This window comes from Variovorax sp. LG9.2 (assembly GCF_035018885.1).
In the GTDB taxonomy this organism is placed as follows: domain Bacteria; phylum Pseudomonadota; class Gammaproteobacteria; order Burkholderiales; family Burkholderiaceae_C; genus Variovorax.
Map to the genome: position 1 here is coordinate 170,555 of NZ_JASJXB010000002.1, position 56,463 is coordinate 227,017.

At 63.2% G+C, this 56,463-nt stretch carries 53 protein-coding genes and 2 tRNA genes (2 of these 55 only partly in view); 27 read left to right on the forward strand and 28 right to left on the reverse strand.

All coding sequences use genetic code 11. The features are described from left to right. The 4 genes in view from QN413_RS02900 to QN413_RS02915 are tightly spaced (at most 15 nt apart) and all read right to left on the reverse strand, a layout consistent with a single transcriptional unit that may run on beyond the window. Positions 1–150, reverse strand: the beginning of a protein-coding gene (locus tag QN413_RS02900) for a glycosyltransferase family 2 protein (RefSeq protein WP_323495152.1). The gene continues 627 nt to the left of window position 1, outside the view; 150 of the gene's 777 nt are visible here — the first part of the coding sequence; it begins with the start codon at positions 148–150; its stop codon lies off the left edge, out of view. Beyond that, positions 123–920, reverse strand: a complete 798-nt coding sequence (locus QN413_RS02905; RefSeq protein WP_323495153.1) for a lysophospholipid acyltransferase family protein — start codon at positions 918–920, stop codon at positions 123–125. The genes QN413_RS02900 and QN413_RS02905 overlap by 28 nt, the downstream gene beginning before the upstream one ends. A gap of 15 nt (positions 921–935) precedes the next feature. Next, on the reverse strand, positions 936–2,102 hold the full coding sequence (locus QN413_RS02910) for a Rid family hydrolase (RefSeq protein ID WP_323495154.1): 1,167 nt from the start codon (positions 2,100–2,102) through the stop codon (positions 936–938). After that, positions 2,099–3,466, reverse strand: a complete 1,368-nt coding sequence (locus tag QN413_RS02915) for an NAD(P)/FAD-dependent oxidoreductase (protein WP_323495284.1) — start codon at positions 3,464–3,466, stop codon at positions 2,099–2,101. Before QN413_RS02915 ends, QN413_RS02910 begins: the two co-directional genes overlap by 4 nt. Before the next feature lie 155 nt (positions 3,467–3,621). Between QN413_RS02915 and QN413_RS02920 the strand changes: the two genes are divergently transcribed. The 8 genes from QN413_RS02920 to rng are packed head-to-tail and all read left to right on the forward strand — an operon-like array spanning position 3,622 to position 10,604. After that, the gene (locus tag QN413_RS02920) at positions 3,622–4,347 is read left to right on the forward strand and encodes a YebC/PmpR family DNA-binding transcriptional regulator (RefSeq protein WP_323495155.1); all 726 of its coding nucleotides are present in this window, start codon (positions 3,622–3,624) and stop codon (positions 4,345–4,347) included. 25 nt (positions 4,348–4,372) lie between these two features. Further along, on the forward strand, positions 4,373–5,707 hold the full coding sequence (gene purD, locus QN413_RS02925; RefSeq protein ID WP_323495156.1) for a phosphoribosylamine--glycine ligase: 1,335 nt from the start codon (positions 4,373–4,375) through the stop codon (positions 5,705–5,707). After that, positions 5,707–6,642: an oxygen-dependent coproporphyrinogen oxidase gene (gene hemF, locus QN413_RS02930; protein WP_323495157.1), complete on the forward strand. Its 936-nt coding sequence runs from the start codon at positions 5,707–5,709 to the stop codon at positions 6,640–6,642. The genes purD and hemF overlap by 1 nt, the downstream gene beginning before the upstream one ends. After that, positions 6,633–7,280, forward strand: coding sequence for a nicotinate (nicotinamide) nucleotide adenylyltransferase (nadD, locus tag QN413_RS02935; protein ID WP_323495158.1), 648 nt, complete (start codon positions 6,633–6,635; stop codon positions 7,278–7,280). Before hemF ends, nadD begins: the two co-directional genes overlap by 10 nt. Continuing rightward, a complete protein-coding gene (gene rsfS, locus QN413_RS02940) occupies positions 7,280–7,975 on the forward strand; it encodes a ribosome silencing factor (protein ID WP_323495159.1) in 696 nt (231 codons plus the stop codon). Before nadD ends, rsfS begins: the two co-directional genes overlap by 1 nt. Further along, positions 7,972–8,439 (forward strand): 23S rRNA (pseudouridine(1915)-N(3))-methyltransferase RlmH, encoded by a 468-nt coding sequence (gene rlmH, locus QN413_RS02945; protein ID WP_187052133.1) that lies wholly within the window; start codon positions 7,972–7,974, stop codon positions 8,437–8,439. Before rsfS ends, rlmH begins: the two co-directional genes overlap by 4 nt. 30 nt (positions 8,440–8,469) lie before the next feature. Further along, on the forward strand, positions 8,470–9,069 hold the full coding sequence (locus tag QN413_RS02950) for a Maf family protein (protein ID WP_323495285.1): 600 nt from the start codon (positions 8,470–8,472) through the stop codon (positions 9,067–9,069). Between the two features lie 8 nt (positions 9,070–9,077). Continuing rightward, positions 9,078–10,604, forward strand: a complete 1,527-nt coding sequence (gene rng / locus QN413_RS02955) for a ribonuclease G (protein WP_323495160.1) — start codon at positions 9,078–9,080, stop codon at positions 10,602–10,604. A gap of 107 nt (positions 10,605–10,711) precedes the next feature. Here rng and msbA read toward each other — a convergent pair whose 3' ends face one another. Next, positions 10,712–12,496: a lipid A export permease/ATP-binding protein MsbA gene (gene msbA, locus QN413_RS02960; protein WP_323495161.1), complete on the reverse strand. Its 1,785-nt coding sequence runs from the start codon at positions 12,494–12,496 to the stop codon at positions 10,712–10,714. Positions 12,497–12,703: 207 nt separating this feature from the next. Here msbA and tolB point away from each other — a divergent pair, with 207 nt between their 5' ends. The 5 genes from tolB (at position 12,704) to QN413_RS02985 (ending at position 16,329) form a co-directional block, all read left to right on the forward strand. Beyond that, positions 12,704–14,023 (forward strand): Tol-Pal system beta propeller repeat protein TolB, encoded by a 1,320-nt coding sequence (tolB, locus tag QN413_RS02965; RefSeq protein ID WP_416352123.1) that lies wholly within the window; start codon positions 12,704–12,706, stop codon positions 14,021–14,023. Between the two features lie 20 nt (positions 14,024–14,043). After that, the gene (gene pal / locus QN413_RS02970; protein WP_323495163.1) at positions 14,044–14,556 is read left to right on the forward strand and encodes a peptidoglycan-associated lipoprotein Pal; all 513 of its coding nucleotides are present in this window, start codon (positions 14,044–14,046) and stop codon (positions 14,554–14,556) included. A 2-nt stretch (positions 14,557–14,558) separates the two neighbouring features. After that, entirely contained in the window at positions 14,559–15,317 is a 759-nt protein-coding gene (gene ybgF / locus QN413_RS02975; RefSeq protein ID WP_323495164.1) for a tol-pal system protein YbgF, read from the forward strand. Between the two features lie 25 nt (positions 15,318–15,342). Continuing rightward, positions 15,343–16,206: a ThiF family adenylyltransferase gene (locus QN413_RS02980; RefSeq protein WP_416352127.1), complete on the forward strand. Its 864-nt coding sequence runs from the start codon at positions 15,343–15,345 to the stop codon at positions 16,204–16,206. Between the two features lie 47 nt (positions 16,207–16,253). Further along, positions 16,254–16,329 (forward strand) — tRNA-Lys (locus tag QN413_RS02985). Positions 16,330–16,446: 117 nt separating this feature from the next. On the opposite strand, the gene QN413_RS02990 is transcribed toward QN413_RS02985, so the two are convergent. From QN413_RS02990 to argA, 10 genes are all read right to left on the reverse strand, one after another. Then, on the reverse strand, positions 16,447–16,674 hold the full coding sequence (locus tag QN413_RS02990; protein ID WP_323495165.1) for a hypothetical protein: 228 nt from the start codon (positions 16,672–16,674) through the stop codon (positions 16,447–16,449). Between the two features lie 268 nt (positions 16,675–16,942). Further along, entirely contained in the window at positions 16,943–17,470 is a 528-nt protein-coding gene (locus QN413_RS02995; RefSeq protein ID WP_323495166.1) for a hypothetical protein, read from the reverse strand. A gap of 37 nt (positions 17,471–17,507) precedes the next feature. Continuing rightward, positions 17,508–19,442: an ABC-F family ATP-binding cassette domain-containing protein gene (locus tag QN413_RS03000; protein WP_323495167.1), complete on the reverse strand. Its 1,935-nt coding sequence runs from the start codon at positions 19,440–19,442 to the stop codon at positions 17,508–17,510. Next, on the reverse strand, positions 19,439–21,262 hold the full coding sequence (locus tag QN413_RS03005) for a peptidase M14 (protein WP_323495168.1): 1,824 nt from the start codon (positions 21,260–21,262) through the stop codon (positions 19,439–19,441). Before QN413_RS03005 ends, QN413_RS03000 begins: the two co-directional genes overlap by 4 nt. Positions 21,263–21,325: 63 nt before the next feature. Then, positions 21,326–22,219: a 50S ribosomal protein L3 N(5)-glutamine methyltransferase gene (gene prmB / locus QN413_RS03010; RefSeq protein ID WP_323495169.1), complete on the reverse strand. Its 894-nt coding sequence runs from the start codon at positions 22,217–22,219 to the stop codon at positions 21,326–21,328. After that, positions 22,219–23,400: a succinyl-diaminopimelate desuccinylase gene (dapE, locus tag QN413_RS03015; protein ID WP_323495170.1), complete on the reverse strand. Its 1,182-nt coding sequence runs from the start codon at positions 23,398–23,400 to the stop codon at positions 22,219–22,221. Before dapE ends, prmB begins: the two co-directional genes overlap by 1 nt. A gap of 24 nt (positions 23,401–23,424) precedes the next feature. Continuing rightward, the gene (locus QN413_RS03020) at positions 23,425–24,573 is read right to left on the reverse strand and encodes a PilT/PilU family type 4a pilus ATPase (protein WP_187055060.1); all 1,149 of its coding nucleotides are present in this window, start codon (positions 24,571–24,573) and stop codon (positions 23,425–23,427) included. A gap of 51 nt (positions 24,574–24,624) precedes the next feature. Further along, complete coding sequence (gene dapD, locus QN413_RS03025) at positions 24,625–25,449, reverse strand: 2,3,4,5-tetrahydropyridine-2,6-dicarboxylate N-succinyltransferase (protein ID WP_187052121.1); 825 nt, start codon at positions 25,447–25,449, stop codon at positions 24,625–24,627. 31 nt (positions 25,450–25,480) lie between these two features. After that, positions 25,481–26,698 carry a succinyldiaminopimelate transaminase gene (dapC, locus tag QN413_RS03030; RefSeq protein WP_323495171.1) on the reverse strand — a complete coding sequence of 406 codons (1,218 nt, stop codon included), beginning with the start codon at positions 26,696–26,698 and terminating at the stop codon, positions 25,481–25,483. A gap of 15 nt (positions 26,699–26,713) precedes the next feature. Then, complete coding sequence (gene argA, locus QN413_RS03035) at positions 26,714–28,060, reverse strand: amino-acid N-acetyltransferase (RefSeq protein WP_323495172.1); 1,347 nt, start codon at positions 28,058–28,060, stop codon at positions 26,714–26,716. A 78-nt stretch (positions 28,061–28,138) separates the two neighbouring features. Here argA and hrpA point away from each other — a divergent pair, with 78 nt between their 5' ends. Next, on the forward strand, positions 28,139–32,146 hold the full coding sequence (gene hrpA, locus QN413_RS03040) for an ATP-dependent RNA helicase HrpA (protein WP_323495173.1): 4,008 nt from the start codon (positions 28,139–28,141) through the stop codon (positions 32,144–32,146). A 79-nt stretch (positions 32,147–32,225) separates the two neighbouring features. On the opposite strand, the gene QN413_RS03045 is transcribed toward hrpA, so the two are convergent. From QN413_RS03045 to lptF, 6 genes are all read right to left on the reverse strand, one after another. Further along, positions 32,226–32,384, reverse strand: a complete 159-nt coding sequence (locus QN413_RS03045; RefSeq protein WP_187052111.1) for a DUF3309 family protein — start codon at positions 32,382–32,384, stop codon at positions 32,226–32,228. Between the two features lie 107 nt (positions 32,385–32,491). After that, on the reverse strand, positions 32,492–33,655 hold the full coding sequence (locus QN413_RS03050) for a pyridoxal phosphate-dependent aminotransferase (protein WP_323495174.1): 1,164 nt from the start codon (positions 33,653–33,655) through the stop codon (positions 32,492–32,494). Then, positions 33,652–34,593 carry a CysB family HTH-type transcriptional regulator gene (locus tag QN413_RS03055; protein WP_323495175.1) on the reverse strand — a complete coding sequence of 314 codons (942 nt, stop codon included), beginning with the start codon at positions 34,591–34,593 and terminating at the stop codon, positions 33,652–33,654. Before QN413_RS03055 ends, QN413_RS03050 begins: the two co-directional genes overlap by 4 nt. A 64-nt stretch (positions 34,594–34,657) precedes the next feature. Continuing rightward, complete coding sequence (locus tag QN413_RS03060; RefSeq protein WP_323495176.1) at positions 34,658–35,032, reverse strand: CbiX/SirB N-terminal domain-containing protein; 375 nt, start codon at positions 35,030–35,032, stop codon at positions 34,658–34,660. A gap of 2 nt (positions 35,033–35,034) precedes the next feature. Continuing rightward, positions 35,035–36,141 carry an LPS export ABC transporter permease LptG gene (gene lptG, locus QN413_RS03065; RefSeq protein ID WP_323495177.1) on the reverse strand — a complete coding sequence of 369 codons (1,107 nt, stop codon included), beginning with the start codon at positions 36,139–36,141 and terminating at the stop codon, positions 35,035–35,037. Next, positions 36,138–37,259: an LPS export ABC transporter permease LptF gene (lptF, locus tag QN413_RS03070; RefSeq protein ID WP_323495178.1), complete on the reverse strand. Its 1,122-nt coding sequence runs from the start codon at positions 37,257–37,259 to the stop codon at positions 36,138–36,140. The genes lptG and lptF overlap by 4 nt, the downstream gene beginning before the upstream one ends. Positions 37,260–37,280: 21 nt before the next feature. Here lptF and QN413_RS03075 point away from each other — a divergent pair, with 21 nt between their 5' ends. From QN413_RS03075 to QN413_RS03100, 6 genes are all read left to right on the forward strand, one after another. Then, positions 37,281–38,786, forward strand: a complete 1,506-nt coding sequence (locus tag QN413_RS03075) for a leucyl aminopeptidase (RefSeq protein ID WP_323495179.1) — start codon at positions 37,281–37,283, stop codon at positions 38,784–38,786. A gap of 28 nt (positions 38,787–38,814) precedes the next feature. Next, positions 38,815–39,252 carry a DNA polymerase III subunit chi gene (locus tag QN413_RS03080; RefSeq protein WP_187052104.1) on the forward strand — a complete coding sequence of 146 codons (438 nt, stop codon included), beginning with the start codon at positions 38,815–38,817 and terminating at the stop codon, positions 39,250–39,252. Further along, positions 39,252–39,812 carry a hypothetical protein gene (locus QN413_RS03085; RefSeq protein ID WP_323495180.1) on the forward strand — a complete coding sequence of 187 codons (561 nt, stop codon included), beginning with the start codon at positions 39,252–39,254 and terminating at the stop codon, positions 39,810–39,812. The genes QN413_RS03080 and QN413_RS03085 overlap by 1 nt, the downstream gene beginning before the upstream one ends. A gap of 138 nt (positions 39,813–39,950) precedes the next feature. Continuing rightward, positions 39,951–41,165: a branched-chain amino acid ABC transporter substrate-binding protein gene (locus tag QN413_RS03090; protein WP_323495181.1), complete on the forward strand. Its 1,215-nt coding sequence runs from the start codon at positions 39,951–39,953 to the stop codon at positions 41,163–41,165. A 162-nt stretch (positions 41,166–41,327) separates the two neighbouring features. Then, the gene (locus QN413_RS03095) at positions 41,328–42,611 is read left to right on the forward strand and encodes a PQQ-dependent sugar dehydrogenase (RefSeq protein ID WP_323495182.1); all 1,284 of its coding nucleotides are present in this window, start codon (positions 41,328–41,330) and stop codon (positions 42,609–42,611) included. A gap of 32 nt (positions 42,612–42,643) precedes the next feature. Continuing rightward, positions 42,644–43,288, forward strand: a complete 645-nt coding sequence (locus tag QN413_RS03100) for a c-type cytochrome (protein ID WP_323495183.1) — start codon at positions 42,644–42,646, stop codon at positions 43,286–43,288. An 89-nt stretch (positions 43,289–43,377) separates the two neighbouring features. On the opposite strand, the gene QN413_RS03105 is transcribed toward QN413_RS03100, so the two are convergent. The 3 genes from QN413_RS03105 to QN413_RS03115 all read right to left on the reverse strand — a co-directional run bounded on the left by QN413_RS03105 (position 43,378) and on the right by QN413_RS03115 (position 44,866). Continuing rightward, positions 43,378–43,467, reverse strand: a tRNA-Ser gene (locus tag QN413_RS03105). A gap of 14 nt (positions 43,468–43,481) precedes the next feature. Beyond that, positions 43,482–44,414, reverse strand: a complete 933-nt coding sequence (locus tag QN413_RS03110) for an SPFH domain-containing protein (RefSeq protein WP_187052102.1) — start codon at positions 44,412–44,414, stop codon at positions 43,482–43,484. 26 nt (positions 44,415–44,440) lie between these two features. After that, entirely contained in the window at positions 44,441–44,866 is a 426-nt protein-coding gene (locus QN413_RS03115) for an NfeD family protein (RefSeq protein WP_187052101.1), read from the reverse strand. 106 nt (positions 44,867–44,972) lie between these two features. Here QN413_RS03115 and QN413_RS03120 point away from each other — a divergent pair, with 106 nt between their 5' ends. Continuing rightward, positions 44,973–47,291 (forward strand): arginine/lysine/ornithine decarboxylase, encoded by a 2,319-nt coding sequence (locus tag QN413_RS03120; RefSeq protein WP_323495184.1) that lies wholly within the window; start codon positions 44,973–44,975, stop codon positions 47,289–47,291. Between the two features lie 27 nt (positions 47,292–47,318). On the opposite strand, the gene QN413_RS03125 is transcribed toward QN413_RS03120, so the two are convergent. Genes QN413_RS03125 through QN413_RS03135 form a run of 3 tightly spaced genes read right to left on the reverse strand, consistent with a single transcriptional unit; the run spans position 47,319 to position 49,543 of the window. Beyond that, a complete protein-coding gene (locus QN413_RS03125; protein ID WP_323495185.1) occupies positions 47,319–48,221 on the reverse strand; it encodes a DMT family transporter in 903 nt (300 codons plus the stop codon). Continuing rightward, complete coding sequence (locus tag QN413_RS03130) at positions 48,218–48,766, reverse strand: phosphonate degradation HD-domain oxygenase (protein ID WP_323495186.1); 549 nt, start codon at positions 48,764–48,766, stop codon at positions 48,218–48,220. Before QN413_RS03130 ends, QN413_RS03125 begins: the two co-directional genes overlap by 4 nt. Positions 48,767–48,769: 3 nt before the next feature. Continuing rightward, positions 48,770–49,543, reverse strand: a complete 774-nt coding sequence (locus QN413_RS03135; protein WP_323495187.1) for a phosphonate utilization associated transcriptional regulator — start codon at positions 49,541–49,543, stop codon at positions 48,770–48,772. A gap of 143 nt (positions 49,544–49,686) precedes the next feature. Here QN413_RS03135 and QN413_RS03140 point away from each other — a divergent pair, with 143 nt between their 5' ends. The 6 genes from QN413_RS03140 (at position 49,687) to phnX (ending at position 56,394) form a co-directional block, all read left to right on the forward strand. Continuing rightward, on the forward strand, positions 49,687–50,724 hold the full coding sequence (locus tag QN413_RS03140) for a putative 2-aminoethylphosphonate ABC transporter substrate-binding protein (protein ID WP_187052096.1): 1,038 nt from the start codon (positions 49,687–49,689) through the stop codon (positions 50,722–50,724). 73 nt (positions 50,725–50,797) lie between these two features. Then, positions 50,798–51,931, forward strand: coding sequence for a putative 2-aminoethylphosphonate ABC transporter ATP-binding protein (locus tag QN413_RS03145; RefSeq protein ID WP_323495188.1), 1,134 nt, complete (start codon positions 50,798–50,800; stop codon positions 51,929–51,931). Positions 51,932–51,957: 26 nt separating this feature from the next. After that, on the forward strand, positions 51,958–53,694 hold the full coding sequence (locus QN413_RS03150) for a putative 2-aminoethylphosphonate ABC transporter permease subunit (RefSeq protein ID WP_323495189.1): 1,737 nt from the start codon (positions 51,958–51,960) through the stop codon (positions 53,692–53,694). Between the two features lie 26 nt (positions 53,695–53,720). Beyond that, positions 53,721–54,422: an HAD family hydrolase gene (locus tag QN413_RS03155; RefSeq protein WP_323495190.1), complete on the forward strand. Its 702-nt coding sequence runs from the start codon at positions 53,721–53,723 to the stop codon at positions 54,420–54,422. Further along, positions 54,419–55,546 carry a TIGR03364 family FAD-dependent oxidoreductase gene (locus QN413_RS03160; RefSeq protein ID WP_323495191.1) on the forward strand — a complete coding sequence of 376 codons (1,128 nt, stop codon included), beginning with the start codon at positions 54,419–54,421 and terminating at the stop codon, positions 55,544–55,546. The genes QN413_RS03155 and QN413_RS03160 overlap by 4 nt, the downstream gene beginning before the upstream one ends. A 20-nt stretch (positions 55,547–55,566) precedes the next feature. Continuing rightward, positions 55,567–56,394: a phosphonoacetaldehyde hydrolase gene (gene phnX / locus QN413_RS03165; RefSeq protein WP_323495192.1), complete on the forward strand. Its 828-nt coding sequence runs from the start codon at positions 55,567–55,569 to the stop codon at positions 56,392–56,394. A 16-nt stretch (positions 56,395–56,410) separates the two neighbouring features. Here the strand turns inward: phnX and QN413_RS03170 are convergent, their stop codons facing one another. Next, positions 56,411–56,463: the 3' portion of a DNA ligase gene (locus QN413_RS03170; protein WP_323495193.1), read on the reverse strand. 823 nt of this gene lie beyond the right edge of the window; the window shows 53 of its 876 coding nt (coding positions 824–876); the start codon falls outside the window, past its right edge — the gene reads right to left on this strand; the stop codon is at positions 56,411–56,413.

Below are 56,463 nucleotides of genomic sequence, written 5' to 3' on the forward strand. Positions count from 1 at the left end.
CAGCCGCTCGCCGGTGCCGTCGGTGCTGCCATCGACCACGACCCATACGGGACTCCATTGCGCTCGCGCTGCACTCACCGTCGAGAAAAGGCGCTCGCCCGTGTTGTAGCTCGGGATCAGAACTAGGTGTGTAGGGGAGACGTCTGGCATTCGGCAGGCGCGGTGTCGTCGCGCTGTTGTTGTTCTACGTGGTGTCGAAAATACTGATCGAGCTGCGTCAGCAACGCGGCACTGTCTTGTCGCGGCAAAAAGCGGTGACCCAGGCGCAGCTTGAAAACGACCGGTAGCGGCGGCACCCGCCACAGCGGCCAGCCCTTGCCGAGGTAGGGCGAGTCGGTGTCGATAAAGACCGTTTGAATCGGCGCCTGCGCGAGCTTTGCGATCAGCGTCACGCCGGGGCGAAACGCGTTAAGCGGCGGCGAGACGGTGCGCGTGCCCTCCGGAAAGATGACCAGCTGGCCGCCATCGCGCAGATCGTTGACGGCGAGCCGGACCATCGTGCGCGCCGAGTCGTTGCGGATGTACTGTGCGAGCCGCGCGCCGGCACCCAGAAAGACGTTCTTCATGAGCGACGCTTTCATGATGCACGCGCTCCTGGGCAAATGCGCCACCAGCAACAAGGCGTCCAGCATGGTCGGATGATTGGCCACGAAGATCACGCCCGGCTCGTCGCGCAGCGCGTCGAGGCAGTTCGCGTCGATGCGCATCATCCTGCAGGCCGACGCTACGTTCCAGAACAGCCGATAGCCCCACGAGATGCCCGCACGTCCGATGCGCAGGCCTTGCCGCGCCGGCAACACCGGATGCAGCACCATGGCAATGAGGTTCCAGCCGAGCGACATGGCGCCGAGGAACAGCAGCAGCGTGTAGAGCAGCAGCGCCAGCGGAATCGTTGCGAGTAAGCGCAGGGCGCGAATCATGGCGTGGGCGCCGGTTCACGCATCGAGTGAGCCGACCGGCAAGGCATCGTGCCGAGCGCCTTGCACACCGGACGCAACCGCATGTGCCTCGATCTCGACCAGCAAGTCGCTGCGGCAGATATCGGCTTCGAGCACCACCGCGTGCGCAGCGAAGTGCGAGCCCCCGCCCAGTACCTCGTCGATCACTTGGCGGATGGCGACGACATCGTCGACATGCCGTACGTAGATCACGCAGTCGAGCGCCGGCACCGTGAAGCGTGCGGCGTCGCACGGTGCTTCGAGCTTTCCTGCTGCGTCGTTCGCGGCGGCGACCACCGCAGCGAGGTTGCGCAGCGTCTCGCGTGTTTGCTCGCACACGTCACCGGGGTGAACGGTCTCGTGGCCGATGATGCTGGCGGTGCCGGAGATGAAAAGTGCGACATCGCCGCCGCCCATTTCGGCGAGTGCCGCGCGCGAAAAGGTCGGCGCGCGCGGCCCGTACGTCGGCGGGTAGCGGTAGGCCGACACCTGGCGCGGATTTTCGACCGGCACCGGCGCCTTGCGGCCTGCCAGGAAGCGGATGCTCAATGCGCCTTGCCGGATGCCCAGTGCGCAAGCTGCCGGGGCGCCGTCGAAGGCAGGGCGAGCGGCATCGATAAAGGCCTGCTGGCGGCCGAAGTTGAATTGGCGGTAGCGCTCCAGGCCGGTGCCTCCGGTGGCTTGCCCTGCGGCGCTGTTGTCGGAATCGTTGAAGCCGTTGATGCGCGGCAGATAGTTCCAGATGCGCAGCAGGTGGGGCGTACCTGCTTCGTCGAGCGCCTTGAAGAGGTCGCTGTAAGCGCGGCGCGACATGTCGGACAAACCCTCGTCATCGGCCTTGTCGGTTGCTTCGGAAAGATCGATGGCGCCGAGCAGCCACTCGCCATCGCTGCGCCAGCGTGCCGAGCCGGTCGCGCCCGAATCGATGCTCTCGCCCGCATGCCACACGTCGGCCATGGCACCGCGCAGCGACAGCACCTGCGCGTCCACCGTCGGCATCCAATGCAGATGCGCAGGCGTGCCGTAGCCCAAGGCGCCAAAGGGTGCATCGCCGGTGGCGCTGAGGTCGAGGCTGTCGGCCAGCGACATCCGTTCGACCCGCAGACGGGACGGAAAGCCCGAGGAGCCCGAGGAGCCCGAATTGTCGGTAAGTGGCGCGCTCACTTGGCCTCCACCACGTTCTCGCCGACCAGCGGACCGAGGTCGCGAATGTTGCGCCGCCGCCGCGTCCACGCCAGCCAGGTCCGCCTGGGATGGCCGGCCGAAACCAACCAGTACATCGTCTTGATGATGCGCAGCGAGCGCCAGATCGGCGTCTTGCCGTAGATGTCGCCTGCCAGCAAGGACATGAGCGCTTCCTTCACCCGCATCGGGTTCTGTGGATACATGAAAAATTCGCGCATGGTCGGATTGGTGACCCGAAAGATGAACCACGAAAACTCGCGTGGCCCCTTGCGCATGTAGCGCTCGAAGCGCTGCATCAGCGCAGCCGCCTGCGCAGGACGCTCGAGCGCTGCGGTCACGACATCGACGCTTTCGAAGGCGCTGTGCATCGCCAGATAGACGCCCGACGAAAACACCGGGTCGACGAAGGTGAACGCGTCGCCGAGCATCAGATATCGCTCGCCGCTGCAATGCGTGCTGGTGTACGAGTAGTTGCCGGTGGCGTACACCGCGTCGTCTACCAGCGTGGCGTCTTTCAGCCGCTCGACCAGTTGCGGGCAGAGCGCGATGGTGTCGGCAAAGAAGTCCTTGACCGGCTTGGTGCGCGACTTCAGGTAGTGCGGCCAGCAAACTGCTCCAATGCTGGTGGTGCCGTCGGCCAGCGGGATGTACCAGAACCAGCCGTGCGCGAACCAGAAGATGGTGATGTTGCCTTCGAGCTTGCCTTCACCGCGCAAGGCGTTGGCGAAGTGGCCGAACAAAGCCGAGCTGTTGTGCTTCGGGTTTTTCTGCTTGGCCTTGAACTTGTTCGACAGGAAGGTGTCGCGGCCCGATGCATCGATGACGAAGCGGGCGCGCCATGTACGCTTATCGCCATCGTCGTGCGTGGCCTGCACGGTGGCGCCGTCGGCGTCGAAATCGACATTCCGCACGCGCCAGCCTTCGCGCGTGTCGGCGCCGTGCGCGGTTGCATTGCGAAACAGCATCTCGTCCATTTCGGAGCGGCGCACCTGCCAGGCGTATGGCATCGACTTGTCCCAAGCCTCGGCAAATTCGAGTGCCACCGTGTGATCGTGGTCGGGCGAGACGAATTCGACGCCGTACTTGGGCATGCCGATCGCCTCGATCTGCTCGCGCAGGCCCATCCGGTCGAACAGAGCGACGTTGGCGGGCAACAGAGATTCGCCGATGTGAAAGCGCGGGTGGTGCGCTTTCTCGAGCAGCACGACCTTGCGGCCCTGCTGCGCGAGCAGTGCGGCCGCAGTGGAGCCCGCGGGGCCGCCGCCGATGACGAGTACGTCGCAAGCCTCGACGTCTGTCGTGACGACATGACTTCGGACAGGTGTCGGGTCAACAATGTTCATGCGCAGTGTCAGGTTGAATTCAGGCGCCGCAGCTGGAAAGCGACGTTTGAGCATTGGATTATCCAGAAAAGCACTGCCGGTCCCGCCGTGCGGCGCAGGCCGTTGCGTGCGACGGACAGTAAACTCGACGCCCACTAGACAGCGAGAGCGAAGCCATGGCCGGACACAGCAAATGGGCAAACATTCAGCACCGGAAGGGCCGGCAGGACGAGAAGCGCGGCAAGGCATGGACCCGCGTGATCCGCGAAATCATGGTCGCTGCGCGCCTCGGCGGCGGTGACTTGGGCACCAACCCGCGGCTGCGGCTGGCAGTTGAAAAGGCCAAAGCCGTCAACCTGCCGATCGACACGGTCAAACGCAACATCGACAAGGCCACCGGCAACCTCGAAGGCGTCAACTACGAAGAAATCCGTTACGAGGGCTATGGCATCGGCGGCGCGGCGATCATCGTCGACACCATGACCGACAACCGGGTGCGCACGGTGGCCGAAGTGCGGCACGCTTTCTCTAAATACGGCGGCAATATGGGCACCGAGAATTCGGTCTCCTTCCAGTTCAAGCATTGCGGCCAGTTCGTCTTTGCGCCCGGCACCGACGAAGACAAGGTGATGGAAGTCGCCCTGGAGGCCGGCGCCGAAGACGTGGTAACGGACGAAGACGGCGCCATCGAGGTGCTGTCGGCGGTCGGCGACTTTGAAGCGGTCAAGAACGCGCTCGACGCCGCCGGCCTCATGCCGGAAGTGGCCGAGGTCACGATGCGGGCCGAAAACACGGTCGATGTCACTGGCGACGACGCTGCAAAGATGCAGCGGCTGCTCGACATTCTTGAAGACCTGGACGACGTCCAGGAGGTCTATCACAACGCTGCACTGTCGGAATGAAAAATCCTCGAATGAAAGCTGGCGAATGAAGGTTCTGGTCATTGGCGGCGGTGGTCGCGAGCACGCGTTGGCCTGGCGCCTTGCACAGGCGACGCGTGTCAGCAAGATTTATGTGGCGCCGGGCAACGGCGGTACGGCGACCGATTCGCGATTTATCGGACTCGACATCACCGACCCGGTCGCGCTGCGCGAATGGGCGGCCAAGGAAAAGATCGCGCTGACCGTGGTCGGCCCTGAAGGTCCGCTCGCTGCCGGTGTGGTCGACGAATTTCGCGCACACGGCTTGCGCATCTTCGGTCCGACGAAAGCGGCCGCGCAGCTCGAGAGTTCCAAAGCCTTTTCGAAGGCCTTCATGAAGCGCCACAAGATTCCGACGGCGGAGTACGAGGCCTTCACCGACCCTGTCGCCGCGCATGCGTACATCGAAGCCAAGGGCGCACCGATCGTCGTCAAGGCCGACGGGCTGGCGGCAGGCAAGGGCGTCGTGGTTGCGATGACGGCGGCCGAGGCGCACGAGGCGATCGACTTTATGCTGGTCGACAACAAGTTCGGCGTCGCCCACAACGACATCGGCGGCGGCAAGGCGGTCCCGCGCGTCGTGATCGAAGAGTTTTTGCAGGGCGAGGAGGCAAGTTTCATCGTTATGTGCGACGGCAAGAACGTGCTGGCGCTCGCCACGAGCCAGGATCACAAGCGCCTGCTCGACGGCGATGAAGGCCCCAACACCGGGGGCATGGGTGCCTATTCGCCGGCCCCGATCGTCACCGCCGAAGTGCATGCGCGGGCTATGCGAGAGATCATCCTGCCGACCATCCGAGGCATGGAAAAAGACGGCATTCCATTCACCGGTTTCTTGTATGCGGGTCTGATGATCGACGGCACCGGTCACCCGAAAACACTGGAATTCAACTGCCGCATGGGCGACCCGGAAACGCAGCCGATCATGATGCGGCTCAAGTCGGATCTGTTCGAAGTGTTCTTGCACGCCACTGATGGGACGCTCGACCAAGTCGAACTGCAATGGGACCGGCGTGTCGCCTTGGGCGTCGTGATGGCGGCGCACGGTTATCCGCTCGATCCGCGAAAAGGCGACCGTATCGCCGGGGTGCCGGCGGAGACGGCCGATGCTGTCGTGTTCCATGCTGGTACCGCGCTCAAGGGCAAGGAATTGCAGACCAGTGGCGGCCGGGTGTTGTGCGTCACCGTGCTGGCGGACAGCGTCAAGCTGGCGCAGCAGCGCTCTTACGAAGTGGCTTCGCGCATTCAATTCGACGGGGCGCAATACCGGCGCGACATCGGGTATCGCGCCTTGCATGCGCACACGCAGGGGAATACGCAAGGCCGGGGGCAGGGCGGCTGATGGCGGTTGCGTCTGCAACGGCCACGACGACACCGGCAGAAGTCGCCGCCTACCTGCGCGGATTGCAGCAACGCATCGTCTCGTCGATCGAGGCGGCCGATGGCGGTGCGTGCACCAGCGATGCCTGGCAGAAAGCGCCAGAAGAATTGCTTCAAGGCAGCGGGCTCACCTGCATCCTCGAAGGCGGCGAACTGTTCGAACGCGCCGGCTGCGGCTTCTCTCAGGTTCGTGGCCCCAGGCTGCCGCCGTCGGCCACACAGCATCGGCCCGAACTATCGGGCGCGCCCTTCGAGGCGATGGGCGTGTCGCTGGTTTTTCATCCCCGCAATCCGTATGTGCCGACAGTGCACATGAACATCCGCATGCTGGCTGCGCTGCCCGAAGGTGGCGAGCCGGTCTGCTGGTTTGGCGGCGGCATGGACTTGACGCCGTACTACGGTTTTGTCGAGGACGCGGTGCACTTTCATGCGACTTGCCGCGATGCGCTAGCGCCCTTCGGCGACGACAAATATCAGCGCTTCAAGCAGTGGTGCGACGAGTACTTTTTCTTGAAGCACCGCAACGAGCAGCGCGGCATCGGCGGCATCTTTTTCGACGATTTCTCGGAGCTCGGTTTCGAACAGAGCTTCGCGATGTTGCGTTCCGTCGGCGATGCGTTCGTGCCTGCTTACATGCCGATCGTCGAGCGCCGCCGCGAAACACCGTATGGTGAGCGCGAGCGCGAATTCCAGTTGTACCGCCGCGGCCGGTACGTCGAGTTCAATCTTGTGTGGGATCGCGGAACGCACTTCGGTCTGCAGTCCGGCGGTCGCACCGAATCGATCTTGTTGTCGATGCCGCCGCTTGCGAGTTGGGCTTATCAGCGCATGCCTGACGTCGGTACGCCCGAGGCGAGTCTGTACAGCGACTTCATCGTGCGGCGCGAGTGGCTTTGAGCGCGGACGGCCACGGCAGTAGTCGGCCATCGACCCGCATCGGCGTGTTCGGCGGCGCGTTCGATCCGCCGCACAACGCACACGTCGCGCTTGCTGCGGCGGCACTGGCGCAGCTCGATTTGCAGGAGCTACGCATCTTTCCGACCGGACAGGCCTGGCACAAGGCGAGGGCGTTAACCAGTGCCGAAGACCGGCTCGCCATGACGCGTCTTGCGTTTCAGGACTTGCCCGGCGCAATCGTCGACACGCGCGAAGTGTTGCGGCCCGGCCCCACTTACACGCTCGATACGTTGCAAGAGCTGCACGACGAATTGCCCGACGTGCAATGGGTGCTGGTCATGGGCGAAGACCAGGCCCGCGCCTTGCCGACCTGGAACGGCTGGCAGGGTATACTCGAGCTTGCTATCGTTTCTGTAGCGCATCGAGCAATACAGACGGGCGATGCAGCCCGGTTCGATCCATCTGCCTTGCCCGGCCTACCGGCTGGCGCCCGGTTCGAGACACTCGAACTGCCGGCCATGGACATCAGCGCCACCGACATTCGCGAGCTCGCTGCCCGTGGCAGAGACCTTTCCGCACTGGTTCCGCCCGCCGTTGCACGCTATATTGATCAACATCTCCTCTACCGCCCTGCCTGATGACAACTGAAGCCGCCGCCAAGAAAGACACCCAGAAACTTCAACGAGCCATCATCGATGGGCTTGAAGACGTCAAGGCGCAGGACATTGCGGTATTCGACACTGAGCATCTTTCACCGCTTTTCGAGCGCGTGATCATCGCCTCGGGCACATCGAATCGACAGACCAAGGCGCTGGCTTCGAGCGTGCGCGATGCCGTGCGCGAAGCCGGCTTTGGCAAGCCGCGCATCGAAGGCGAAGAAAACGGCGAATGGATCATCGTGGACTGCGGCGCAGCGGTCGCGCACATCATGCAGCCGGCCATCCGCCAGTATTACCACCTCGAAGAGATCTGGGGCGACAAGCCGGTTCGTACCAAGCTCGGGTCGAGCAAGCCGGCGTCGCCGGCCAAGGTCGTCGAAGAGAAGAAGCCGGCCGCCAAGCAGCCGACGACGTTGCGCCGTTCCAGCGCTGCCAAGACCGCCATTCGCGCCGCTGAACTCGAGGCCAAAGCAGCCAAGGGCCCATCGCGCAGGGCGCCGGCCCGCAAGGCTTCTGCCAACACGCCTGTCAAAGTGTTTGGCAAGCCGGCCGCCAAGAAGGCCGCTGCCAAATCGGCGCCGAGGTCGGCCGCGAAGCCTGCAGCCCGACCTGCCTCCAAGACCGCCGCCGCGGTCAAGAAGCCCGCGCGCAAGGCTGCTCCGAAGAACGTATGAAGCTGCTGGTGGTCGCGGTCGGGCAACGCATGCCCGACTGGGCACAGACCGCCTGGGACGACTACGCCAAGCGCTTCCCGCCGGAGCTCAAGCTCGAATTGCGGGCCGTCAAGACAGAGCCACGCAGTTCGAAATCACTCGACACGATCTATGCCGCGGAGCGCGAACGCATCGAGGCAGCGATCGCCCGCGGCATGCACATCGTCGCGCTGGACGAACGTGGCACCTCGCTCACGACAAAGGCCCTGGCGGCGCGACTGCAGGCCTGGCAGGGCGAGGGCGACGACGTGGCACTGGTCATCGGCGGCCCCGACGGGCTCGACCCAGCCTTCAAGGCCGCTGCGCACGAGCGCATTCGTTTGTCCGATCTGACATTGCCTCATGCCATGGCGCGCGTGCTGCTGGTCGAACAGCTGTATCGCGCCTGGTCGGTCAACGCCGGCCATCCGTACCACCGCGAATAGCGCCTGGACCACTTGCTTTTGCCTGCGCCGATGCGCTTCATCTACCTTGCCTCGCAGAGTCCGCGCCGTGCCCAGTTGTTGGGACAACTCGGCGTGCGCCATGAGCTGCTGTTGGCCGATGACGACGAGGACGCCGAAGCGCTCGAGGCCGTCCATGGTGCCGAGAGTCCGGCTGTCTACGTACAGCGAGTGACGGGGCTCAAACTCGACGCCGCGGTCGAGCGCCGCAAGCGCCGTGGGCTGCCCGACGCGCCGGTGCTGTGTGCCGACACCACCGTGGCGCTCGGCCGCAGCATCTTCGGCAAGCCCGATGATGCTGCCGACGCGCGTCGCATGCTGAGTCTCCTGTCGGGTACGACGCATCGCGTGCTGACGGCCGTGGCCTTACATCACGGGCGCCGCCGCGATGCCGCGCTCAGCGTCTCGCGTGTGCGCTTCGCGACCCTGACTCGGCCGCAGATCGCACGCTACGTAGAGGGCGGCGAGCCGCTCGGCAAAGCCGGCGCCTACGCCGTGCAGGGTGCTGCGGCAGCCTTCGTCGAATACATCGGCGGGTCCTATTCGGGCATCATGGGTCTTCCGATGTTCGAGACCGCGCAGCTGCTGCGGCGCGCCGGTTTCAAGATCTAGAAGAACCCATGCAAGACATCCTGATCAACTGGTCCCCGCAAGAGACCCGCGTCGCGCTGGTGGAGCACGGCGCAGTGCAAGAGCTGCATGTCGAACGCACGCTGGAGCGCGGGTTGGTCGGCAACGTCTATCTCGGCAAAGTGTCTCGCGTGCTGCCCGGCATGCAGTCGGCTTTTATCGACATCGGTCTCGAGCGCACAGCGTTCCTTCACGTCGCCGACATCGTTTCTCCCTTCACGCCCGGCTCACGTGCCAGCACGCAGGTGCCCGAGCGCGACCATCGCGGCAACGGGCCGATCGTGCCGATCGAAAAGCAGGTGTTCGAAGGACAGTCGTTGCTGGTTCAGGTGATCAAGGACCCGATCGGCACCAAGGGCGCGCGCCTGTCGACTCAGATCAGCATCGCAGGGCGGCTGCTGGTGTTTTTGCCGCAAGACAACCATATCGGCGTGTCGCAGAAGATTCCGTCGGATCAGCGGGATGCCTTGCGCGCCCGCATGCAGGTGCTGATCGAGGCCGCAGCAGCAGCCGACAGCGGCGGTGTGGTGCCGGCCGCCACCGGTGGCTTCATCCTGCGTACCAACGGCGAAGACTCGTCCGACGCCGAACTCGCCGAAGACATCGCGTATCTGCGCAAGACTTGGTCGCGCATTCGCGAATCGTCTTCTCGCATGCCGGCGATGTCGTTGCTGCATCAGGACCTGAGCCTGCTGCAACGCGTGTTGCGCGACATGACCAGTGAAGACACGCAGACCATTCGCATCGATTCGCGGGAGCAGTTCGATGTGCTGCACAAGTTCGGTGCCGAGTTCATGCCACAGGCGGCCGGCAAGCTGCAGCACTACAAGGGCGAGCGTCCGATTTTCGACCTGTATGCGGTCGATGAAGAGATCGCCAAGGCGCTAGGTCGACGCGTCGAACTCAAGTCAGGTGGTTATCTGGTGGTCGATCAGACCGAGGCGTTGACCACGGTCGACGTCAACACCGGTGGTTTCGTCGGCGCGCGCAATTTCGACGATACGATCTTCAAGACCAACCTCGAAGCCGCGCAGGCCATCGCGCGACAACTCAGGCTGCGCAATCTGGGCGGCATCATCATCGTGGACTTCATCGACATGGTGCGCGACGACCATCGCGAGCAGGTGCTGGCGGAGTTCAGGAAGCAACTCGCCCGGGATCGCGTCAAGACGACAGCGGGCGGTTTCTCGCAGTTGGGTCTGGTCGAGATGACGCGCAAGCGCACCCGCGAATCGCTGGCCCACATGCTGTGCGAGCCTTGCGTGGCTTGCAAAGGTCAGGGCATCGTCAAGACGGCCCGCAGCGTGGCCTACGACGTCATGCGAGAGATCCTGCGTGAGGCGCGGCAGTTCACGCCGCGCGAGTTCCGGATCGTTTCATCGCCGCAGGTCATCGAGCTGTTTCTGGACGAAGAGAGCCAGCATCTCGCCGGCCTCAGCGACTTCATCGGAAAGCCGATTTCCCTGCAGGCCGAAGCTGCGATCGGCCAGGGACAGTACGACATCGTGTTGCTCTAGCTCGCCCCAGGTCGCTGCGCACTTCGTGTCGCGACTCCCACTCCCTGACCGGGGGCAACATCAGCGGCCCGACAAAGCCGGTTCCGCGATGTTTCTGGAATCGAGGGTCAGATCGTGGGTTCTTTTTCTGAAGGGGCTGTGCGAATGGCGTTGTTTTGCAGGCGGGCGTACAGGCCATCGAGCGCCATCAGTTGCGCGTGGCTGCCTTGCTCCGACACGCGGCCGCGCTCCATGACGACGATGCGATCGGCGTGCTGGATCGTGGAGAGGCGGTGCGCCACGATGAGCGTGGTGCGGCCTTGCATCAAGCGCTGAAGGGCGTCTTGCACCAGGCGCTCCGACTCGGTGTCGAGGGCCGAGGTGGCCTCGTCGAGAAGCAGAATCGGTGCATCTTTGTAGAGTGCGCGCGCAATGGCCAGTCGCTGGCGTTGACCGCCCGACAGTTGCGCCGCGTTGTGGCCGAGCACGGTATCGATGCCCTGGCTGAGGCTGTCGATGTGCGACTGCAGGTTCGCCGCGACGATGCAGCGCTGAACCTTGTCACGGTCGATGTCGCCGCCGAGCGCGACGTTCGCGGCCAGCGTGTCGTTCAGCATGACGACGTCCTGGCTCACCATCGCGAATTGCGCGCGCAGGCTCGACAGCTGCCATTCGCCGATGTCGTGGTCGTCCAGCAGCACCTTGCCCGCACTGGGCAGCACGAAGCGGGGCAACAAATTGACGAGCGTGGTCTTGCCCGACCCTGAGGGCCCGACAAAGGCCACGACCTCGCCTGGCTCGATCGTCAGGCTGAGCCGGTCGATGGCAGAGGCTTCGTCGTCGCCGCGGTAGCTCACTCGCACGTCTTTCAGCTCGATGCGGCCGCGCGCGCGATCGGCGGTGTAGCTGCCTTGCGTCTCCGAGGCGATGTCGTCGATCAGCGCCAGCCCGCGCTCCAGTGCGGCGAGGCCGCGCGTGATCGGGTTGGCCATGTCGGCAAGCCGGCGGATCGGCGCGATCAACATCAGCATGGCCGTGATGTAGGCGACGAAGCCGCCGACAGTCAAACCTTGCTCGCCGCTTTGCCACAGCGCGATCATCAGCACCACGGACAGCGCGACGGACGCGAGCAACTGGGTCAAAGGCGTCATCGCGGCCGATGCGATGGTGGACTTCACGGCAAGGCGGTTCAGCTTCTGGCTCAGGGCCTCGAAGCGCTGCGCCTGGCCGGCTTCCGCGCCGTGCAGACGCACCATGCGGTGGGCGAGCACGTTTTCTTCGACTACGTAGGCCAAGTCGTCTGTAGCTTGCTGACCAAGGCGCGTCAGGTGGTAGAGGCGCTTGGAAAACACCTTCATGATCCATGCGACGCCGGGCACCAGCACACCGACGATGAGCGTCAGTTTCCAGTTCAGATAGACAAGGTAAAAGAGCAGGGCGACCAGCGTGAAGCCGTCGCGCGACAGCCCCAGCAGCGCCTGCACCAGCAGCATGGCGCCAGTCTGCACCTCGTACACGACCGTGTTCGACAGTGCGCTGGCCGACTGTCGGGAGAACAATGCCAGCTCTGCCGCCAGCACCCGGTCGAACAGCACGCGGCGCAACCGCTGCATTCCCTCGTTGGCGATACGTGCCAGGGCGTACTGCGAGACGAACTGCGCCAGTCCGCGCACCGCAAACAGCGAAATGAGCACGACCGGAACGGTCCACAACGCGAGCTGCCCGCGCGAAAAACCGCGGTCCAGCAGCGGCTTCAAAAGCGCCGGCATCAACGGCTCGGTGAGTGCCGCGATCAAGGCGGCGACGACCCCGATGGTCCACCAGCGACGAGACTCTCCGAACCAGGTCATGAGCCGCGAAAGACGGCGCATCAAGGGGGCACGCACGGTGGCGTCCAAGGGGGCGGAAGACATGGCGGCGGATTCTACGGGCGTGAACTGTTGACTCTTTATGAGTTCCTCCATGGGTCCTCATTGACGTTACTCCCGTTGACGTTCACCCTTTTGCCAATGTCCACAAGGGGCGCTCACGTTTTGTGACGACCCCTTCGGAGCTATGTGTACCATTGAGCCTCGCTTCAGATCGGGGAAACTTTTGCCCCGGAAACTTCTCCGAACTGCATGAACAAGCCGTTGCCAGCTCTTATTTCGACTTCTTCTTCATCCTCGTTCACCGCACGTCGCACCTTGATTGCGGCTCTCGCTGCCTCTCCCGCGCTCTCCGCTCTTGCGCAGTTCCGGGTCGAAGTGTCGGGCGTCGGCCTGACGCAGCTGCCCATTGCGCTCGTCCCTTTCAAAGGACAAGACGCCTCCCCGCAAAAAATCTCCGCCATCGTTCAGGCGGATCTCGAGCGCAGCGGCCAGTTCCGCGGTGTCGATGCGTCGGGCCAGGCGCTCGACGAAACATCGCGGCCTGACCTTACTTTGTGGCGTCAACGTACGGCCGACTCGCTCGTGGCCGGTGGCGTGACCAAACTCGCCGATGGCCGCTACGACATCAAGTTCCGCCTTTGGGACGTGGTGCGGGGTGCGGACCTCGGTGGCCAGAGCTACACCGTGCCACAAGGCGACTTGCGCCTTGCATCGCACCGTATCGCCGACTATGTCTACGAAAAGCTGACCGGCGAAAAAGGCATCTTCTCGACGCGCATCGCCTACGTGACCAAGGGCGGCAGCCGCTACACCTTGTGGGTGGCAGATGCCGACGGCGAGAACGCCCAGGCAGCGCTCGCAAGCCCCGAGCCCATCATTTCGCCGTGTTGGTCGTCCAATGGACAACAGCTCGCCTACGTTTCGTTCGAGTCGCGCAAGCCGGTGGTCTACGTGCACAACGTGGCGAGCGGGCAGCGGCGGCTGCTGGCCAACTTCCGCGGCTCAAACAGCGCCCCGGCATGGGCGCCCGATGGCAATTCGCTGGCGGTGACGCTGAGCCGTGACGGCGGCTCGCAGCTCTACACAATTGCTGCGAGCGGTGGCGAGCCGCGCCGGCTGACGCAGAGCAACAGCATCGATACCGAGCCCGTGTATTCGGCCGACGGCAGTACCATTTACTTCGTCAGCGACCGTGGCGGCGCACCGCAGATCTACAAGATGGGTGCCAGCGGCGGAAGCCCGACACGGGTCACGTTCAGCGGCACCTACAACATTTCTCCGTCCATCAGCGCCGATGGCCGGTGGTTGGCCTACATCTCCAGGGTGGGTGGTGCGTTCAAACTCCACGTGATGGAGTTGTCGACCAGCACGGTGAACGCGATTACCGACACCGCAGCCGACGAGAGCCCGAGTTTTGCTCCCAACAGTAAGCTGATCGTCTATGCAACGCAGCTTCAGGGCCGCGAGGCGCTGATGACCACCACGCTGGATGGAAAAATTAAGGCACGCCTTGCGGGGCAAGCGGGCGACATCAGAGAACCGGACTGGGGTCCGTTTCAAAAGCAATGATTAACTTGAGGAGTTCGAAAATGTTGAAACGTACGATTTATTCGCTGGCCATCGTGGCTTTGATCGCAGGCTGCTCGTCTGGCACCAAGCTGAACGACGCACCCGTTGTCGACCGCACTGGTGGCGGCATGGGACAGGGCTCGGCGAGCGGCGTGGCACCTGTCACGATCGATCCGAACGCGCAGAACGCGCAAGGTCCGGTCGGAGTCGCACGGATCATCTATTTCGACTACGACAGCTACACGGTTAAGCCCGAGTACCAGGCGCTCATCGATGGTCACGCACGCTTCCTGAAAGCGAACGCACAGCGTCGCGTTTCCATTGAAGGCCACACAGACGAGCGCGGTGGTCGCGAGTACAACTTGGCGCTGGGTCAAAAGCGCTCAGAAGCCGTGCGTCGCTCGCTGGTGCTTCTGGGAGTGAATGATGCCCAAATCGAAGCGGTGAGCTTCGGCAAAGAAAAGCCGGCTGCAACTGGCACCGGCGAAGCGGTGTACGCGCAAAACCGCCGCGCTGAAATCTTCTACAAGTGATCATGCGCAGTGTTGTCATGCGGCACGCGCTCGCCGCTGCGGCGTTGGCATGCGCGTCGCTTGCATCGGTCGGCGCGCATGCTGCGCTGTTCGAGGATGACGAGGCGCGCCGCGCCATCTTGGACTTGCGGCAGCGCGTCGAAGCGATGCGCGAGGCCACCAACCAACGGCTCACTGACGAAAACGGTCAATTGCGGCGCAGTCTGCTCGATCTGCAGAGTCAGATCGAGGCCATGCGCGGCGACCTCGCTCGCATGACCGGCCAGAATGAACAGCTCACCCGCACCCTGTCCGACATGCAGCAAAAGCAGACGGACGTCGACGATCGTTTGAAGAAGAGTGAACCCTCGACCGTTGCAGTCGACGGACGCGAGTTCACCGCTGACCCTAAAGAAAAAGCGGAGTTCGACGCGGCACTCGGCGTCTTTCGCGGTGGTCAGTTCGCGCAGGCTCAAACGGCTTTCGCCGGCTTCGTGAAGGCCCATCCGCAAAGCGGCTACAACCCGTCGGCCTTGTTCTGGTTGGGCAATGCGCAATATGCGACGCGCAACTACAACGAAGCGATTGCCAATTTCCGGTCGATGCTGTCTCTGGCGCCCGATCATGCGAAGGCGCCGGAAGCCGTGCTGTCGATCGCCAATTGCCAGATCGAGCTCAAAGACACCCGCGCGGCTCGCCGCACGCTGGAAGACTTGACCAAAGCCTATCCGCAGTCCGAAGCCGCTCAGGCTGGACGCGAGCGCCTGGCGCGCTTGAAATAGGCGGGACTTGCCGTTGGGCGCTTCGATTCCACTCGACGTTGTAGTTCAGATCGTGCCCAAGGCCTTGGTTGAGGACAAGCCTGATCTGGTACGTCGATTCGGCGGGCTCGACCGACTTTATGGCGTCACTGGCGCCGCGCGAATTCGCAATGCGCATGTCGTCGTCACCGGCATCGGTGGCGTCGGTTCTTGGGCTGTCGAGGCGCTGGCGCGCAGCGGCGTCGGGCGGCTGACGCTCATCGATCTCGATCACATCTCCGAGTCGAACATCAATCGTCAGATTCATGCGCTGACCGGCACGCTGGGACAGGCCAAGGTCGAAGCGATGCGGGACCGCATTGCCAGCATCAATCCCGAATGCAAGGTGTACACGGTCGATGACTTCGTCGAGCCCGACAACTGGCTTGCTCTTTTCGATGCAGCACAGACGGCACAGGGACCGGTGACGGCACTGATCGATGCTTGCGATCAGGTCCGCGCCAAGGTGGCGATGGCGGCGTGGGCACGGCGTCATGACAGCAGAGACTTCAACGAGGCCGGCGCACGCTTCGTCACGGTCGGCGCTGCAGGCGGCAAGCGCATGGCGCACCGGGTCGACATCGAAGATTTGGCACTCGTCACGCACGACCCCTTGCTGGCCCAGTTGCGCCAGCGACTTCGCAAAGAGCATGGCGCGCCTCGCGAAGGTAAGAAGATGGGCGTGAACTGCGTGTTCAGCCGCGAGAGCGTGGCGCCGCCCGATGCCTCATGCGCGATAGACCAAGGTGCCGACAGCGACGGCACTCTCAACTGTCATGGATACGGTTCCGTCGTGACCGTCACTGCGACTTTCGGTCAATGCGCGGCTGGGTGGGTTCTCGACGAAATTGCCCGCGGCGGCAAGCTATAATCAAGGGCTTTGCTGGACCCCGCCGGCAAAACAGAAAAGCTCAGTCCGGGACGTTAGCTCAGTTGGTAGAGCAGCGGACTTTTAATCCGTTTGTCGTGGGTTCGACCCCCGCACGTCCCACCAATTTCCCCGTACAAGGGCGTCAAAGCCTGCTATTTAATCGATAGCAGGCTTTTTCTTTGGGTTCGAAGAGCACAAAGAAACTCCAACGAGTCCGTTTGCGCGCCTGATGGTCAAGGGTCAAGCAACCTGGTCGTCATCCTTCGAAGAATGCGTCGGAGAAGCAATGGCCGAAATGATGCCTATGGCACTGGCACGCAGCAACTCTGACTTGAGTGCCGCTTCGAGCACGCTGCGAGCCGTCTCTGGCTGTTCATGGTCGTATTCGTCGTCGAGCTCGCAGTGCAGGTAGTAGTCCACCCGCTCCATGAGACGCTCGACCGATGCTGCAAGGTCCGATTCATTCATTGGCTTTTCCCGTTCCTCCGATTGAGCTGCGCAGAAGGAACAATTTTGTCTCTGGTTACTTTTCTACTTATCGAGTTGACCAGTACCTGACTGACGCAAGTGAGTCTGTCGCGGATATACCGCATACACAAGGGTGTATTTCACACCAGTTCCCGTTGTCAGGCCCGCACGTTGGCGACCGCTACGCTTGCAGGATAAGCCACGCAAGGATTTGAGTACGAAAGTTCTGCAGGCGTACTCGCTTGCACGCGCATCCGCCCACGCGAGTTCAGTGCAGGTTGATCGTCGACCCAAGCGTGCCGCGAGACGACGGCGGCAACAGGTGCTGCACCGACAACGCTACCTTCACGCAATCCTTGATGTGCTGCTCGCCGAGCGCGCGCAAGGCTGCGTAGCCCAGCGCAGCCGACACGATCTGGCCGGCCAGCGGCACGTATTTGGTCGCCTGTTTGATCGTCAGCCGCATCCCGGCATGGCGCGCCAGCAAGAGCAGCAGATCGCGCGTGACGAGTCGTCCTATCAACAACGCGCCGACGGCGGCGGCCGCCTTTTGAATGCGCTCGCGCTTGTGCGGCGCCAGGTTTTCGATCTGCGTGACCGACAGGCCGAACTCTGCGCTGATCTGGGGCACCAGTCGTGACAGCAGCGCGGCGTCGGCGGCCCAATCGACGCCCGGCAGCGGCACGGCGCTCGCCGCTGCGGCGAGCAGCGCCTTGCGTGCCAGCAGGCGGCGGCTGCGCTGTACCGCCGCGATCAGGTCGGCGTTGCCTTTGGCGAGTTCGAGGGCGGAGGGCATGGATGCTGTTCCTTCGTCGTGACCGTCGTGATGCCGCTCAGGCCACCAGCCCCTCGAGTTGATCCGACAGCGACAGCCAACGCTCTTCGAGCTTGGTGATCTCTTCGTTCACCGCTTTCAGGCGCTTGCCGGCGTCCGCCATGTCCGCGGCTTTGCCTTGCTTCGCCATTTTTGCTTCGAGCGAAGTCTTCTCGGCGCCGGCTGTCGCCAGCTTCTCGTCGACTTGGGCCAGCTCCTTGCGGATCGGCTTGGTCTGGTCGACACGCGCCGGCGCTGCAACGATCGGCTTGACGGCAACCGCCGCTTCGCGCGTGGCGACCTTGGCTTCTTCGCGCTGCCGCTTGGCTTCTTCGAAGAGGTAACGCTGATAGTCGTCCAGGTCTCCGTCGAAGTCGGCAACGGCGCCACGGCCGACCAGCCAGAACTCGTCGCAGACCGAACGCAGCAGTGCGCGGTCGTGGCTCACCAGCATCAGCGTGCCTTCGAATTCGTTGAGGGCGACGGCCAATGCTTCGCGCGTGGCAAGGTCCAGGTGATTGGTAGGCTCATCGAGCAGCAGCAGGTTGGGGCGCTGCCACACCATCATCGCCAGCACCAGACGTGCTTTTTCGCCGCCGCTCATGGTGCCGACCGCCTGCTTGACCATGTCGCCGCTGAAGTTGAAGCTGCCCAAAAAGCTGCGCAGGTCTTGTTCGCCGGTGCGCTCCTTGACCGCGCTGCCGAGCTCGCGCGCCATGCGCATCATGTGTTCGAGCGGATTGTCTTGCGGGCGCAGCACATCGAGTTCTTGCTGCGCGAAGTAGCCGATGTTGAGGCCCTTTCCTTCGGTCACTTCGCCGGCCAGCGCGCCCATTTCGCGCGCGATGGTCTTGACCAGTGTCGACTTGCCCTGGCCGTTGGCGCCCAGGATGCCGATGCGCTGGCCAGCCTGCACCGAACGGCTCACATCCGTCAGGATGGTCTTGGGAACGTCGTCCACCACATAGCCGAAGCTCGCCTTGCTGATCGACAGCATCGGATTCGGGATGTTGCCCGGCTCCTTGAATTCGAACGTGAAGTCAGCTTCAGCCAGCAGTGGTGCGATCTTTTCCATCCGCTCCAGGGCTTTCACACGGCTTTGCGCCTGCTTGGCCTTGCTGGCTTTCGCCTTGAAGCGGTCGATGAACTTCTGCAAGTGCGCGATCTTGTCCTGCTGCTTGCCGAATGCCGTTTGCTGAAGTGCCATTTGCTCGGCGCGCAGCGTCTCGAAGGCGCTGTAGTTGCCGCCGTAACGTGTGAGCTGTGCGTTGGCGATGTGCAGCGTCACGTCGGTCACCGCATCGAGGAATTCGCGGTCGTGGCTGATGACGATCATCGTGCCCTGGTAGCGCTGCAGCCAGGCTTCGAGCCAGACCAAGGCGTCGAGGTCCAGGTGATTGGTCGGTTCGTCGAGCAGCAGCAAATCGCTCGGGCACATGAGGGCCCGCGCGAGTTGCAGGCGCATGCGCCAGCCGCCCGAAAAGCTGTTGACCGGCCCGTCGAGCTCATGGGTCTTGAAGCCCAGGCCCTGAATGAGCGCCTGCGCGCGCGGCACGGCGTCGTGCTCGCCCGCATCGGCCAGGTCGGTGTACGCGTGCGCCAGTTCCATGCCGATGTCGGCATCGTCCGGATTGGCTTCGTAGGCGGCCTCGATGGCGGCCAGGGTGTTGCGCACTTCGACCAGCCGCGTATCGCCGCCGACCACGAAATTGGTGGCGGACTCATCGGTCTCGGGCATGTCCTGCGCGACCTGCGCCATGCGCCATTGCTTGGGCACATAGAAGTCGCCGCCGTCTTCGTGCAGCGTGCCGTTGAAGAGCGCGAACAAGGTCGACTTGCCGGCGCCGTTGCGGCCGACCAGCCCGACTTTTTCGCCCGGGTTGAGGTTGACGGTGGCGCCGTCGAGCAGCTTCTTGGCGCTGCGACGTAAAACGACGTTTTTAAGAGTAATCATTGACTCGGCGAAATTAGGCCCAGGGCTTCGACCGCGGCCAGCACCGTGGCGGTCTGGGTGTCGTGGGCAAGAATGAAAGGATCGCCGTAGATCGTTTCGTCAGGAAACTCGGTGATCAACGTCAGGGCGGGGCCCGGACGGTTGACCTCGCTGATCGTGCAGGCCGTGCCATGGATGACTTCGAAAGGAAGATCGCCGGCGTGGGCATTGTAACTGGCGAGCTGTTTTTCGTTGAATGCGACCAACGCTGGCCGTGTAGCCAGTTGCTTGCAGACGTGCGTCGCCAGCTGCCGTGCGCGCTCGGCCCAGCCGGCGTGGTGGCGCACGATCAGGAAGAAGCCCTTTGGAATTGTCCACGCCCCGAAGCTGCGCGGGATGTAGCCGCTCAGGGGCCGAGTCCATTCGTGCGCCGGATAGCCGTGCAGGTTGATGTGCAGATCGGCACCCGACAGCGTGAGCGCCTGGTGCCTCGCCGCGCGCTCGTACCAGGGCGCCGCGTCGCGATATTCGAGGTCGTCGCCCAGCGCGGTATAGCGCGCGGCATGGTGCATGTGGCGCGGCGCGTGGGCGCACAGCTCGCGGTGGAGCGCGTAACCGTCGGGGTTTTCCAGCGGAATGAGCGCGAAGTGCGCATCGGGTTGCTGCGCGAGTACCTTGGCTGCGCGCAGTGCGCCGACCACACCTGAGGTCTCGTTGGCGTGCTGCGCGCCGCTGATGATGACCGCGGGCCCGGTGCCCGCGCGATAGACGCCAGCAACCGTGCGGCCTTGCCGCGTCGTGGCTTCGAAGCGTTGACCGGCGATGCGGCTCAGCTCTGCCGCGATGCGGGCGGGCGCCAGCGGCGCAACCGATTCAGCAAGCGGCACATCGCCACAGCCGGTTCTGGAGCCGATCGCCGAGGTGGCGACATCTGCGGCTGTCTCGGTAACCGCGGCGATTTTTGGATAGCTTTCGACCGCCACACGAAGTCGAATCGCGTCGCTGCTCGAACGCACGTCCGGCACGATCTGTCCGGGCTGCATGCGGCGGTCGCCCTCCGGCCGCCCGCTGCGATGCTGAAAGATTTCCATCAATGAAAAGTACAGGTCTTCGTGCAGCGCCTCTTGCGTGTCGAGGAAGCCAGTTTCCTGCGGCGGCGCGTAGTGGATGCCGCGCAGGTCGACGCGGACGTCGAGCCGTTCGAAGTACGGCTCGGTGCCGGGCCACGCGTGGCCCTGAACGCACTCGATGGCGCGCCGAAAAAGCGCTTCGTAGTCGGATTCGCGGCGGCCTTCTGTGATGCTGCCGTCGCGATGTTTCACGCTCAGCCACGCGGTCGGCGAGAGCAGCGTTTCGCCTAGCGCGTCGACATGCACCCGATTCGGCGCGAACACGGTGTCACTGCGGCGGACGCCGTTGTGCCAGCGCAGCTCGACCCGGTATTGCGGCGTGCCGGCGACAACCGCCTGCGGCTCCATGTGAAGTTGAGCGCCGGCAACCATGTCGACCAGTGGGTAAGCCTCCAGCGCGAAGCGGCGCGGCGGCGCGTTTGGATGCACCGGGTAGTGAACCACCACCTGCGCCAGGTCGTTGCAATCGACGTGTTCCAGAAAGTGATGGACCAGCGGCTTGTAGGCGCTCATAAAGCGTGCGCAGATGCCACCCGCCGCGAGCTGCTGCTCGGCCGCGCGCCGGGCGGCAGTGCCTTCAAAGAGCCAGCCCTCTACGGACTCTGCCGGCTCAACGGACGAGGCCGGCTTGGCGCCTTTCGTTCCGGCAAGCAACTCGCCCACCCACACGTCGAGTGTGCGAGGCAGTTCGATTTCCAGAAGTACGGTCATGTTCAGAGTCGCCTCGTTCGCAAATCCAAGCCGGCGCCGCAGAGCGGGGCGCCGGACAAAAGATCAGTGCAAGTCGCGGACCAGCGTCTCGCGCGTCAGCAGCAATACCTGGTCTTCACCGGCCGAGGTTTCCAGCCACACGGCCTGCAGCCTCGGAAACGCTGCTTCGAAATGCGTGCGCTCGTTGCCGATTTCAAGCACCAACACAGCGCTCTCGCTCATCTTTGCGGGCGCGGTCTCGAACAGCGTGCGAATGAAATCCATGCCGTCGGCGCCTCCGGCCAGTGCGAGTTCTGGCTCGGCACGGTATTCCGCCGGCAGCGCTTCCATGCTGGAGGTGTTGACGTAGGGCGGGTTGCAGAGGATCAGGTCGAACGGCCCGGTCACGCCGGTCAGTCCATCGGAGGCGACCAGCGTGATGCGTTCGTCCAGCGCGTGCCGCGTCACGTTGATGGCGGCGACTTCGAGCGCTTCGGTGGAAATGTCCGCGGCGGTAACGGAGACGTCCGGGTACGTCATTGCCGCCAACACGGCCAGGCTGCCGTTGCCGGTGCACAAGTCGAGCAACCGCTGCGTGTGCTCGCCGAGCCAGTAATCGATGCTGCCATCGACGATCAGCTCAGCGATGAAGCTGCGCGGCACGATGGCACGCTCGTCCACGTAGAACGGCACGCCTTGCAGCCACGCCTCCTTGGTGAGATAGGCCGCGGGCTGGCGCGTGTCGATGCGCCGCTGAAGCAGCGCCGCGACCTTGGCTTGATCGGCTGGCGACACAGCGCTATCGGCCACGGCGTCGAGGTCGTCGATCGGCAGCTGCAGCTGCCACAGCACCAGCCATGCCGCTTCGTCGAAAGCGTTGACGGTGCCATGTCCGAAGGCGACGCCGGCGTCGGCCAGCTGCGTTGCGCCGGCTTCCACCAGCTCGATCACGCTGCGTACGGACTGCATCGGCTGCATCAAGAGAGCGACTTTTCGAGCCGTTCGAGCGTGCGCCGGTAGATGTTCTTCAGCGTCTCGATCGATGCGACGTCGATGTGCTCGTCGATCTTGTGGATGCTGGCGTTGACCGGCCCCACCTCGATCACCTGCTTGCAGATCTTGGCAATGAAGCGTGCGTCACTGGTGCCGCCGCTGGTCGACAGCTCGGTGGCGATGCCTGTCTCGTCGGCGATGGCGGCGCGAACCGCTTCGACCAAATCACCCGGTTGCGTCAAGAAGGGCAGGCCACCGATCGTCCACGCCAGCGTGTAGTCGAGCGCATGTGAATCGAGCACCGCATGCACCCGCTGCTGCAGCGATTCGACTGTGGACTCGGTCGAAAAGCGGAGGTTGAAGTCGATGACGGCAGCGCCCGGAATCACGTTTCCGGCACCGGTGCCCGAGTGAAAGTTACTGACCTGCCAGCTCGTCGGCTGGAACGATGCGTTGCCGGCGTCCCAGCCACCTGCGGTGTTGATGGCGACCAGCTCGGCGAGCGCTGGCGCGAACGCATGCACCGGATTCTTTGCAAGATGCGGGTAGGCGATGTGGCCCTGCACGCCCTTGATCGTCAGCTTGCCGCTCATCGTGCCGCGACGGCCGTTCTTGATCATGTCGCCGCAGCGCTCGACAGCCGTCGGCTCGCCGACGATGCAGTAATCGATGACTTCACCGCGCGCCGCCAGCGCGTTGCACACCGCCACCGTGCCATCGACACCCGGACCTTCCTCGTCGCTGGTGATGAGCAACGCGAGCGACACTGCCGGGTCGGGCACTGCCTGCAGAAACTCTTCGATCGCCACCACGAAGGCGGCGATGGATGTCTTCATGTCGCAGGCACCGCGGCCGTACAGCTTGCCGTCGCGATGGGTTGGCGTGAAGGGGTGGCTGGTCCACTGGTCGATCGGGCCGGTCGGCACCACGTCGGTGTGGCCAGCGAAGACCAGCGTTTTGGCTTGCTCTCCCGAAGACTTTGTAGCGGCAATCCGCTTCGCCCACAGATTGGTGACTCGAAAATTCGTCGGCCCGCTTTCAATCGTTTCGAGCATGAAGCCGAGGGGCGCCAAACGCTCGCCGAGGATTTGCTGGCAACCGCCGTCTTCAGGCGTGACCGAGGGGCGTGAGATCAGGTGTTCGGCAAGCTGGAGGGTTCGGGACATCGAAATCGGAGTGGTGTTGAAAGCTTAGAAGCGGACGTCGAGCGTGATGTCGGTGAACGTCGGTTCATCGACCTGGTCGAGCAATGCGCGTTCGGCGGCAGGCGCCTTGGGCGCGTCGGCGTTTTGCAGACGCCACATCAGGTTGGTCGGCGAATCGGCTTGCGACAGGCCTTCTTCCCGCGACACGCGGCCTTCATTGATGAGGCGGGCGATGTCTTCTTCGAAGGTCTGCGAGCCCTCGGCCATCGACTGCTCCATCGCTTCCTTGACGGCCGAGAAGTCGCCTTTTTCGATCAGCTCGGCCACCAGCGCGGTGTTCAGCATGACTTCGAGTGCCGGCACGCGAGAACCGCTCGGCTGGCGCAACAGGCGTTGCGCCACGATGGCGCGCAGGGCACCGCCCAGGTCGCCCAGCAACGTGGCTCGCACTTCGACCGGGTAGAAACTCAGGATGCGATTCAGCGCGCGGTAGCTGTTGTTGGCATGCAGCGTGGCGACGCACAGATGGCCCGACTGCGCATAGGCGATGGCCGCGGTCATCGTCTCGCGGTCGCGGATCTCGCCGATCTGGATCACGTCCGGCGCCTGCCGCAACGCGTTCTTCAATGCGATGTTGAGCGACTGCGTGTCGCTACCGACGTCGCGCTGGTTCACCATCGACTTCTTGTTGGTGTAGGTGAACTCGATCGGCTCTTCGACCGTCAGGATATGGCCGGTGGCGTTCTCGTTGCGGTAGTCGAGCATCGACGCCAGCGTGGTCGTCTTGCCTGCGCCGGTCGCGCCGACCATCAGGATCAGCCCACGCTTTTCCATGATGAGCGTCTTCAGGATGTCCGGCAGATTGAGGTCGGCAAAGCTCGGAATCGTCGAGGCGATGTGCCGCACCACCACCGCATAGGTGCCGCGCTGACGCATGGCGCTGATGCGGTAGTTGCCGGCGCCTTCGAGCGCGATCGCCATGTTGAGCTCGCCCATGCGTTCGAGCTCGGCGATGCGGCTTTCGTGCACGACTTCGGCCAGCAGATTGAGAGGCGCATCGGCTGGCAAGATCTGCGCGTTGATCGGCAGGCAACTCCCGTTGATCCGGATGAGCGCCGGCGAGTGCGCCGAGAGGTAGATGTCCGAAGCCTTGCGCTCGGCCATCAGGCGAAGAATGCGCTCCATCGTTCCGATCATCGAAATCTCCTCCGGCAGTTGTCGTGGCGGTTGTCGTTGAAAAAAGGGCTAGTCGCGCAGCAGGTCGTTGAGGCTGGTGGTCGAGCGCGTCTTGGCGTCGACCTTCTTCATGATGATGGCCGCGTAAGTGCTGTACTTGCCGCCCGGCTTGGGCAGGTTGCCGGCCACGACGACCGAGCCTGCGGGAACGCGGCCATAGCTGACGGTGTCGGTCGCGCGGTCATAAATCGGCGTGCTCTGGCCGATGAAGACGCCCATCGACAGCACCGAGTTTTCTTCGACGATCACGCCTTCGACCACTTCGGAGCGGGCGCCGATGAAGCAGTTGTCTTCGATGATGGTCGGACCGGCCTGCAAGGGTTCCAACACGCCGCCGATGCCGACGCCGCCCGACAAATGACAGTTGGCGCCGATCTGCGCGCAGGAGCCGACGGTGGCCCAGGTGTCGACCATGGTGCCTTCACCCACATAGGCGCCGATGTTCACGTAGCTCGGCATCAGGATCGCGCCCTTGGCGATGAAGCTGCCGCGACGGGCCACGGCCGGCGGCACGATGCGCACGCCCGCTTCTTTCAGTTCAGCGGCCGACAGGTGCGAGAACTTGGTCTGCACCTTGTCGTAGAAGCCGAGCGAGCCCGCCTGAATCTGCTCGTTGTCCTTGAGCCGAAACGACAGCAGCACCGCCTTTTTGATCCATTGGTGCACCGTCCACTGGCCGACACTCTCGCGCGTGGCAACGCGCAGCGTGCCGTTGTTGAGTTCGCTTATGACGTGCTCGACGGCGTCGCGCACTTCGGCGGGCGCGTCGGAAGGGGACAGGTTGGCGCGGTTGTCCCACGCGGCGTCGATGGTCTGCTGGAGTTGTTGGGTCATTGAAAGGAGCCTCGAAAGAAAAACGGTGGCCTCAGCGGCCTTTTTGAACGAACTGAACGATGCGGCCGGCGGCTTCGACGCACTCGGCGGTGTCTGCGACCAGCGCCATGCGGATGCGACCCCGGCCCGGGTTGCTGCCCTGCGAATCGCGTGCCAGGTAGCTCCCTGGCAAAACCGTCACATTGTATTGAGCGTACAGCGCCCGCGCGAAGCCTTCATCGTCGCCGGTCTGGTCGCCGTTCCAGGCGTCGGGCAGGCCGGCCCACAGGTAAAAGGCCGCGTCGGGCAAGCGCACGTCGAGCACGGCTTCGAGCAGCGGCGTCACCGTGGCGAACTTGCTGCGGTACAGAGCGCGGTTGTCGATCACATGCGTCTCGTCGCCCCAGGCCGCGATGCTGGCCGCGCCCACGGCACCGCTCATGGCGCTGCCGTGGTACGTCCGGTACAGGAGAAAGCTCTTGATGACGTCGACATCGCCGGCAACAAAACCACTGCGCATGCCCGGTACATTGCTGCGCTTTGACAAAGATGTCATGGCGATCAAATTCTTGAAGTCGGCACGACCCAACTTGGCAGCCGCCTCGAGTCCGCCGAGCGGCGGCTCGTCCCGGAAATAGATCTCGCTGTAGCACTCGTCTGACGCGATCACGAAGCCGTAGCGATCAGACAAGGCGAAGAGTTTCTTCCATTCGTCGAGCGGCATGACGGCACCAGTCGGGTTGCCAGGCGAACACGCGAAAACGAGTTGCGTGCGCGCCCAGATGTCGGCCGGAACGCTGTCCCAGTCGACCGCGAAGTTGCGTGTCGGATCGCTCGGCGCGTACCAGGTTTCGGCGCCCGCCAGCAAGGCCGAGCCTTCGTAGATTTGATAGAACGGATTGGGCGAAATGACGATGGGCGCGGGGGAGCGTGTGCCGTCGACCACTGTTTGCGTGAGCGAGAACAGCGCCTCGCGCGTGCCATTGACGGGCAGAGCCTGCGTCGCCGGATCGAGCGTCACGCCGTAACGGCGCTGCAGCCAGTCGGTGAAGGCGGTCCGCAGCTTCAGGTCGCCCGCAGTCGCTGGGTAGGCAGACAGTGCGCCGAGACCCTGAGTCAGCGCGTCCTTGATGAACTGCGGCGTGCGATGTTTCGGCTCGCCGATGCCGAGGCTGATGGGCTTGAATGCCGGATTGGGAGTGACGCCTTCGAACAGCTTTCGCAGGCGCTCGAACGGGTAGGGCTGCAGTTTGGCGAGCAGGGGATTCATGGGTCGATCCTTACATCACAGCTTCTTTACCAACACAAGGCTCTTGCGATCCCAGTTGTACTTGCGCTTGCGCGCATCAGGCAGCCACTCCGGATTGACCTGCTCGAAGCCGCGCTTGATGAACCAGTGCATGGTGCGCGTCGTCAGCACGAAGATGCTTTCGAGCCCCATCGCCTTGGCGCGTTGTTCGACACGCTTCAGGATGCGCTCGCCGTCGCCTTGCGATTGAACGCTGGGTGACACCGTCAGCGCAGCCATCTCGGCAGTGCGTGCCTCCGGGTACGGATACAGCGCCGCGCAGCCGAAGATCACGCCGTCGTGCTCGATGACGGTGTACTGGCCGACGTCGCGCTCGATCTCCGTGCGGTCGCGCTTGACCAGCGTGCCGTCGCGCTCGAAGGGCTCGATCAGTTGCAGGATGCCGCCGATGTCGTCTGCTGTGGCTTCGCGCAGCGACTCCAGCTTTTCGTCGATCACCATCGTGCCGACGCCGTCGTGCACATACACCTCGAGCAGTAGCGCGCCGTCGAGCGCGAAGGGCAGGATGTGGTTTCGCTCGACGCCTGCCTTGCATGCCTTCACGCAATGCTGAAGATAGAAGGCCGTGTCGGTTGGCCGCTGTGCTGGCGGCAGCGAGGCCAGCAGCTTTTCAGCGGCGGCGAGCGGCAGTTCGGTGTCGATCGGGTTGTCTTCGCTCTCCGGCAGTTCGCTGTCCATGCGAATGCCCGGAACCTCGGTCAAGAAGATGAGCTTGTCGGCCTGGATCGAGATCGCCACGCTGGTCGCGACCTCTTCCATCGTCAGGTTGAAAGCTTCACCTGTCGGCGAAAAACCGAAGGGCGACATCAGCACCATCGCGCCGAAATCCAGCGTGCGGCGGATACCGACCGCATCGACCTTGCGCACCAGCCCCGAATGCTTGAAGTCAACGCCGTCGACCACGCCCACGGGGCGGGCCGTGATGAAGTTGCCGGAGATCACACGCACCGTGGACCCGGCCATCGGCGTGTTGGGCAGGCCCTGGCTGAAGGCGGCTTCGATCTCGTAGCGCAGCTGGCCGGCAGCCTCCTGCGCCGAATCGAGCGCAACCTCATCGGTGATGCGCATGCCGTGCGAATACCTGGCTTCGTGCCCCTTGGCGCGGAGCTGCTCGTTGACCTGCGGCCGAAAGCCGTGCACTAGCACGACCTTGACGCCCATCGACTGGATCAGCGCCAAGTCCTGCGCGATGTTCTGCAGCTTGCCCGCAGCGATCGCCTCGCCTGCCAGCGCCACCACGAAGGTCTTGCCCCGATGCGTATGGATGTAGGGCGCCACCGAACGGAACCAGGGCACGAAGGTGAAATTGAAGACAGTGGACATTGAAGGGTAGGCGGTGCGAAGCAGAAGCCGATTTGGCCGGGCGCAAGATAATCGGCGATTTTCCCCGAACTGCCCGCCTTGTCGTTGCCTCTACTGAAGATCGAGTTCCCCGAATCGCTGCCGGTGTCTGCCCGGCGCGACGAAATTGCCGCTGCCATCGAGGCGAACCAGGTCGTGATCGTGTGCGGAGAGACCGGCTCGGGCAAGACCACGCAGCTGCCCAAGATCGCCTTGCTGCTCGGCCGCGGCAAGCTGAACAAGCCGCCGGGGCAGGGCAAGCTCATCGGCCACACGCAGCCACGACGGATTGCAGCCAGCTCGGTGGCCAAACGCATCGCCGAAGAGCTTAAGACACCGCTCGGCGACGTGGTCGGCTTCAAGGTGCGGTTTCAGGACCGGTTGAGCCGCGACGCCTCGGTCAAGTTGATGACCGACGGCATCCTGCTGGCCGAGACGCAGACCGATCCGTTACTGAAGGCCTACGACACGATCATCATCGACGAGGCGCACGAGCGGTCGTTGAACATAGACTTTTTGCTCGGCTACTTGCGCGAGATCCTGCCGCGGCGGCCCGACCTGAAGATCATCGTGACGTCGGCCACCATCGACGCGGACCGCTTTGCCACGCACTTTGCGTCGCGCAACGGGCCGGCGCCGATCATCTATGTCTCGGGTCGCACCTTCCCGGTCGAACAGCGCTACCGGCCGTACGAAGAGTCGCGCGAGTACGACCTCAACAACGCGATCGCCGATGGGGTCGACGAGCTCTGGCGCGATCCGCACCACGTCGGCGACATCCTGGTCTTCTTGCCGGGTGAACGCGAGATCCGAGAGGCGGCGGACTATCTGCGCGGGCATCTGAGCCACAGCCCGCTGATGCGCAATGCCGAGGTGCTACCGCTCTTTGCGCGCCTCTCGCCGGCCGAGCAGGACCGCATCTTCGACGGCCACACCGGGCGGCGCATCGTACTGGCCACCAACGTGGCCGAAACCTCGCTCACCGTGCCAGGCACGCGCTATGTCATCGATACCGGCACGGCGCGCGTCAAGCGCTACAGCTTTCGCAGCAAGGTCGAGCAGCTGCTGGTCGAGCCGATCAGCCAGGCGGCGGCCAACCAACGTGCCGGCCGTTGTGGCCGTGTCGCCGACGGCATCTGCATCCGGCTCTACGACGAAAAAGACTTCGAAGGTCGGCCGCGTTTCACCGACCCGGAAATCCTGCGCTCATCGCTGGCGGGCGTCATCTTGCGGATGAAGTCGCTTCGGCTGCGCGACGTGTCGGAGTTTCCGTTTCTCGAAGCGCCATCGCCGCGCGCGATTTCCGACGGCTATCAGCTGCTCAACGAGCTGGGCGCGGTCGACGACAACAACGAATTGACCGCGACCGGTGCTGAGTTGGCGCGCCTGCCGCTCGACCCGCGCGTCGGCCGAATGATTCTTGAAGCGCGGTCACGTGGCGCGCTTGAAGAGGTGCTGGTGATCGCGTCGGCCCTCAGCGTGCAGGACGTGCGCGACCGGCCGATGGAGGCGCAGCAGCAGGCCGACCAGGCACACGCCAAGTTCGACGACGAGAAGAGCGAGTTCAGCGGCTACCTGACGCTGTGGAAGTGGCTCGGCGATGCGCGCGGCGGCAATGCACCGATGACGCGCCGGCAGATGCACGGCAGTGAGACGAAGCGGCCCAGCGTCGCCGTGCTGTCGATCGCCCAGCGCATGGCCGCGCCGGCAGCGGTGAGTGCCGCGGAGGTCGCTCCGACCCACAAGCTCAGCAACCGCCAATACGAGCAGTTGCTGCGGCAGAACTTCGTCAACATACGGCGCGTTCGCGAATGGCGCGACACACATTCGCAACTGCTGACGGTCGTTACCGAGCACAAATGGCCGCTCAACCCGCAGCCGGCCAGCTACGACGCATTGCACCTGTCGATGCTGGCCGGACTGCTCGGCAATGTCGGCTGGAAAATGGAAGATCCGTCAGCGGGTTCAGGACAGTCCGGTGACTACCTGGGCGCGCGGGGCATCAAGTTCTATCCGCATCCGGGCGCGCACTTGCGCAAGAAGCCGGGCCGCTGGATCGTTGCGGCGGAGCTGGTCGAAACCACGCGACTTTTCGGTCGAGGCATCGCCAACATCGAGCCGCAATGGCTGGAAGAAGTCGGTGGTCATCTGCTGAAAAAGCAGCTGCTCGATCCGCATTGGGAGAAGAAAGGCGCGCAGGTGTCCGCGTTGGAACGCGCGACGTTGTACGGCCTGGTGGTGTACAGCGGTCGGCGCGTCGACTTCACTAAAGTCGACCCGGTGGCGGCCCGCGAAATCTTCATTCGCGAAGCGCTGGTCGGCGGGCAGTGGGAGAGCCGGTTTCCGTTTCTGGTCGCCAACCGCAAGCTGGTGCGCGAGGTCGAAGGACTGGAACACAAGGCGCGCCGGCAGGACGTGCTGGTCGACGACGAACTCATCTACGCGTACTACGACGCGCAGTTGCCGGCTGACGTGGCGAGCGGCATCACTTTCGAAAACTGGTACCGGCACGCTTCGCACGATCAGCCGCGCCTCTTGTATCTGACGCGCGACGAGCTGATGCGGCACACCGCAGCCGGCATCACGACGCAGTCGTTCCCGCCGACGGTGCGGCTGGGTGGTGTCGACTGCGCTGCGACGTATCTTCACGAGCCGGGCGATGCGAAAGACGGACTCACCGTCAGCGTGCCGCTCTTCGTGCTCAACCAGGTGAGCGAAGAGCGCTGCGAGTGGCTGGTCACCGGCATGCTGAAGGACAAGATACAGGCGCTGCTGAAGAGCCTGCCGCAGCGTCCGCGCTCGCGGCTGGTGCCGCTGCCCGCGACGGCGGAAAAGCTGCTCGAAGCGTTGTCGGTGCCCGAGGTGTTCGGTGCCGGCGCGCTGACGGATGTGCTGCTGAAGCGCGTGCGCGACATGACCAGCATCGATGTGATGCGCGCCGACTTCAAGCTCGACATGCTTCCGCCGCATCTGTTCATGAACCTGCGGGTGGTCGATGAGCATGGACGTCAACTCGGCATGGGGCGCAACCTCGGCGCACTGAAGGCCGAGTTGGGCGCTCAGGCGCGTGGTGCGTTCCAGGCGTTGGCCGGGCTTAATGTGAAGGTCACGACGGCGCCGGATGCTTCAGATGCGCGCGCCGGTGCCGGCAAGACGCCGACGGGAAAGGCCGAGCCGGGCGCTCGAAGCAGTGCGACGCCCACACCATCGCTGCCTGCAGGACAGCGCTACACGGCATGGACTTTCGGCGAGCTGCCGGAGTTGATGGAAGTCCGGCGCGGCTCGCAATCGCTGATCGGTTTTCCGGCGTTGCTGGATGCCGGCGACGCAGTCACCATCGAGGTCTTCGACGAACCAGCAGTGGCAGCGGCGAAGCACCGTGCTGGCTTGCGTCGGCTTGTGGCGCTGCAGCTGAAAGACGCGCTCAAGTACCTCGAAAAGAACATCCCGGATTTGCCGAAGATGGCGGTCGCGTACATGTCGCTTGGCACTGCCGACGAATTGCGGTTGCAAATCATCGAAGTCGCGCTCGATCGGGCGTTCCTGCAGGAGCCGCTGCCGACCGACGAGTTCGCCTTCAAGCGGCGCATCGAAGAGGGCCGCGGCCGCCTTACCTTGATAGCCAACGAAGTGGCACGACTGACGGGCATCGTCCTCGTCGACTATGCGGTGGCGGTGCGCAAGATCAAGGACACCAAGGTGCAGCCCGACGCCACGACGGACTCCGCGCAGCAATTGCAACGGCTGATGGGCAAGCGCTTTCTTGCCGACACGCCCTGGCCGCAATTACAGCACTTCGCGCGCTACCTGAAGGCCATCACCTTGCGGCTCGACAAGCTGCGTGCCGACCCGGCCCGCGACGCCGCCAAGTTGGCTGAGTTAAGGCCGCAGGAGCAGCGCTACTGGCGCCTTTTCGCCGAGCGCAAGGGGGTCACGGACGAGCGTATGAGCGAATTTCGATGGCTGCTCGAGGAGTTGCGCGTCAGCTTCTTCGCGCAGGAACTCCGCACACCGCAGCCGGTGAGCATCAAGAGACTCGACAAGGCCTGGACGCAACTGCATACGTGACGCCAAGTCGTGCAATGCAGCATCGAGCGCGCACAAAAAAGCCCGCCGGAGCGGGCTTCAGTGTCTTAGCGAGCCGCCTTCATATGCGGCCCATCAGCAGCAGCACGATGACCACGATCAGCACCAAGCCCAGGCCGCCGCTCGGGCCGTAGCCCCAATTGCGGCTGTGGCCCCAAGTAGGAAGGGCGCCAACCAGCAGCAGGATGACGAGGACGAGCACGATGAGCGAGACAGACATGGGGTTCTCCGAAGGGCATTAAAAAGAGCTCCAATGTTCTGTCTGCTATCCCCTTCGGCCTAGGGAATGCATCGCCTTTGGCAGTCAGGGGACGCCTACGAAACGTGTCAGAGCCTGGCGAGCCGATCGAGCGCGGTTTGGAGCGTTTCGTCTTTCTTGGCAAAGCAAAAGCGCACCACGCGCTGGTCGAATCCGTCGCCATAGAAGGCCGACAGCGGAATGGCTGCCACGCCGATCTCGCTGGTCAGCCATTGGCAAAAGTCGGCTTCGCCGAGGTCGCTGACTTCGCTGATGTCGACGCACTGAAAGTACGTGCCCGCGCTCGGCAGCAACTTGAAGCGGGTCTTTGCCAGGCCCGCGGCAAACAGGTCGCGTTTGTGCTGATAGAACGCCGGCAGTTCGAGGTAGGGCGCCGCGTCACCCATGAAATTGGCCAGCGCGTGCTGCATCGGCGTGTTGACCGTGAACACGTTGAACTGATGCACCTTGCGGAACTCGGTCGTGAGCACGGCCGGTGCCGCGACGTAGCCGACCTTCCAGCCGGTCACGTGATAGGTCTTGCCAAAGCTGCTCACGATGAAGGCGCGCGCCGCGAGGCCTGGAAAGCGGGCAGCACTCTGATGCAGCGCACCGTCGTAGACCATGTGCTCGTAGACCTCGTCGCTGATGAGCAGCACCTCGGTCGGCGCCAGCAACGCTTCGAGCTGGCGCATTTCGTATTCGGTCCAGACGGTCGCGCTCGGGTTGTGCGGCGAGTTGACAATGATGGCGCGTGTACGCGGTGTCATCGCGGCGGAAATCTTTTCGAAGTCGGGCCGGAAGGTGCCTGGCGTGAGGGGCACACGCACCACCGTACCGCCGGACAGCTCGATGTTGGGCACGTAGCTGTCGTAGCAAGGCTCCAGCACGATGACCTCATCGCCCGGTCGTACGACGGCCAGCACGGCGGTGATGATGGCCTGCGTAGCACCGGCAGTGACGGTGATCTCGCTCGCCGCGTTGTAGCTGTGGCCGTAAAGCGCCGTGACCTTGGCAGCGATCGCCTCGCGCAGTGTGGCGATGCCCGGCATGGGCGGGTACTGATTGTGGCCGGCCGCCATGGCTGCCGTCACGTCTGCGATCAGCTTTGGGTCGCAATTGAAATCCGGAAAGCCCTGACCCAGATTGACCGCACCCTTTTCAGCGGCCAATGCCGACATCACGGTGAAGATCGTTGTGCCGACCTGAGGTAGCTTGGTACCGACTTCAGGTGTGCGAAGAACAGCGCTCATAGTTCGTAGTCTTGATGATGGCCCGACAGGGCCTTGGCGATGAGGTTGCGGTCGAGCCGGTCGCTCAGCAACTCGGCAAATTTGAAGACGAAATTGCGCATGTAGGCGCTGCGCTTGAATGCGACCCGAGCGATGTTGGTGCCGAAGATGTGGCCCATCGGCTTGACCACCAAATCGGCATTGGTGTCGTCGCGCACCGCCATCTCCGCGACGATGCCGACGCCCAGGCCCAGGCGCACATAGGTCTTGATGACGTCGGAGTCGATGGCTTCGAGCGCGATGCGCGGGGTCAGCTTCTTCTGCGCGAAGGCCGCGTCGATGCGCGTGCGGCCGGTGAACGACGGGTGGTATGTGATAAGCGGCTCGGTCGCCAAATCTTCGAGCGACACGCGCTCCTTGGCTGCCAGCGGGTGGTCCTTTGGCAGCACCAGCACGTGCTGCCACTCGTAGCAGGGCAGGGTGACGAGTTCGCTGTAGTCAGACAGCGATTCGGTGGCGATGCCGATCTCGGCGATCTCGTCGATGACCATGCGCGCCACCTGATCGGGCGAACCCTGGTGCAGGCTCATGTTCACCTTCGGATAGGCCTCGCGCAGCTTGGCGACCGGCACCGGCAGCACGTAGCGCGCCTGGGTGTGGGTGGTGGCGATCGACAGCGTGCCGCTGTCTTCGGCGCTGAACTGCTCGCCGATGCGCTTCAGGTTGCCGACCTCGCGCATGATCAGCTCGATGCTGGCCAGCACATGCTGGCCCGGCTCGGTCACACGCTTGAGCCGCTTGCCGTGTCGCGCAAAGATCTCGACCCCGAGCTCCTCTTCGAGCTCGATGATGGCTTTGGAGACGCCGGGTTGCGAGGTGTGAAGCGCCTTCGCGGCCTCGGTCAGGTTCAGGTTACGCCGCACGGCTTCCTGCACGAACTTGAACTGGTGGAGATTCATAACAAATTCCGTCTTATTGTCGGATTTATTATGCCTTCTGCAATCTATGGAGCGTTGCGCAGGGTCAGCCGTGCAGGGCGATTTGCGCCAGCAGTTCGACGACTCGAATGTCTTCGCCGACCGCCGTTTGCAACGAAAACGTGACGCCGGGATGCGCGGCGCGCAGTCCATCGATCAGTCCCGGCAAGTCCTCGCGAACGTGCTTGCCGATGCCCAAGAAGAGCGGAACGATGCGCACGGCCTGTGCGCCTTGTGCGAGCAGCCCTGCGGCAGCTGTCGGCAAGTCGGGCGCCATCAGCTCAAGGTAGGCGCAAACCACCGGCGCACCCGGCGAGAGTTCGGTCATGCGCCGCGCGACGGCCTCGACCGGTGCGCGCCACCGCGCGTCTCTCGAGCCGTGCGCGAACAAAACAATGCCAGCTATAACCACATCGTTCATTCTTAACGCCTCAATACCAGCCATGTGAACGCTGCCAGCGACATCACGGAATAGATAAATCCCGGCGCTGCTGCCGTCATCCACGGCCACCAGTTGCTCAGGTTCCCCAGATAGCCGAAAACGTTGTTCAACATGAAGAAACTGATCCCGATCATCACGCCGCCGAACACGTAGCTCGTGATGCCGGCTTGCCGAAAGTGCAGATATGCGAAGGGCAGCGCCAGCACCACCATCACCAGACACGAGAGTGGATAGAACACTTTGCGCCAGAACTCGATTTCGTAGCGTTGCGCGGTCTGTCCGTTGGCATCGAGATGCCTGATGTACTCGAAGAGGTCGATGGTCGCCATGCGCTCTGGCTTGAGCAATGCGACCGACACCATCTCGTTGGTGAGAGTCGTCGGCCAGTGCATTTCAGGCATGTGCACCATGCCGATGCGGCCCTTGTCGACGGTGTTTCGCGTGTTGTAGTCTTGCTGCTCGACGTTGGTGAGAACCCACTCTTTGCCCGCGACGCGCGCAGAGGCTGCAGATATTTGTTTGGCAATGAAGCCATCGGCATCGAATTCGAAAATGCGCGGGTTGGTCAAGGTGCCATCGCGCCGAATCGACGCGACATTGACGGCGTACGACTTGTCGTCGCGCCGTTCTTTCAGCCATGCACCGGTGATGCCGGCGGTCGCTATGTAACCCTGATAGCGTGCCTTCAGAAGTTGTGCCGTGCTGCCCGTGAAAGGTGCCACGTAATCGCCGATGGCAAAGGTAAGCACGACGAATCCAAGGCCCAGCACAAGCAACGTGCGCAAGGCGCGCCAGGGGCCCAGTCCGCTGGTGCGGAGGATCGTGTATTCGGAGCTTTGCGCGAGCCGCGCCATGACGAAAATCGTGCCGATCAATACCGCGATGGGCAGCAGCTCGTACAGATGTCCCGGGATTTGCAAAGTCACGAAAAGAAGCGCCTGCGGCAGGCCGTATCCCAGGCCCGTTTTACCGATTCCGGAAAGCTCGTCGACGAAGTCGAAGAAAAAGAACAGGCTCAAGAAGCCGAGGGTGACGAAAGCAACCGCCTTCAGCACTTCGGCGTAGATCAGGCGACGAATTGTTTTCACGTGGACGATGACGCAGACGAATGCGAGCGCGCAGGTGCAGGTTGGAACAGCCGTCGCAGGCTCCAGCTTTGATGGCGCGCTGACAGCCAAGTCAGGCTGATAGCCAGCACGCCGCCGTGCAGCGCCACCATGAAGCCGACGAAGCTGTAACGCCCCGACATCACCCAGCCCTGGCCAAGATTGATGAGGTTGTAATAGACGACGAATGCGAACAGCGCGAAGAGCAGGTTGCCGCTGCGGCCGACTCGCGGATTCACGCTCGAAAGCGTCAAAGCCAGCAGCACAAAGTTGATGCCAGCCAGCAGCATGCCGATGCGCCAGCCGAGTTCACCCATGTTTTCCGGCGTGGGTCGCGCCAACAACATGAGGGTGGGACGCGAACGCGCGGGAGCGTCATCGGCCGAGTCGGAGGTGTTGACTCCGGTTCGGGCGCCATAGGTCTTGAACTCGCTGATCTTGAGGCCCGAATTGTCGAGCGGGCGTTCGACGCGCTGGCCATTTTCCAGCATCAGATAGCGCGCCTTGTCGATGTCTTCCATATGGCCGCTTCGCGCCGACGTGACGATCTGCCGGCTGCGCTCGATCGATGAAATGAACACGTTGGATGCGGTGTCGGCATTGGGTGTGTCCTTGTCGATGAAGAAGACCCGCATGCGGCCCGCCGATTCGACGAACTCGCCGGGCGATACCCGCTCTATGTCGCTGCGGCGCTCGTACTGGGCGCGCATCCCCTGTGTCTGCGAATTGGCCCAGGGCCAGCCGACGAGCGCAAGCGCCAGGATGAGCAACAGCACCGGCCAGGCGAAGCTGAAGATCGGCTTCACGAAGTCCGCCAGACCCCGGCCGCTGGAAAACCAGATCACCATTTCGCTGTCACGGTACATGCGCGACAAGGTGCCGACGATCGAGACGAAAAGGCTCAGGCTAAGGATGGTCGGCAGGTACCCGAGCACCGTGTAACTCATCACGAGGAACACCTCGGATGGGTTGACACTGCCTTTGGCGGCCAACCCGAGCGTACGGATCAGCATCATGGTCATCACGATGGTGACCAGCACGACGAGTGTCGCGCCGAAGCTGCGAGACAACTCTCTACGTAGGGAGGAATGGAATAACATCGTCGAGGGAAAAAAAGGATTATGGACTTCCAACTCAAGACCCTCACCAGCAGCCTGGCTGCATCCGAAAAAGCCGACGCGCTTGTCTTCCTCGTGCCCGAGGGTGCCGTCGCGGACAACGATGCTTTGTCGGTCATCGCTGCCGCCGCGCGACTCGCCGGCGACTTCCCCGACAAGGCCGGCAAGCTGCTGAGCCTGTATCACCCGGTCGGCATTGCCGCGCCGCGCGTCGTCCTTGCGTCGATTGGCAACGGTCAGCCGGCGCAGGTTCGCAGCGCGGTGATCGCCGCAATCAACGCTGCGAAAGGCGTCGGCACCAAACGCCTGGTCATGGTCTTCGCGAAAGCGCCTGAGGCCGGCGCGCTGCACAGCGCGATGCTCGCCGCCGCCGATGCCAGCTACGTCTACACGACCACCAAGTCGAAGCCCGAGCCGCGCACGCTGCGGCATGTGACGCTCGGCGTGCCGGACGCCGCGTCGCTGGCCGGCGCATTTGCCGAAGCGAACGCGACAATCTCGGGCATCGAACTGGCCAAGGAGTGGGGCAACCGCCCGGCCAACTATTGCACCCCGACGATGCTGGCAGACGCCGCCAAAGAGCTGGCCGATCTGCCGCGCATCAAGTGCGAGGTGCTCGGCCCGAAAGAGGTCGCCAAACTCGGCATGGGCTCTTTTGCAGCGGTGGCGCAAGGCTCGTCGGAGCCGCTGCGCTTCATCGTGCTGCAGTACAGCGGCGGCGCCAAAGACGAAGCGCCCGTCGTGCTCGTCGGCAAGGGCATCACCTTTGACACCGGCGGCGTCTCGCTCAAGCCGGCTGCCGAAATGGACGAGATGAAGTTCGACATGTGCGGCGCGGCGAGCGTGCTCGGCGTGTTCCGCACACTGGGCGAACTCAAGCCGGCCATCAACGTGGTCGGGCTGATTCCTTCGTGCGAAAACATGAACGACGGCAAGGCGCTGAAGCCGGGCGATGTCGTCACGAGCATGAGCGGTCAGACCATCGAAGTGCTGAACACCGATGCAGAAGGGCGCCTCATCCTGTGCGACGCGCTGACCTATGCGAAGCGCTTCAAGCCGGCGGCGGTCATCGACATCGCGACGCTCACGGGCGCTTGCGTTGTCGCATTGGGTGGCGTGCGCAGCGGCTTGTTTTCACCGGACGACGTGTTGGCGAAGGCGCTTGAAACCGCCGGCGAGCAATCGCTCGACCGCTGCTGGCGCATGCCGCTCGATGACGAATACGCCGAGGGCCTGAAGACCCACTTTGCAGACGTCGCCAATATCGCGGGCCGCGCCGGCGGTGCGGTGACGGCGGCCAAGTTTTTGCAGCGCTTCGTCGACGGGTTTCCATGGGCCCATCTGGACATTGCCGGCAGTGCGTGGAAGAGCGGCGCCGCCAAAGGATCGACCGGTCGGCCGGTCGGCTTGCTGGTGTCTTATCTGGTCAGTCGCGTCGGCATGTCGATCGCAGCCACGCCGGCTGTGGCGCCGCGCAAGGCCGGCCGCAAAGCGCGTCCTGGCGCTTGATTCTTCCGATCTGTCAAACGATCGCCGCGTGACCGAAATCGACTTTCATTTCAACGCGCCGAACAAGGTGCACCACGCCTGCCGGCTGTTGCGCAAGGCCGTCGGCAAGCACGATGCGAGGCTTGTGGTGGTGGCGGATGCCGCAACGCTCGATGCGATCGATGCTGCGCTGTGGGACTTTTCGGCAGTCGACTTCGTGCCGCATTGCCGGGCAGACAGTGCACCGCACGTGGTGGCGCGCTCGCCCGTGGTGCTCATGGGCGCCGACATGGGGACGCCGCCCCATCGACAGGTGCTGGTCAATCTGGGCAACGCGTTGCCGATTGGATTCGAGCGTTTCGATCGACTGATCGACATCGTTAGCAGCGATGCACAAGACCGGCAACTGGCACGTGCGCGCTGGCGGCACTATGCCGACCGCGGTTATTCAATCAAGCGGCACGACTTCGGGGAGGCAACTGCCTGATGGCCAGCAACCAGCGCACGCCGCCGCGCTTCGTGCCGACGCTGACCACGGTGCTCGACATGCCTGATGAGCCGCGCGCGCTGCCATCGCCGCTTCCGCTGCCCCTGATGTCCGAAGAAGAGGCACAGCACACGCCGTCGGCGGAGGCACGCCAGGCCGCGATTGCAACGGCGATGGTCGGTATCGCCGCGGACGTGGCGCAGACAGCGGATGAGGCGTACGTAGCCGAGCCGCCTGCGCCCATCGCTTTGGACGCAGCCTCCAGCCCGCCGCCGGAAAACCGAATCGCCATCGATGTCCATGCCTTGTCGGACGCCGATGCGTTCGGCCTCGAAGAGCAATTGATGCACCGCGTGCTGCAGCGTATCGACCTGTCATTGGAGGAGCGTTTGAGCGACGCGGTGTCAGCTGCAGTTCAGCAACAGCTCGATGCGATGGTGCCGCGCTTGCGAAGCGAAATTGAAGGCGTCTTGCGTTCGCTGGTGGTCGAGGCGCTGTCGAAAGAGCTTTCCGACAACACAGGGTCTGTGCCAGCCTTCGGCCCACAATCCGTCGGCTAAACTGCGCGCCGGGTCGGCTGGCGCAGGGGCGTCCCCGGTCCGCGGCGCGAAACTTGCTGAATAAATTTGTCGGATTTCCCGCCCGGATCGAAAGACCGGTTTTTACTTAATTCTTCATCAATGTTCTGGAGGTTTCCCATGCAATTGAAATGGACTGTGACTGCGGTCGCTATGGCTGCACTGACGCTAGCGGCTTGCGGCAAAAAAGAAGAAGCTGCCGCTCCTGCTGCTGCGCCTGCAACCACCACTGCAGCCGCACCGGCAGCAGCCCCTCCTGCCGACACACTGATCGTCAAGATCGGTCACGTCGGCCCGACCAGCGGTCCGATCGCTCACCTCGGCAAGGACAACGAGTTCGGCGCCAAGATGGCCATCGAAGATTTGAACTCGCGCAATCTGAAGATCGGCGACAAGGTTGCCCACTTCGAATTGCTCGCAGAAGATGACGCTGGCGATCCGAAGCAGGGCACGGCAGTGGCACAAAAGCTGGTCGATGCCAAGGTCAACGGCGTGGTCGGTCACTTGAACTCGGGCACCACCATCCCGGCTTCCAAGTTGTACAGCGACGCTGGCATTCCGCAGATCTCGCCATCGGCAACCAACCCCAAGTACACGCGTCAAGGCTTCAAGACCACGTTCCGCGTGGTGGCTGACGACACGCAACTCGGCGGCACGCTGGGCAAGTACGCAGTCGAAACGCTCAAGGGCAAGAATATTGCCGTGATCGACGACCGCACCGCTTATGGCCAGGGTGTGGCTGAAGAGTTCGAAAAGTCGGTCAAGGCGGCGGGCGGCACCATCGTCGGCCATGAGTTCACGACGGACAAGTCGACCGACTTCAATGCCATCCTGACCAAGCTCAAGGGCACCAAGCCCGACGTGCTGTTCTTCGGCGGCATGGACGCGGTCGCCGGCCCGATGCTCAAGCAGGTCAAGCAACTCGGCATGACCGTCAAGTTCATGGGCGGCGACGGCCTGTGCACTGGCGAACTGGCCAAGCTGGCCGGCGATGCGATTGGTGAGGACATGGTGGTTTGCGCCGAAGCCGGCGGTGTCGACGGCGACTTCAAGGCGCCTCTGGAAAAGTTCAAGGCCGACTTCAAGGCCAAGAACGGCGTCGACGTGCAGATCTATGCACCGTACGTGTACGACGCCGTCGAGATCCTGGCCGACGCCATGGTCCGCGCCGGTTCGTCGGAGCCGGAAAAGTACCTGCCTGAAGTTGGCAAGACCAACTACAAGGGCGTGACCGGCCCGATCGCCTTCGACGAAAAGGGCGACATCAAGAACGGCGCGCTGACTCTGTACACGTACAAGGCCGGCAAGCGCGAACAGATCGCTGTCGTTCGCTAAGCCTTCGCGGCAATCGAGAAAGGGGCCTTCGGGCCTCTTTTTCTTTGTGCAGAGAAAAGAGGTCTTTCGACCTCATTGTCGGTAAGGGAAAACGACAGATGTGCTCGGAGGAGCGGCGTGTTTTTATCAACCTGCCATTCAAACAACAAACAGGAGACAAAAATGCGCAATTCAGTGACAGGTGCCATCGCTCGGCCGCTCGGTCTGGGTGCCATGGCCAGTGTGGCGAGCGTGTGCGCCGCGCTCTTCATGCTGCCGGCTACCCAAGCCCAGGCTCAGGCAGTCAAGAGCTACGACTCCACCAAAAAAGACTTCTGGGAACATCCGCCCGCGGACTGGTTTCTCGGTGACGAAACCGAATCCCAGAAAGGTCTGGCGCCGCCATCCGGTCCAGCCTTGCCGGCATCGATGGCCGACCTCGAAAAGAACCTCAAGGCCATCAAGCTTCCCAAGGGTTTCAAGATCAGTGTGTATGCGGCCGGCGTCAACAGCGCACGCCAGATGACGTGGGGCGACAAGGGCACGCTCTTTGTCGGCTCGTTCGGCGTAGGCACCGTGTATGCGATTACAGACAACGGCAAGACCGTGAAGCCGATCATCACCGGGCTGAAGATGCCGACGGGCGTCGCGTTTCGCGATGGCTCGCTGTACGTGGTCGATATCGACAGGATCCTGAAGTACGAGAACGCCGAAGCCAACTTGGACAAGATGCCCGAAGGCAAGGTCGTCTACAACGACATGCCGGCCTATGCAGCCCACGGCTGGAAGTACCTGACCTTCGACAAACAGGGCTGGCTCTACGTGCCCTTTGGCCCGCCGTGCAACGTGTGCTTGCCGCCAACGAGCCTGTCGCAAGTGCGGCGCATCAATCCGGCAACCGGCGAGGCGGAGATGGTCGCCATCGGCGTGCGCAACAGCGTGGGCGGCGACATCGATCCGCGCACCGGCGACTACTGGTTTACCGAGAATGCGCGTGACTGGGTCAGCGACGACATGCCCAGCGACAAGCTCAACCATGTGGCGAAAATCGGCGCGCACTACGGCTATCCGTATTGCCACCAGGGCGACATGCCCGACCCCAAATACGCGATGGGCCACAAGTGCTCCGAATTCACGCCACCGGCCTTGAAGCTCGGCGCGCACGTGGCGCCACTCGGGATGAAGTTTTACACCGGCAAGCAATTCCCGGCCGAGTACGCCAACAACATCTTCATTGCCAACCACGGCTCATGGAACCGTCACAAGTACAGGGGCGGCGAGATCGTCCGCGTCACGACCGATGCGCAGGGGAAGAAGATCAAGCAGCAGACGTTCGCAACCGGCTGGATCACGGGTGATCAGGCTTACAGCGGTCGGCCGGCGGACGTGGTGGTGGCGGCCGATGGATCGCTGCTCGTCGCTGACGACTGGGCGGGTGCGGTGTATCGCATCAGCTACGGCAAATAACGAGAGGCGCGCTCAATGGCTGGAGTAAAGCGATGGGTGTGATGGCACCGGTGCGGCTGTGGGCCGCGCGCATGAGGGCAGGGTTCGGAACAGTGGCGTTGGCCGCGTTCGCCGCGTTGGCAACGTCAGCTGCGTTGAGCGGCGCGGCTCACGCTGCCGACTTGCCCGCTGCGTCGGCCAAGGCAGAAACATGCATCGCGTGCCATGGCACCGTCGGCATTTCGCAGATGCCGGAGACGCCGTCGCTGGCAGGTCAACCGGAAAGTTTTCTGCAGTGGCAACTGGTTTACTTCAGGACGGGCACACGCAAGTCCGCGGTGATGCAGCCACTGGCGGCGAGTCTGAGCGACGATGACATCCGGGTGCTGTCCAAGCACTTTGCCGCTATGGCGCCACCGCCGCGCGCCACAGCTTCGGGCGATCAGTCGATGTACTCGGTCGGCCTCAAACTGGCGCAACAAAACCGCTGTGCCTCGTGCCACAAGGACGACTATTCGGGCACCCAGGCAACGCCGCGAACTGCTAACCAGCGCGAAGACTATTTGCTCAAGGCGTTGCGCGACTTCAAGGCCGGCAAGCGAACCGGCGGCGGCGTGGCCGCGATGGCCGATGTGGTGTATCCGCTGGCGGACGACCAGCTGCGCGCGTTGGCAAATTTCATGGCGCAATACCACTAGGCTCCTCCGAGCCCAGACGCAAAAAAGCCCCGCGAACGGGGCTTTCAGCAGGTTTTTGGAATGACCTGATGCGACGTGAATCGCATCGCTGGCGGAGCAGGCGGGATTCGAACCCGCGGAGGGTATTAACCCTCACACGCTTTCCAGGCGTGCGACTTAAACCGCTCATCCACCGCTCCAGCTGGCAGTGATTCTAACCGGCTCCGGGACTGGTTTTTGCGGCTTGCACCATTCGCATAGCCGATGCGATGAGCGCCGAGGTCTCGGTCATGTTGCTGGGCACGATCAGCGTGGTCTTCGAATCGGCTGCTACCTTGCTGTAGGCATCGATTGCGCGCTCGGCGACCTTCAGCTGCACAGCTTGTTCACCGCCCGGCTGGCGGATCGCAGCGGCGACACGCTCGATGGCAAAAGCCGTTGCATCAGCGACTGCGGTGATGGCAGCCGCCTCGCCCTGGGCGTTATTGATCTGCGCCTGCTTCTCGCCTTCGGAGCGCGCGATAAAAGCCTCGCGCTCGCCGGTCGCGATGTTGATCTGCTCTTGTCGACGACCTTCTGAGGCAGCGATGAGCGCGCGCTTGCCGCGCTCGGCGGTGATCTGCGCCTGCATGGCCAGCAAAATTTCCTTTGGAGGCGTCAGGTCCTTGATCTCGTAGCGCAGCACCTTCACGCCCCAGTTGAGCGCGGCCTCGTCGATGGCTTGCACCACTTGCGCGTTGATGATGTCGCGCTCCTCGAATGTCTTGTCGAGCTCCAGTTTGCCGATCACGCTACGCAGAGAGGTCTGCGCCAGTTGGGTGACGGCCATGATGTAGTTCGACGAACCGTAACTCGCGCGCATCGGGTCGGTCACCTGGAAGTACAGGATGCCGTCGACCTGCAACTGCGTGTTGTCGCGCGTGATGCAAATCTGGCTCGGCACATCGAGCGGGATTTCTTTCAGGCTGTGCTTGTAGGCGACCTTGTCGATGAACGGAATAAGGAAGTTGGCGCCAGGCGTCATCGTGCTGTGGTACTTGCCGAGGCGCTCGCGCACCCAGGCGTTTTGCTGCGGCACGAATTTCACGGACTGGCTGATGAAGATCACTGCGATGATCAATATGACGAGGGGGACTGCGTAATCCATCTGCTATCTCCTTGGGTTTATGTTCTTTAGATCTTGTCGACGACCAGCCGGCTGCCGATGACTTCGGTCACGCGGTGCTCTCCTGGCGCTGGCGTGTGGCCGGGGCGCGGCACCACGGTCCATTGCGCGCCTCGGTAGCGGACCGTCGCCGTGCCGTCGGAGTTCCACGCATCGACCTGCACCTTTTCTCCGATGTCCATGTTCACGTCGGGGTTCGATGCACTGTCGAGCGGGGCAGGGCGACCACGTCGAATCAGATGCCAGGTAAGGACGGCGCCTACGCCGACGATTGCAGCGACGATGATTTGGGTGGTCAGACCGAAGCCCAGATGCGCCGCGATGGCAGCCGAAGCGAAGCCCGCGCTCAGCAGCAAAAGGTAGACGGTGCCCGACAGCAACTCCAGCACGATGGCCGCGCCCGCAATGAGCCACCAGACCGATGAGTTCGCCATTGAAGCCTCTTCGTTGTTGTTGGCCCCCATTGTCTGATAGATGGTCCGGCAGCCGTCACGCGAATTCCTTACACTTCGCGGCTCTTTTGCCTGCCGGACCCCGCACATGAAATTTCGTTTTCCGATCGTCATCATCGACGAGGACTACCGCGCCGAGAACACCTCGGGCCTTGGCATTCGCGCATTGGCGGAGGCGATCGTCGGCGAGGGCTTCGAGGTGCTGGGCGTGACGAGCTACGGCGACCTGAGCCAGTTCGCGCAGCAGCAAAGCCGCGCCAGCGCGTTCATCCTGTCGATCGATGACGAGGAGTTCACCGTTGGCCCCGACCTCGATCCTGCGGTGCTCAATCTGCGCACCTTCATCGGAGAGGTGCGGCGCAAGAACGCCGACGTGCCGATCTACATCTACGGCGAAACCAAGACGGCGCGTCACATCCCCAACGACATCCTGCGCGAGTTGCACGGCTTCATCCACATGTTCGAGGACACACCGGAGTTCGTGGCGCGCCACATCATCCGCGAAGCCAAAAGCTATCTGGAGGGCGTGCAGCCGCCGTTCTTCAAGGCGCTGATCGACTACGCCGAAGACGGCTCGTACTCTTGGCATTGCCCGGGCCATTCGGGTGGCGTGGCGTTCTTGAAGAGCCCGGTGGGGCGCATGTTCCATCAGTTTTTCGGCGAGAACATGTTGCGTGCCGACGTGTGCAACGCGGTCGAAGAGTTGGGGCAGTTGCTCGACCACACCGGCCCGGTGGCGGCCAGCGAACGCAATGCGGCGCGCATCTTCAACGCCGACCATTGCTTCTTCGTGACCAACGGAACCAGCACCAGCAACAAGATGGTGTGGCACCACACGGTGGCGCCCGACGACGTGGTGGTGGTCGACCGCAACTGCCATAAATCCATCCTGCACGCGATCATCATGACGGGCGCGATCCCCGTCTTCATGAAGCCCACGCGCAACCACTTCGGCATCATCGGACCGATACCCAAGAGCGAGTTCGAGAAGAGCGCGATCAAGGCCAAGATCAAGGCGAACCCGCTGTTGAAAGACCGCGACCCCGAGACCGTGAAGCCGCGCGTGATGACGCTCACGCAGTCGACCTACGACGGCGTGATCTACAACACCGAGACCATCAAGAACATGCTCGACGGCTATGTCGATACGCTGCATTTCGACGAGGCATGGTTGCCGCACGCGGCGTTCCATCCGTTCTATGGCGCCTACCACGCGATGGGCAAGCGCCGCGTGCGGCCCAAAGATTCGCTGGTGTTCGCGACGCAATCAACCCACAAGCTGCTGGCCGGGATCAGCCAGGCCAGCCATGTGCTGGTGCAGGATTCGCAGAACCGCGCGCTCGATCGTGACCTCTTCAACGAGGCTTACCTGATGCACTCGTCGACCAGCCCGCAGTACGCGATCATCGCCAGCTGCGACGTGGCCGCCGCCATGATGGAGCCGCCCGGCGGCACCGCGCTGGTCGAAGAAAGCATCCTGGAGGCGCTCGATTTCCGCCGTGCCATGCGCAAGGTCGAAGAGGAGTTTGGCAAGGACGATTGGTGGTTCAAGGTGTGGGGACCGGAGAAGCTCGTCGACGAAGGCATCGGTCGCGCGGAAGACTGGATCATGAAGGGCGAGAAAGAGGCCAAGCGCAAGACCAAGAAGTCACCGCGCAACTGGCACGGCTTCGGCGATTTGGCCGATGGCTTCAATATGCTCGACCCAATCAAGTCGACCATCGTCACGCCCGGCCTCGACCTCGAAGGCAACTTCGCGGACACCGGCATCCCCGCCAGCGTGGTGACCAAGTTTCTGGCCGAGCACGGCGTCATCGTCGAGAAGACCGGGCTCTACAGCTTCTTCATCATGTTCACCATCGGCATCACCAAGGGCCGCTGGAACACGCTGCTCACGGCGCTGCAGCAGTTCAAGGACGACTACGCACGCAATCAGCCGATGTGGCGCATCCTTCCCGAGTTCTGCCAGAGTCATCCGGGTTACGAGCGCCTCGGCCTGCGCGAGTTGTGCCAACACATACACAAGCTCTATGCGCGCTTCGACGTGGCCAAGCTCACCACCGAGATGTATCTGAGCGACTTGACACCTGCCATGAAGCCGAGCGATGCCTTCGCGCACATCGCGCACCGCAAGACCGAGCGCGTCGAGATCGACTTCCTCGAGGGGCGCATCACGACGAGCCTGATCACGCCCTACCCACCGGGCATCCCGTTGCTCATTCCGGGTGAGGTCTTCAACAAGAAGATCGTCGACTACCTGCGTTTTGCGCGCGAGTTCAACACCGAGTGCCCGGGTTTCGAAACCGATATCCACGGCTTGGTGGCGAAGGTCGACGAAACGGGCAAGAAGCGCTACTACGCGGATTGCGTCGCAGCACCTGTTGCTGCTGTCACGGCGTCGGACTGACCGGGCGCTCGACGATCGCGCTGCGCTTCAGCCGAAGCGCAGCGCGATCACTCCGCACACCACGACCACGGTGCCGATGGCGCGCTGCCAGCCGAAGGGCTCGCGCAGCAATAGCGTCCCTATGACGGCTGCGAACAGCACCGAGGTTTCGCGCAGCGCGGCGACCAGCGCCACCGGCGCACGCGTCATGGCCCACAGCGCGATCGCATAGCTGCCGAGCGACGCCAGCGTGCCGACAGAAGCAAGCTTCCAGCGGCCCGCCATGTAGCGCAGTGCTGCACCGCGTTGCGCGGCGGGCCGCTGCCACATGACCAGCAGCAGGTACGGAATGCCATCGAACAGGAACAGCGCTGCGACGTAGGCCAGCGCATTGCCGGACGCGCGCACGCCGATGCCGTCGACCACCGTGTAGAGCGCGATGATGGCGGCGTTGCAGAGCGCAAAGGTCAGCGCCTTACGTCGCTGCGACTCGTCGCCGACGTGCAGCGCCGACCTTGACAACCCGAGCGTGAGCACGCCGGCGCAAACGACAGCGACACCGAGCCACGCTACCAGCGACAGCCGCTCGCCGATGAAGGTGAAGCTGCCGAGGGCGACCAGCAGAGGCGCGCTGCCACGCATCACGGGATAGGTGAGGCCGAGATCGCCATGCCGGTAAGCACCGGCCAGCGCGATGTAATAGCCGAGATGGATGGCCGTCGACGTGGCGATGTAAGGCCATGACGTCGCGCTCGGCAATCCGAGGTAGAGCAGCACCGGCAAAGCCAGGAAAAAGCCGAGACTGTGGATCAGCGCCGTGTCGAGCTGCTTGTCGCGGCCCGACTTGATGAGCGCGTTCCAACTGGCGTGCAGCAGCGCGCCGAACAGCACGGCGAGCACGATCGGCGCGGTCAGTCCTGCAGCGAGCACCACCGGTGCGACGGTGTTCACTGAACCATGCAGCGGCGGGCGCGCGCGAGGTAGTGCGCCAGCGTTGGCGTGACTAGGTCGGCTGATTTGGCCTGGTCGTCCCACAGTCGCAATTGCACCGCCTCGGGCGCGTTCTCTTGCGCGATGAATTGCGCCGCCTGCTCGGCTGAAAAGACGCCGCCTTGCAACGTGAGGCTGCGCTTGGAGTCGGCCGACAGGCTGGCCCAATAGTCGGGTCGCGTCGCACACAGGTAGCGCTTTGCATCGACGTGCCACTTGATCGCGCACAGCACGCGCTCGCCGAACACGCCGCGAAGAAAGGGAAGGGCGAAGTACTGGTGCACATCGTCGACGCCGCGCAGGCTCGGCGTCTCGCCCTGGTCGTTGAGCAGGTGGCCGAGGTCGTGCAGCAAGGCAGCCGTCACCAGTTCGTCGTCGGCACCGGCCTGTTCTGCGAGGTAGGCGCTTTGAAGTGCATGTTCGAGCTGCGTGACCGGCTCGCCGCTGTATTGCGCGGCGCCGTGGCGAGTAAAGAGCGTGTGGATGTCTTGCAGTGTCAGTGCCATGGGTCAGGCCTCCACGGTGGCGTTCGATTTAACTGCATTGCCAGCGGTCAGGACCGCAGCCTTCAATGCGTCTGCCTGCTTGGCCTCGTAGTTGCGCAGGGTGCGTTCGCGGCTGTTCATCACATGCTGGTACATCGCCTGGCCGGCTGCCTCAGGCTCGCCCGCTGCGATGGTCTTAACGATCAAACGATGCTCCCGCGAGTAGACCGTCATCGATTCGTTGGTGAGGTTCTGGCGTCGGAACAGCGAGAGTTCGTTGACCAGCTTGCGGTACGTCGACGTGAGCTTGGTATTGCCGGCGAGTTCGAGCAAGCGGTCATGGAACTTCAGGTTGAAGCGGTGGTAGTCGTGCGCGTTGTCGGCCTTCACGGCCTGGTCCATGGCGTCGGTCAGCTGGCGCAACTCGCGGACTTCTGCGGTGCTGATCCCTTCCGCAAGTTTGCGTCCCACATGAAGATCCAAGACGGCGCGCAATTCGAAGATCTCCAGCGCTTCTTCGATCGGCACATCGCGCACGAACACGCCGCGGTTTTTTTCGGTACGAACCAATCCAGCTTCCTCGAGCATGCGAAAAGCTTCGCGCACCGGGCCGCGCGATACGCCGAGTTGCTCTGCCAGCGTGGCTTCCGTCAGCTTGGAACCCGACGACAACTCGCCATCCAGAATCATGCGTTCGATCTCGACCTGCACCAGATTCGCGAGCGAATTGCCCTGAAGCTGTGCGATGGCGGGACTGCTGGATATCTTTTTGACCATGATCGATCGTAGGTCAGTCATTCGAGATTGTCTACAATTTACAAAAGACAATAAACTAAGTTTTCGATCGGGTCCCGATTTTGCTTTGCCTTCGTGTCACGAATATGTCGTGTCGGTCCGGCAGAGTCCATCTTCGATTTTCTTTAGATCCAGGAGCCCCTTAAATGAAGTTCGCAAAGTCCCTGATTGTTGGCCTGCTCGGTCTGGCGTGTGCCGCCGGCGCATGGGCGCAGAAAACCCAGCTGACCGTTTACACCGCGCTCGAAACCGACCAGCTGAAGGCCTACCAGGAAGCATTCAACAAGGTCGAGCCCAACATTGAAATCAAGTGGGTGCGCGATTCGACCGGCGTCATCACCGCCAAGCTGCTCGCCGAAAAAGCTAACCCGCAAGCCGACGCCATCTGGGGTGTGGCAGCCACCAGCCTGGCGCTGTTCAAGCGCGACGGCATGCTCGAGCCCTATGCGCCGTTGAACCTCGACGCGATCATGTCGCAGTACCGGGACAAGGCATCGCCACCGGCTTGGTGGGGCATGGACGTGTTCGGTGCAGTGGTCTGCTTCAACACCGTCGAGGCCAAGAAGAAGAACCTGCCGATCCCGACGACCTGGAAAGACCTGACCAACCCAATCTACAAGGGCCAGGTCGTGATGCCCAATCCCGCCTCTTCAGGCACCGGATACCTTGACGTCGTGTCGTGGCTGCAGATGTGGGGCGACGATGGCGGCAAGGGCGGCGGCTGGAAGTTCATGGACGCGCTGCACGAGAACATTGGCCAATACACGCACTCGGGGTCCAAGCCATGCACCATGGCGTCGGCCGGTGAATACGTGGCGGGCATCTCGTTTGAATACCGCGCACACATGAACAAGACCAAGGGTGCACCGATCGACCTGGTGTTCCCGAAGGAAGGCCTCGGTTGGGACCTCGAGGGCTTTGCGATCTACAAGGGCACCAAAAAGCTTGAGGCTTCGAAGAAGCTCGCCGACTGGGCTTCGTCGAAGGACGCGATGATCCTCTACGGCAAGAACTTCGCGATCACAGCGCAGCCGGGCGTGGCGCCCAAGCTGGCAAACATCCCTGCCGACTACGAGTCACGTTTGATCAAGCTCGACTTCGACAAAGCCGCTGCGGGCCGCGCTGCGACGCTGGCCGAATGGTCGAAACGCTACGACGCCAAGAGCGAGCCCAAAGCCAAGTAACCCAAGTAACCCAAGTAACCCAAGTAACCCAAGTAACCCAAGTAAGCGAAGTAAGCCAGCGAAGGTCATCGCAATGGTTGCAGTCAACGACTACCTTCAACTGAAGGGCATCCGCAAAAGCTTCGGCGCGTTCAACGCGTTGGACGGCATCGATCTGTCGATTAGACAGGGCGAGTTCGTCTGTTTCCTCGGGCCGTCGGGCTGCGGAAAGACCACGTTGCTGCGCATCATCGCGGGGCTCGAGACGCAAACGGCTGGCACCATCCTGCAGGCCGGCCGTGACATTTCTGTGCTGCCGCCAGCCGGGCGCGACTACGGAATCATGTTCCAGTCGTATGCGCTCTTTCCCAACCTGACGGTAGCTCAGAACGTCGGCTACGGGCTGGTCAACCGCAAGCAGAGCAGGTCGCAGATCGCGCAGCGGGTCGAAGAGCTGCTCAAGCTGGTCGGCTTGCCGGGCAGCGGCGGAAAGTACCCGGCACAGATGTCGGGAGGGCAGCAGCAGCGCATCGCGCTGGCACGTGCGCTCGCGACGTCGCCAGGGCTGCTGCTACTCGACGAGCCGCTCTCTGCGCTCGACGCCATCGTGCGGGTGCATCTGCGCAACGAAATCCGGTCGCTGCAACGCGAGTTGGGCGTGACGACCGTGATGGTTACGCACGACCAGGAAGAAGCGCTGTCGGTGGCCGACCGCATCGTGGTGATGAACCACGGTGTGATCGAGCAGGTCGGCACACCGCTGGAGGTGTACCGCGAACCGGCATCTCCGTTCGTTGCTGATTTCGTCGGCAAGGTGAATCGGCTGACCGCAGTAGCGGAGGGCGATCACTGGTTTCGCTGTGGCGACATGCGCCTGAAGACGGCGGCCGGTCATGGCGCGGACTTCAGGCCCGGCCGCGACGTCGCGCTCTACCTTCGTCCGGAAGACCGGGTGGTCGGCAACGTGCTCGACGACGATCCGATGCGATGCGAGGGCACTGTGCGGCACATTGAATTCCTGGGTGGCAATTGCCTGGCCGAAGTCGACGTGCTCGGCATCCCCGGGCAGCCGTTGCTTCTGCAGTATTCGCTCAACCAGATGGACGAGTTCGGCGTGCGCGAAGGTGCCAGCGTGCGCTTTTCGCTGCGGGCCGATCGGCTGCGGGTGTTTCCTCTTTCCCCCATGCATTCCGTGGCTCCCGTGTCTGCCATGGCAGCTGCTGCCTGACGCGACCGCGATAGCGCGAGAACTCGATGTCAGCATTCCCCGCACTGTCAGCCGCGTCGATCGTACTGGTCGCGCCCCCGCTGAAGCAACGTGTCTATTGGGTCGATCGAATGTCGCATTTGGCGCTGCTGTTCACAGTCGCCTTGCTCACCATCGGACTTGTGGCGCCGCTGCTGTTTATTCTTTCTAAGGCGCTGGAGACACCCGATGGCGCTGCGTCGGGCGTGAGCGCGTTCGGCAGCTACATCGCGTCGCCTGCGCTGATGCAGAGCCTCTGGCACAGCACCTGGGTGTCGGTGCTGGTGATGATCATCGTGGTGCCGCTGGCATTCACCTTCGCCTATGCGCTCACGCGAAGCTGCATGCCGTTGAAGCCGCTCTTTCGCACCACCACGCTGCTGCCGCTGCTGGCGCCGTCGCTGCTGTCGGCCATCTCGCTGATCTACTGGTTCGGCAATCAAGGTGTTGCCAAGGACTTCTGGCTCGCGCTCGGGTTCACTGGCATCTACGGACCGTCGGGCATCGTGCTGGCGGAGTGCTTCTCCGTGTTCCCGCACGTGTTGATGATCCTGGTCACCGCGCTCACGCTGGCCGATGCGCGGCTGTACGAAGCGGCCGATGCGCTGGGCACGAGCACGGTGCGGAAGTTCTTTACCATCACGCTGCCGGGTGCCAAGTACGGGCTGATCTCCTCGGGGTTGGTGAGCTTCACCCTGGTGATGACAGACTTCGGCATCCCGAAGGTGGTCGGCGGTAATTTCAACGTGTTGGCGACCGACGTCTTCAAGCTTGTCATCGGTCAGCAGGACTTTCGGCGTGGCGCGGTCGTCGCGCTGTTCTTGCTGACGCCGGCTGTGCTCACTTTCGCCATCGATTACTTCGTGCAGCGAAAGCAAGTGTCGGTCTTGTCGGCGCGCGCGGTGGCGATGGTGCCGCGGCCATCGCGCCGCTTCGACCTGGCGATGACGCTTTACTGCAGCGTGATCGTCGCGCTCATGCTGGCCATGTTCTTCATGGCGGTGTTCGCATCGTTCGCGACGCTCTGGCCGTACAACCTGACACCCAGCTTCTCGCACTACGTGTCAGGTTTGGTCGATGCCGAACTGGGCGACGCAATGCTCAACAGCCTCAAGCTGGCGGCATGCACGGCGGTGATCGGCACCATCGTCGTCTTTATCGGCGCCTACCTGCTGGAGAAGACGCGCGGGCTCGACTGGGCGCGGCCGGTGATCCGGTTGATGGCAATGCTGCCGATGGCGGTACCGGGCCTGGTGCTCGGCTTGGGCTACATCTTCTTCTTCAACGCACCTGCCAATCCGTTGAACTTCATGTACCAGTCGCTGGGCATTCTGGTGCTCTGCACGATCATTCATTTCTACACGACGGGCCATCTGACGATGGTCACCGCGTTGAAGTCGATCGACCCGGAATTCGAGTCGGTCTCGGCTTCGCTCAAGGTGCCGTTCTACAAGACCTTCTGGCGTGTCACGCTGCCGATCTGCCTGCCGACCTTGCTGGATGTGTCGCGCTACTTTTTCATCAACGCGATGACGACGATCTCGGCCGTGGTGTTTCTGTACTCACCCGACACCAAGGTGGCGGCCGTCGCGATATTGAACCTCGACGAAGCCGGCGACACCGGCCCGGCCGCCGCGATGGCGGTGCTCATCGCCGCGACCTCGCTGGTCGTCACCTTGCTGTACATGGCGCTCGGCAAGTGGATCGACCACCGCACGCAAGCCTGGCGGGCGCCGAACCGTTGATACGGTCCACTGCGATGTCCACTCCCATGCAAACTCTGGCCCTGTTCGATCTCGATAACACCTTGCTGACCGGCGACAGCGAGGTACTGTGGGCCGACTTTTTGGTGAGCCGCGGCCTGCTCGGCGACTGCTTCGCGCAGCGCAACGCGGACATGGACCGGCGTTATCACGCAGGCGAAGCAGCGCCGGGCGAGTTCTGTGAATTTTTCGCTTCCACCTTCGAGGGCCGCAGTCCGGCCGAGTGGTCGCCGACGCGCGCTGCGTTCATGAACGAAGTGATTAGTCCGCGCATTCCGGACGCGGCACGCGAACTCGTCCAGCAACATCGCGATCGTGGCGATCTGCTGGTGCTGACCAGCGCGACGAGTCGCTTTCTTGTCGAACTGACTGCGGGCGAACTTGGCTTCGAGCATGTGATCGCGACCGAGCTCGAAGTGCTTGCCAATGGCCGTTTTGCTGGCCGCACGCGCGATGTGCTCAATATGCGCGAGGGCAAGGTCATGCGCTTGCGCAACTGGCTGGCAGCGCGTGACGACACGACCGATGGCCTCGACGCGCAACTCGCGCGTGCTTTTTTCTACAGCGATTCGATCAACGACCTGCCGCTGTTGCTGGTGGTCGGCCAGCCTGTCGTGGTCGATCCCGATGCTCGCCTCGCGGTCGAAGCGCAGCAGCGGCACTGGCCGGTGCTTCGGTTGGCGCGTGGGCTTCCTTCTTCTTCATCATGACCTCTTCCGAAACGAAATTCGATCTCATCGTGGTGGGTGCCGGCATCGTCGGCCTGGCTCACGCGTACACGGCGGCCAAGCGCGGGTTGAAAGTCTGTGTGCTCGAACGCGACGCCGCGTGCGTCGGTGCATCGATCCGCAACTTCGGCTTCATCACAGTCACCGGCCAGGGCGAAGGCGACACCTGGCGCCGTGCCCGCCGCGCGCGGGAAGTGTGGGGCGAGGTCGCCCCGCAAGCGGGCATCGCCGTTTTGCATCACGGCCTGTACCTGAGCGCTTTTCGCCCCCAGGCGTTGAAGGTGCTCGGGGAGTTCATGGCCACACCAATGGGAGACGGTTGCGAGCTGCTCGACATCAGCGAGGCCATGCGGCGCGCGCCGGTCATGCAACTCGAGGGCGCCCAAGCGGTGCTCTACAGCCCTCACGAGATGCGGGTCGAATCGCGCACCGCTATCGGTCTGCTTGCCAAGTGGCTGGCCGCATCGTTGGGCGTGGTGTTTCGCTTCGGCGAAGCGGTACTCGAAGTCGCCACACCGCGAGTGCGCACCTCGCTCGCCGCCCTGCATGCGGAGCGCGTGGTCGTCTGCACCAACACCGACTTGCACGGCCTCTTCGCGGAACGACTGGCGCAGCACAAGCTCACGCTGTGCCAGTTGCACATGCTGCGCGTTCAGCCCGAGCCCGGCTTCCGTTTGCCCGGCTCTGTGATGTCCGATCTGAGCCTGGTGCGCTATCACGGCTACAGCAAGCTGCCGGCCGCGGCACTGCTGCTCGAACAGATGCGCCGCGAAGAGGGCGAGTCGCTCGACAACGGCATTCACCTGATCGTGGTGCAGAGCGCCGACGGCTCGCTGGTCGTCGGCGATTCGCATCACTACGGCGCCGCGCCGGAACCCTTTGCCGATCAGCGCGTGGACGATCTCATCCTCGGTCACATGCACAAGGCCTTGAAGTTGCAGCAGGCCAAGGTGACCGAGCGCTGGGTTGGCACCTATCCTTCATCCGCCACAACCGACTGTCTGATCGACCAACCCGACGACGCTACGCGGCTGGTGCTGGTCACCAGCGGCACCGGTGCCAGCACCGCTTTCGGCATTGCCGAGGATGTCTTCGCCGGTTGGTAGATTTCTCGAGACAAACTTCCATGACCACTTCTTCCGCCGCATTGCCTCGCCACCTCAGCGCCGTCGTTTTTGACTGGGCCGGCACCATCCTCGACTTCGGTTCCTGCGCGCCAATGGGCGCCTTCGTGCGTCTGTTCGAAAAGTTCGGCATCGTGATCACCGTCGACGAAGCGCGCGGGCCGATGGGCGTGGCCAAGTGGGACCACATCAAGGCGCTCGGTACATTGCCGCGCGTCGCCGCGCAGTGGCAAAAGCGTTTCAGCCGGCCGCTCACCGATGCCGACGTCGACCACCTGTATGAAGTCTTCACGCCGATGAATGCGGCCGTCGTGGCCGACTTCGCAGACTTCATTCCGGGCGCGGTCGAGATGGTTAACACGCTGCGCGCGCGCGGGCTCAAGATCGGTTCGACCACCGGATACAACCGGCCGATCATGGAAGTCGTGACGCCCATCGCTGCCGCTGGCGGCTACGTGCCGGACAACCTGGTTTGCGCCGGGGATCTGGCAGCCGGGCGGCCCTCGCCGTTGATGATGTACCGCACCTTTGCCGACATCGGCGTGTGGCCACCGTCGAGCGTGGTCAAGGTCGACGACACGGGTGTCGGGATCGAAGAGGGCATCCATGCCGGCACCTGGACAGTGGGGCTGGCTGTGAGCGGCAACGCGGTCGGCCTGTCGCTGGCTGAATGGCAGGCACTCGACGCTGCCAGCCAGGATGCGCTCAGGCAGATCGCCACCGCCAAGCTGAAGGCATCAGGCGCCCACTACGTGATCGACAGCGTGGCCGATTTGCTGCCGGTGATCGACGGTATCGAAGCGAAGCTCAGGCAAGGCATCGCGCCCTGATCGAGCGGCGCCGATTTCAGGTCGGGCCTTCTTCCCGCACCCGCAAAAATCGTGCGAAGCGCGGCAGTC

Excerpts from the sequence above, each read along its gene's own strand:
- QN413_RS02950 (WP_323495285.1), top strand. The coding sequence starts at position 8,470 with ATGCGCTTCATCTACCTTGCCTCGCAGAGTCCGCGCCGTGCCCAGTTG.
- QN413_RS02990 (WP_323495165.1), bottom strand. The coding sequence starts at position 16,674 with ATGAATGAATCGGACCTTGCAGCATCGGTCGAGCGTCTCATGGAGCGG.
- rlmH (WP_187052133.1), top strand. The coding sequence starts at position 7,972 with ATGAAGCTGCTGGTGGTCGCGGTCGGGCAACGCATGCCCGACTGGGCA.
- QN413_RS03000 (WP_323495167.1), bottom strand. The coding sequence starts at position 19,442 with ATGATTACTCTTAAAAACGTCGTTTTACGTCGCAGCGCCAAGAAGCTG.
- QN413_RS03115 (WP_187052101.1), bottom strand. The coding sequence starts at position 44,866 with ATGGCGAACTCATCGGTCTGGTGGCTCATTGCGGGCGCGGCCATCGTG.
- ybgF (WP_323495164.1), top strand. The coding sequence starts at position 14,559 with ATGCGCAGTGTTGTCATGCGGCACGCGCTCGCCGCTGCGGCGTTGGCA.
- QN413_RS03095 (WP_323495182.1), top strand. The coding sequence starts at position 41,328 with ATGCGCAATTCAGTGACAGGTGCCATCGCTCGGCCGCTCGGTCTGGGT.
- QN413_RS02915 (WP_323495284.1), bottom strand. The coding sequence starts at position 3,466 with ATGAACATTGTTGACCCGACACCTGTCCGAAGTCATGTCGTCACGACA.
- QN413_RS03090 (WP_323495181.1), top strand. The coding sequence starts at position 39,951 with ATGCAATTGAAATGGACTGTGACTGCGGTCGCTATGGCTGCACTGACG.
- QN413_RS03140 (WP_187052096.1), top strand. The coding sequence starts at position 49,687 with ATGAAGTTCGCAAAGTCCCTGATTGTTGGCCTGCTCGGTCTGGCGTGT.
- QN413_RS03100 (WP_323495183.1), top strand. The coding sequence starts at position 42,644 with ATGGGTGTGATGGCACCGGTGCGGCTGTGGGCCGCGCGCATGAGGGCA.
- rng (WP_323495160.1), top strand. The coding sequence starts at position 9,078 with ATGCAAGACATCCTGATCAACTGGTCCCCGCAAGAGACCCGCGTCGCG.
- QN413_RS02920 (WP_323495155.1), top strand. The coding sequence starts at position 3,622 with ATGGCCGGACACAGCAAATGGGCAAACATTCAGCACCGGAAGGGCCGG.
- tolB (WP_416352123.1), top strand. The coding sequence starts at position 12,704 with ATGAACAAGCCGTTGCCAGCTCTTATTTCGACTTCTTCTTCATCCTCG.
- rsfS (WP_323495159.1), top strand. The coding sequence starts at position 7,280 with ATGACAACTGAAGCCGCCGCCAAGAAAGACACCCAGAAACTTCAACGA.
- QN413_RS03155 (WP_323495190.1), top strand. The coding sequence starts at position 53,721 with ATGCAAACTCTGGCCCTGTTCGATCTCGATAACACCTTGCTGACCGGC.
- QN413_RS03055 (WP_323495175.1), bottom strand. The coding sequence starts at position 34,593 with ATGAATCTCCACCAGTTCAAGTTCGTGCAGGAAGCCGTGCGGCGTAAC.
- msbA (WP_323495161.1), bottom strand. The coding sequence starts at position 12,496 with ATGTCTTCCGCCCCCTTGGACGCCACCGTGCGTGCCCCCTTGATGCGC.
- prmB (WP_323495169.1), bottom strand. The coding sequence starts at position 22,219 with ATGCAGCCGATGCAGTCCGTACGCAGCGTGATCGAGCTGGTGGAAGCC.
- purD (WP_323495156.1), top strand. The coding sequence starts at position 4,373 with ATGAAGGTTCTGGTCATTGGCGGCGGTGGTCGCGAGCACGCGTTGGCC.
- lptF (WP_323495178.1), bottom strand. The coding sequence starts at position 37,259 with ATGTTATTCCATTCCTCCCTACGTAGAGAGTTGTCTCGCAGCTTCGGC.
- QN413_RS03135 (WP_323495187.1), bottom strand. The coding sequence starts at position 49,543 with ATGACTGACCTACGATCGATCATGGTCAAAAAGATATCCAGCAGTCCC.
- QN413_RS03160 (WP_323495191.1), top strand. The coding sequence starts at position 54,419 with ATGACCTCTTCCGAAACGAAATTCGATCTCATCGTGGTGGGTGCCGGC.
- QN413_RS03085 (WP_323495180.1), top strand. The coding sequence starts at position 39,252 with ATGGCCAGCAACCAGCGCACGCCGCCGCGCTTCGTGCCGACGCTGACC.
- QN413_RS02905 (WP_323495153.1), bottom strand. The coding sequence starts at position 920 with ATGATTCGCGCCCTGCGCTTACTCGCAACGATTCCGCTGGCGCTGCTG.
- dapC (WP_323495171.1), bottom strand. The coding sequence starts at position 26,698 with ATGAATCCCCTGCTCGCCAAACTGCAGCCCTACCCGTTCGAGCGCCTG.
- dapD (WP_187052121.1), bottom strand. The coding sequence starts at position 25,449 with ATGACCCAACAACTCCAGCAGACCATCGACGCCGCGTGGGACAACCGC.
- QN413_RS03050 (WP_323495174.1), bottom strand. The coding sequence starts at position 33,655 with ATGAGCGCTGTTCTTCGCACACCTGAAGTCGGTACCAAGCTACCTCAG.
- QN413_RS03120 (WP_323495184.1), top strand. The coding sequence starts at position 44,973 with ATGAAATTTCGTTTTCCGATCGTCATCATCGACGAGGACTACCGCGCC.
- QN413_RS03005 (WP_323495168.1), bottom strand. The coding sequence starts at position 21,262 with ATGACCGTACTTCTGGAAATCGAACTGCCTCGCACACTCGACGTGTGG.
- QN413_RS03130 (WP_323495186.1), bottom strand. The coding sequence starts at position 48,766 with ATGGCACTGACACTGCAAGACATCCACACGCTCTTTACTCGCCACGGC.
- argA (WP_323495172.1), bottom strand. The coding sequence starts at position 28,060 with ATGTCCACTGTCTTCAATTTCACCTTCGTGCCCTGGTTCCGTTCGGTG.
- QN413_RS03150 (WP_323495189.1), top strand. The coding sequence starts at position 51,958 with ATGTCAGCATTCCCCGCACTGTCAGCCGCGTCGATCGTACTGGTCGCG.
- QN413_RS03060 (WP_323495176.1), bottom strand. The coding sequence starts at position 35,032 with ATGAACGATGTGGTTATAGCTGGCATTGTTTTGTTCGCGCACGGCTCG.
- QN413_RS03145 (WP_323495188.1), top strand. The coding sequence starts at position 50,798 with ATGGTTGCAGTCAACGACTACCTTCAACTGAAGGGCATCCGCAAAAGC.
- pal (WP_323495163.1), top strand. The coding sequence starts at position 14,044 with ATGTTGAAACGTACGATTTATTCGCTGGCCATCGTGGCTTTGATCGCA.
- QN413_RS03075 (WP_323495179.1), top strand. The coding sequence starts at position 37,281 with ATGGACTTCCAACTCAAGACCCTCACCAGCAGCCTGGCTGCATCCGAA.
- QN413_RS02995 (WP_323495166.1), bottom strand. The coding sequence starts at position 17,470 with ATGCCCTCCGCCCTCGAACTCGCCAAAGGCAACGCCGACCTGATCGCG.
- hemF (WP_323495157.1), top strand. The coding sequence starts at position 5,707 with ATGGCGGTTGCGTCTGCAACGGCCACGACGACACCGGCAGAAGTCGCC.
- QN413_RS03045 (WP_187052111.1), bottom strand. The coding sequence starts at position 32,384 with ATGTCTGTCTCGCTCATCGTGCTCGTCCTCGTCATCCTGCTGCTGGTT.
- QN413_RS03110 (WP_187052102.1), bottom strand. The coding sequence starts at position 44,414 with ATGGATTACGCAGTCCCCCTCGTCATATTGATCATCGCAGTGATCTTC.
- dapE (WP_323495170.1), bottom strand. The coding sequence starts at position 23,400 with ATGTCCCGAACCCTCCAGCTTGCCGAACACCTGATCTCACGCCCCTCG.
- phnX (WP_323495192.1), top strand. The coding sequence starts at position 55,567 with ATGACCACTTCTTCCGCCGCATTGCCTCGCCACCTCAGCGCCGTCGTT.